Below are 50,452 nucleotides of genomic sequence, written 5' to 3' on the forward strand. Positions count from 1 at the left end.
AAAACAAAATTCTCAATCTGAAAAAGAACAAAAATAACTCTTTATAAGAATAACACATATACGATGAGATAGATAGCAAATCGATTATATAGTGACCTACGTAGATGAAAGTTCAACTCATTGAGATTATTTATAATTTCTGTACCTATTGAATAATAATTCTGTATACCTATTACAATTGTATTGAAGTTCCAATCAGGCCAATAAAGGTACTTTATCAATCAATGATATAAGGATAGCAATATCATTTGGTTTAGCATCCTTCTTCAACTTTTTATATATTTCCACGTTGATAGAATGTCAAAAGTCCACTTACAACCAAGCACTATTAATGCACTAACCTAAGAATGATAATTGTCTTCATCAAGTTGAATTTCATTAAGCAATTTAGACGGGTTACGTTTACTACTTCTGAATCGACGAGAGTGTCGAGATTTTTTTCATTCCATGTAGTAAGAACTCTTGTGAAATTGCTATCCAAACGAGGTTGTTACACTTCCCTTCCTACATTTGTATCTAGCAACCCTTCCGCTCCCTTAACTGTAGGCGATGAAAGTTCTCCGAGGTTCGTTTTACTTCTGCGTTATCTTTATTGACTAAGAGCCATGCTTTTATTTCTTCTGAGTTCTTTGTTATTCATCCTTGCGCCCTTATAGTTCACGCCTAAAAGGGCACAATAAATAAGCTTCTTTTAGGTCTGTGCTCAAAGACCGGTTGCATATCGGAGCAACGAACCGAGATAGCGGATCACTTCCTCCCTAAAATATAATTGCGTTTAACAATATATCCGTGAAGCAAAATGACCCACCTCCTTTACCGTAATTTCAACCACAGTACAATATCACTATACACGAGTCGAACAGGACTACTCTACAATAATCACTTTTATCATTCTACTTTCCTTAAGCCCATTCCTCATAACTCACATACGGAATCACACAATTAGTCGACGTAATCTCCTTCTGTGTCTTCTTCAATGCCTGTACATAAGTCATATCATCGTTACCCACATAATGATCAAGCTTATCCGCTAGTTTCTCGGAAAAATTTTATGCAATTTGGGAGGATGGAGCAAGTCTTTCCCCAATTGCTAGAATCCATGTGTTTGAAAGGTTAACACAACATATGGGTAACCTCCTTGTTTTCTTTTAGCTATTTATCTCCTATGTTAATTAGTCTTGTTAACCCATTCATTCAACCATTCAATTTCCTATTACTGTTAATTCTGTTCGTCCTTTTATCTCTTTCTGCTACATTGTGCCAATTTCCTTCTTCTGATTCATTGCAATCTCAAGCAATTCCTCTAATGCCATATAGAGACCCCGATTTCCCCTCTAAAGGCATCATAAGCACATTTGAGTACAAGGTAGTCTTGATAGTCATTTTCATCGCGGATGGCATGGATATCAACTTTTTCGGACAATGCATAATAACCACTTCGATGTACTTTTGCGACTTCGCATAGATGGGTCGTTAACCTCTTTAATTGAAACTTACGAATCACTTCGTTAATCACCTGATATTTTTCCGCTGATGTTAGAGTTATTTCTCGGTCTGACTCTCTAATTCCTCGAGCTTTTTTAACAATTCGACCTCAGCTTCAAGATATTTAATCCGTGCTTCAGCTTTTTCAAGTTTCTTCTTACGAGATAACTCTTTAGTGGATGGGCGACCAGTACTTCCTTTTCAGCGACGTTCCTCAAAGTACCCATCTTCTCCGTGAAGCTGATATGAATATCTCCAACGACGCAGTAAACTATTAGCTTTCTCGGTGCCAATCATTTCTAAGTAATATCCATGTTCAGCAAAAATTTGAGACGGGCCTTTACCGTTCTGACTCTCTACGACGGCTAATACTTTAAATTTAGGTTTATATTGGATAGAACGTTCTGGGGCTGAGTTCACATCAGGATTTGTTTCTAATAGTCTACGTTGAGGTTCATTGAAAAGTATTTTACTCATTTAAAACACTCCTGTCAGGCTAGTTATCTTCAGCATACATAGACTTTAAGACAGAAAAAACTCAAAATGGGGTCACTTTTTTAAAAGTGTCTACCATTTGGGGTTCAGTTCAGAACGGTAACAATGTGATTTGTTTCGTGATAAAAATGACTTTTGACAAGAGGGTGAAAATCATCCCACGTGACAACTCCTTAGAATCCTTCTGCTATCGCTCCAGTCAGACATGTACCCTTGACACTACCCATTTTTAATTCTTTCGATAATTCCATTAATGACTCAAGATGTTTATCCCTACCCTCTGTGTTTTACAAGAATATCTTAATAGAAAGATTGTCATCTTTGAGTAATGACTCTTTTAATAATTAAAATGGAGGTGATGATATTGTCAATAGTTTTTAATAAAACTTATATTTACACAGTGAGTCAGGGCGATACATTATATTCAATAGCTCGTAGATTTGGAAGTTCTGTTGAAGCAATAGGACGAGCGAATCATTTATTTCAGCCGGTAACTGATCCTGGTCTTATTTATCCTGGAGATGTACTTGTCGTCCCAGTTCTTTCAAAAACCGGAAAAGTAACTTATATTGTTAAATCCGGAGATACAGTTAATAAGATTGCTTCTAGGTTTGATGCATTTAGTGATTTAGTTTCTGGTATTAATGATTTAGTAAACCCCAACATTATTTTCCCTAATCAACCATTAACAGTACCTGTATTTATATACGAAATACAAACAGGTGATACTCTTTCATCGATATCGAATAGATTTGGAATTTCCCTTTCAAGCATAACAATAGCAAACCAAAACCGACCAGGTTACCAAGGAGATCTGATTTGGCCAGAATATGAGCTAATTCTGCCTTTATCAACCTCTCAAAACATTGTCGTTTGGACTCCACTTCCGGGAACAATAGTAGTTAATGGACAAAGAATAGAGGGTCAGGCAAGAGCGTTTGAAGCAAATGTTTTATATCAATTAAGAGACGCTAACGGAACTATTGTTTCTAACGAACGTTCTACAATGGCTAATAAAGGTGCTCCTGAGTACGGAAATTTCACAAGCACTTTACCATTCAACAGAACCCCTACATCAAATACTGGTGAACTTTGGGTTTACACAAGAAGCGCTAAAGATGGTAGTATCCAAGACTTAGTAAAGACAAAAGTCTATTTTTAAGAAAATTTACCGTGTATTAATGCATAAATCTGATGTGCAATAAGTTGGCTTATTGTTATGAGGGAGAAGGTTTCGCGTTAATTGTTGTATTGTTTATCCTTTTCATCATCATTTGTGTTGCATGTATAAACTAAAATAAAAGGCGAAGAAGCTGGATTATTACTCAGCTTCTTTCCTTTGTATATTTACTTCAATTTCGGATGAGTATTTCACCATGAATTTCTAACCCCATCACATATTCTTTTTATTATTTCCGACAATATTGTATAAAAAATAAAGAATTGTACATACCATTCCTGATTCATAAAATTTAGCTATTCTGTAAGAAAGAAAAGGGAATTAATCTTGCACAGGATCAATTCCCTCATGGACCTTTATCTCTATATCTTTTAATAACCATTTAGCAACGAAAAACACATTCTGGTAATATAATCGTTCCTCAAGAAGGCAGTATACTGCTTCTTTTTTTAATTTAACCATGCTATCGTTAAGGGTTGTTGCGAAAGGATGTTTTTTCTCCTTATCTGCATTCCTTTGGTATAGTGTAAAAAAAGTAGGAGTTGATTGGATGTTTTTCTTGGAACTGTTCCGGCAGTCGCCCGTAAAAATAGTAACGGTGGCACTGCTGATTCTACTCTCGGTTTATTTGCTCCGCAAATCCATCAAGCTTTTCTTTGACAAAACGAGCATCTTGGATGAAAAGCGGGAAGAGACATTAATTCATTTCGCCAACCAGGTGACAAAGGCATTGGGACTGGTCATCTTCTTTATTTATGTACTTAGCTATTTCTACGACCTAACAAAGCTTGTCACTGGTTCGGTCGTGGTCGTAGGTGCCTTGGCATTGATCCTTCAGCATATCATCCGCGATTACATTATGGGGCTGACCTACTTGTTTGAGCGCCAGATCCATCACGGGGATTATGTGATTATCAATGGAAACCGTCAGGGGAAAATCGAGGATATTAGCATGCGCCACCTGAAAATCCGCCAGCATGACGGGTACCTCTATACGGTCTCCTATAGCAGCATCATGGAACTTCAGAACGGGACCCGGGGAATGCGCCGGGTAACCGAAAGCCTTGTCCTCAACTATACGCAAAATCCTGACATTGTTTTCAAGGTGATGGAGGTAGTGGCACAAACATGCAACGAGAAATACGGTGAATACCTGTTGAAGGATGAGAACGGTGTTCCCGTGGAAAGTTTCAAATTCAACCAAATCACCGAACTGAACGTGGATTTTAGGGGTCATCGGTATTCATTATCAGGTCTTGTGAAGGAAGCGGATTTCGTGGATGCGGGCAAAAAAGTAAGGTATGAACTGGCGATGGCTGCTTACAAGAACGACTTGTTGATGGCAGATAGCCTCAACACAAGCCAATAAAACTCATAAAGAGCTAGAGTTCATATCTCTGCTTTTTTTGTTGTTTTCATGAGTACAACAAGTGAAGGCATCGAAGTCGAGTCCAACTGGTTCGTCACCCTCCCGTTATGCTCCACATATAAAACTTGTTGGTTAACTTCCAAATACGCACCTCCATCCATACATTGTTATGTCTAGCCAGAACTACAAAAAGGCTAATTAAAATTGCTGACACCATCCTGGAAACAGATGAGGAATTTGAACGGTAAACCATTAGTGGGCGAACAATTGTTGGATGACACAGCTAGAGCAAAATGTCGTAAAACTGGTAGACCTAAGGTTAATCAGATAAAATTAAATTAGGCTATCGCCATGTATTCTCGAAGAATGACAGTTAAAGAAGCTCCCCCAGATTTCGGCTGCTTCAATCCATTAAGCTTTTTAAAAAGTAACCTCTATATTAACGGCCGTACTCTTTTATACTTCATACTCAATTAATTTTTGCTGGACTTTGTGAGCTTAACGAGTACATAAAGTTTCTAAAAACAATCTAAGGTTCGATAACTATGGAATTTTTAAGTTTTGTGTAGGATCCTAAGGTAAAAGAAGGGGTGAGGGAAGTTTCAATTTTGCGTTCAATTAAAAAAATTTATCAATTTTTTGTTGATATACCTATAAAAGAAGGGACGGTTTTAAACGGACGCTACGAGGTTTTGAATGTTATAGGGACTGGAAGCTATGGCATTGTTTATCTTTGTAATGATTTGAAGTCACAAGAAAATAGAGTGGTTAAACAGCTTCGTCCAAGTAAAAGTCGTAACAAAAAAGAAGTTATGCTATTTAAAAGGGAAACCTCTGTGTTGCGTTCACTGAACCATAGAAATATGCCAATATTATATGAAGCTTTTTCATATAACGGATACTTTTTTTATGTGATGAGTCTTATTGAAGGAGAGAATTTGGAAGACCATATTTTTTATAATAAGAAAACTTTTAATGAGAAAGAGTCTTTACTAATTCTTGGTCAAATGCTCGAATTAGTTAATTATCTTCACACAGAAAATATTTACCATCAAGATTTACGTATTCCAAACATTTTATTGAAAAATAATGAGCCATTTTTGATTGATTTTGGTTTATCTAAACAAAGAGTCTCGGTTGACCCATTTCAATTGCCACTTGGTTCTTTACATAACAAACAGAAAGATATCCTAGAAATGAAACAACAGGACTACTATGATTTAGGTGAAATACTTTTATATTTACTTTATACGACGTACTCTTTCAAAAATAAAAAAGCTCTTCCTTGGACAGAAGAGCTATCTTTAGAAAAGGGAACCATATATTTGCTAAAAAGACTATTACAAATTAAAGAACCTTATCCAACTATTAGTGATATTTCAACCGACCTTCATGCTGCAATTAAAGCTGTACAAAAAGTACATTAGCCGTAGTTAGGAAAGTTAGCTGCTGCTCCGCCCCTTCCGTTTGTAGCGGTTACTTCCGCTCATGGGAGATCGATTATAGCTTCGATTGCTACTACTGCCTCGGCGATAATGATTTCCTCGTTCACTGCTACTCCCTCGACGATATTTACCACGTCTTCGTTCGCTGCTTCCTTGGGACAGTTGCTTGATTTGCTTCATTATTTTTTTAAACATTTTCTTCCTCTTTTCATCATTTTTTTGGAGCTTGTTGTTTGATGTTTTTATGTTTGTTTTTTAGTATAGCATTGAATAAGAACAAAACTAAAATAATTTGTACTCAGCCAAAACTAACGATTTTATGTCAATAGATTTTGGTTTTGAAAAACACTTTTCGGCACCCTTCTTTCGTAATAAGACAATAAAAATAACACGTTTCATTCAATCGCTGAATAGAACGTGTTTTGTGTAGTTTAATACAGCATTAATTGATTCACCATCAAATTCCTTACTAATTATTTTTTACTGGATGATAGTAGATATGCTCCGTATAGTCTGTAATGATTCCATCTACATTTAAATCGAATAGATGTAAAGCTTGTTCTTGTGATCTTGAAGTGTATGGATAAATTTCCATCCCAGCTTCATGAACATTACTAACTAGTTCATCCGTCACAATGTTCATATTTGGATTGAAATAATCAGCATAAGTAGCGAATTGATTTAATTGTTTTTTCGTTACATTTGCCCAACTCGCTCCAGCTAGAACGCCATGAGGGAGATTTGGTAATCGTTCTTTAGATTTTTTCATGGATTCATGGTTAAAGGACTGTATGATAATCTTATTATTATTCGGTATATTCATATTCCTTACAATCAGAGCATCAGCAATTTTTTCTTCCACTCCAGGATAAAGTTCTGGTGCCTTCAACTCTATTAAAATACCAACTTTTCCACGAAACGTAGCTAATACTTCCTCAAAAGTAGGTACATTCTTACCAGCATAGGCTTCACTTGATATGATGGTTGCGAAGCGTTTTTAACAGCCACACTTCATTAAACCCCGATTTCTCCAAACTTTCCCAATCAACTTTTCCGTCACTGATAAATATTAAAGAGAGATATACAGGTTTTTGTGGTATTTCCATATTTGAAATCGTCGGTCTCTCATATTCTGAATTTCTCAAGATACTCATCGTACCATCTGTTTCAAGGAGCGCATAGGCAACTTCTTTTATAGAAAATGCATCTTTTTCCCGCATTAAAATTTGTAGTTGGTTAATATCCATTCTGTTTTTTCATTTCCTGTCTATCTAGATGACCCTTACTGATAATATAGAAGGTTTTCCTTCTAGGTATTTTCTTGTACCTTGAATTTTTTGAGTACACCATTCAGTTATGAAAATCAACGCACCCCATACCACGATTGCAAAAAGTATAGAGCCAATTTTAACACCTTTATCATAAACAGCATTTCCAAACAGTTCTCCGAGAACAAGTGTGGCTATGAAATCAAAGGGAGTAATCTTAGAGAGTGTCATTTTACCCAATAGTTTTGTCACAATAAGTAATGCAGCAAAACCTATTCCAAATTCAATTGCAATTGAATATAAATCCTTATTCGGTTTCCCCTTTATCGTTTTTTCATATTTAGAATGGACAGGACCTCCACCCCCAGCATACTTCCAACTTCTTCACCTTATCGTCGTAATGTCTAGCATTGACCATTATTCTGTTAATTCTAATAAAGATTTTTTCATTTTAGGTGTATTGTTTTCACGCTCTATCATTCGACCTCCTAAGCACCGCTCCGTACATTGCACGAGTACTTCCTCCATCATATGAATGTTTGATTAGTTGACGGCCATTAATTAAACCAGTTCGATTGCTGGCACTTTCCACTATTTTTTCGAAAAGGCGTACAACTTCAAATTCTCTAATTTTTAATTCTGCAATTCGTCTGTCTCGTTCTTCAATTGATCCGCTAGTTATTGTTGTTTGGAAGTAAGGTTGTGTTTTCATTGGTTTCACCCTTTCAGACTGATTGTATTTCGATAAATGCATACTGTTTCTCTGCCCGATAAACCGTCACTCTCATTTCGATTGGTCGCGTAATTGGATTAACCGGCTTGAATGGTTGCACTACCTGTTGGGCATATTGCTTATAGTTCCGCGATTTTGTCGAATCATACATCCGAACTTCCGCCGATTGCTATGCGGATTACAGGTCACTTGTAAAGTGCTATAAATATGCTACTGACCGACTTGTAATACTTATTGAATTCATACGAGGTTAAATAAAACAGGTAGAGAATTCTCTCAAGAATTCTCTACCTAGCTTTCCTAATATTAAATTATTTATTTTTTACAGGATGATAGTAGATATGCTCCGTATAATCTGTAATGATTCCGTCTACATTTAAATCGAATAGATGTAAAGCTTGTTCTTGTGATCTTGAAGTGTATGGATAAATTTCCATCCCAGTTTCATGAACATCACTAACTAATTCATCCGTCACAATGTTCATATTTGGATTGAAATAATCAGCATAAGTAGCGAATTGAGATAATTGTTCTTTCGTTACATTTGCCCAACTCGCTCCAGCTAGAACGCCATGAGGGAGATTTGGTAAAAGTTCTTTAGATTTTTTCATAGATTCATGGTTAAAGGACTGCATGATAATTTTCTTGTTATTCGATAGATTCATATTTCTTTCAATCAGAGCATCAGCAATTTTCTCTTCCACTCCAGGATAAAGTTCTGGTGCCTTCAACTCTATTAAAATACCAACTTTTCCACGAAACGCATCTAATACTTCCTCAAAAGTAGGAACATTCTCACCAGCATAGGCTTCACTAAACCAGCTACCAGCATCCAACTGTCTAATTTCCTCTAACGTTAAATCGCCCACTTTGCCAGTTCCATTTGTTGTACGATCTACAGTGGTGTCATGAATAACGACAAGCTCCCCATCTTTTGTCATTTGAACATCAATTTCAATATAGTCCGCCTTCATTTCAAATCCTTTTTGAAAGGCTCCCATAGTATTTTCAGGTGCATGTCCAGAGGCTCCACGATGCGCCACGTTTACCATTTTTTGCTGTTCCTGTTTCGATATTACCTTTCCTATTTCTCCGTGTTCAGTAGCAAGTGCAGGTCCAGTAAAGGATGTCATCGCAATACTTACTGCTAAAATAGTAATCATTCGTTTCATTTAAGCACTCCTTATTTATTATTAACTCAATTATAAGCAGTGAATATATAGCAGGCATTAATATATCATTAAGAAGTGTAAAGGATATTTACGTACTTTTCCCTATAACTATAGTAGGAATGTTTAGAGATTAAAAAGAAAACCCTTTTTCTAGTTTAACTCTAGCACTAGTTAGCTCATCTTCATATTCGTCACACACCAGCAATCTTCACTTTTCAATCCCCAAACCGTCTTACTTTCTGACACTCTTCTTAGTAGAGTTTTCATATCGTCTTTTAAAATTTAGAGTCAAGTCAAACCCCATCACTGATCTCCTTTACACGTTAGATGCATCTAATAATTCAGCATTATAAACATTAATCCCTTCTTAAAAGGAGATTCAATTTCTCTAGTATTTCTTTTCGTAGGGTTTGTAAAAAACATCGTCATTGGTTAGCCACTTCATGAATGCTCATGCCTTTCTCAATCGGATTTGAACAGAAAAAATGTCGAAGGTCATGTGCAGTAATATCATTTCCAATCTTGGCCGAATAAGTATTAAACAACCTATTCGCAACATGTGCTTTTCTTGCCGAAAAGGTTAAATCTATCAAAAGGTGTTACATTCATAAAGTTGCACCGGGAAAATTTTGTGGCAGTAGCCACTTAGGCCATTAATATAAGAGCCTATTCCTACTATGAACTGTTCCCCGATTCGGAGTTTTTGTATGTATTTATCAAAATCCCCGTATATAATCATGACAAAGACGTAAGCGGAGCGGAAGATTTGATATGAAAAATAGATTCACTGAGGCACGGACACGCCTTTTAGAGGCGAATCCAAATGTAACCATGCAACTGATAGCTTTCAGCCTGAATTCAAATTAAGAGCTGTAATAGAGGACAAGCTTTGAAAAGGTCCCCAGCAAATCTATATACAAAGCGGCTTTAGCCTAAATGAATATGCGTACGAATTTTATGAGAGGAAACAATTGAAATAATAAACTAGGGTCCTGAAAAAGTACCACTAAGCAAAAAAAGGTATAATACCTCAATATGAGGGAATTATACCTTTTTGCTTTTTTGTATAATATCTAAGGACCGCATAGCCTTTCCAAACCTATTACTGAGAATTATTATTTTTTCTTTTTTATTTGATTTTTATTATTTTTATTTTCCTCATCGATTGAGGAATTTTCGTTGTTTTGGATTGCTTCTTCCTTTTTTAAAGTAGCTGGTGAAATTGATGCAGAACTTTTACTTTCCTTACTAACAGGAGAATCTGTTAATGTCCCGCTTACCTCGACCTTTTTACTGACAGCTGATTCTGATTTGTTTTTCTCTCCTTGTACAGAGAGGGAGCCTGTGCGTTTTTCGCGTGTTTCTTCCTTTTTGTCCTCCGCCGCCATTATGCTTTCAATATCGGGATTGCCTTCCACAATCAAAATATTTGGGCTTTCTGTAATATCTACTACGTGCCCTACTGTGTCTTGGTTAACTAGTTTCCCTGCTGCGATTGACGAAGGGACAGAACGCTCAATCCGAGCTTCTTCTTTTCTAATGGTATCCTGTACCTGTTTTGTTTCTTGAATTTTTCTCTTTCCTATAATTACCTCTTCAACAATTACAGCTCTTTTCGTTACCTCTATTCTTTCTTCCATAATTGGGATGCGAATAATTTCATCCTCTCCAAACGGGCTGCCATCAAACTTTCCATCTATGACAGGACGTCGCTCTACATATATTTCTTCTCGAAATAGTGGAACATGAACGGTTCTCTGTTCTTCCACAACTTCTTTACGGAGCTGTAATTCTCCAACTTGGACATTCTCTTTTGTAATTTCAAGCTGTTCTTCATGGAGTCGGACTGCTCTTGAGTTTTCAGTTTCATATTGTGTATTATAGACAGGACTGTCGTAAGTTGTATTCGTATCAACCAGCAACATTATTTTCCCCTTATTTATTTCCTCTTCACACTGTTTTGCTGTATATTTTGGCAGGCCCCTTTCAATTAGCCTGCTGGACAGGGTATTAGCCTGTGTGCGGCCCATTCCTGCTGACAACATGGAAAAATAGCTGTTCATCATAACACCTGCTATAGTACTCACTTGTTGATCAGCCTCTACCATGACTCCGGTGCGGGAAGTGACTAATGGAATGGCACTTTTATTTTCTGCTACTACCATGATATCTGTATCGCGATGCCCCTGACGTTTCAATCCTTCAATTGCATACAAGACTTCTTCATCTGAATTAAAGCTGCCAACAATTCGTTTTTCCACATTTATCATCCTTCCAAAATATACTACATATGAGAATTAATAACATTCACATGTATTTAATGTCTACCCGAGAGATCTCCACTTGAAACAACTAAAAATTGAGTAATTTAATATTTTATAATGTTCAGTCGAAAATATACCCATTTCTAAAGCTAAACTTGAAATGAAAAAATACACAGCATTAGATCGTTCACAAATATATTAAAACACTTTCCGATCTTTCACCCGTTTATTTGCGGCTTCGCGAACAGAATTATAGACTCCCAGATTTGACTACAGTATAAAGGATTTCATATCGACTCAGTGGGAGTTCTATATTATTAATATAAATGAAAACACGCAAAGCATCCGGATTTCCGCTTGCTTTGCGTGTTTTCTAATCCAATTAACCAATTCTAAATGTAACTATAAGTTTGGTAGTATTACGCCGACTCATTTGTCTAACCAAAGTACTTTTGCTTCTAATATTACTCTATTAAGTGAAGAAATTCTTGTTAGTAGTAGCTAAATACTTAGCATATTGAATCGTGTTTATCGCTAAATCTAATTCACAATTAAATATTATTGGGGCCCCGGGCCGCCAATTCACTTCAAACAACCATAACCTCTGATTTTCATCTATTCCAACGTCGATTCCTAGTTCATCGAATGCGACACCATCGTATAAAGTATCAAAATGGTTAGAAAAGCTTAATGAGAAGTGCTCAAGCGTTTTTTTAACATTGAACCAGTCATCATTAAATTCTTTTTGTAAAAAATGATCAAGATAAGCAGTATAACCGCCACTGCCTAAATTTGACGTAATGCTTCCCATAGGACCTACTCGAGGATAAATGGATGTTATAACCCATCTGCCTTCTCCATTTTTTTGGACATGCAAACGAAAATCATAAACTTGGCCAGATTTTATCTGGCTTGAAATAAACTTTTGAACTAAATATTTTTGTTCCTGAATTTTTAATAATGCCAAGTCCAGCATTTCTTGTTTCTTATAAATGGAGATTTTTCCTGCTTCATTAATTTTGTATTTTTCATCATCTTCTTTTTCAATGAAAAGGATGCCTTCGCCTTGGTGTCCCGACAGAGGTTTCATGACGATTTTGGGATGTAGATCAAATATCTTCACTAACATTTCGACATCAGTCAATTCGAATGTTGGAATCAGATATTGTTTGAAATCCTTGCCTCTCCCAACCCTTTTATAGACACTCATTTTATCGCCGACAGAATGACTAGTAAATGGAATCCTCTTAGACAAATAATCTACGGTTCGCTCCCCTTTCTCTGTCAAGGGATAGCTTGCATTATAAATGACGTCTGGAAATGGATATTCCTTGTCAATCCATTCGCCATTTTCATAACATTTTCCGATGATTGTTTGGTTTTTAATATCAACTTTAGCTGGAGTAAAGTAAAAAAACTCCACGCCTTCAGCCTTGGCCACAACTGAGTAAGCATATGCCCTTTTTACTTTACGCGGATCTTTCCTATGATGCAGCATGCCAATTAAAGTCATATTTTTTCAACTCCCCTTATAAAAGATGTCCCTTTAAGAAATATAGTAGAAAGGACTATCAGTACTTCTCATTCCATTAACAAGTAAAATCCTTTGTAAACCCTATATTATAATTTTCATTCTTTTTATATTGACATACTGATATGACTTTCGTTTCTACCACTTACCTCCAATAGTGATACTTTGACGATTTACTAATTTAGGGCTTATACACTGAATACTACAAAAACAATGTAATAATGCAATCACTTTACTATTTGTTCTTTCTAATCGATATAGAGTGTCTATTGTGTCGTTACAATTTCCTTCTATATCAAATGGACGTAATAGCGATAGTTGGGCAGAAGAGTTTGTCAAATCTTCAATTCGGAAAAAGCAAGTTCTAAAAGGGATTTGTAAAGTTGAGGTAGTGCCAAAGGAAGAGTATGGATCAAAAGTTATGGAGGAATATAAAATAATTGGGATAGTTTCCGGTAGAATATCTTGAAAGATTGCTAAATCAGCCTTGTTTTGAGTTTCAATAATCGTCTTCAAAGTGGATTTTACACAACAAACCAATTCACCTTCATTCTTCTTTCCATATTCATTATTAATCATAATTTATTCACTCCAAAAGTTAAATTGGCTCTAAATAAAAACGGATTTCCTTTGCAGCTTCCTTAGCGATTCTCATTGCTTCTTCTTTATATTCTGAAGAAGCCAACACATATCCATAGCGATCGCCCATGGATAAAGGCGGGTGTAAAACCTTCCCTTTTTTAGGTTTAATAAAAACTTCTTCTATTCCCGGCAGCCTGGAACAGCGCATTTTTCCTGTCACCTTTATTAATGTACCTGTAGAGTCACTCGTTAAATAATGCGCATAAACAAACCGAGCAAATTTCTTTTCAAGATTGGGCTCTTGTCCTAAAAATATCTTTATTGTTTCTTCAACAAAATTAATTCCAAATGCAGTTTCAATTATTCGATTCATTGCCCCCCCTGATATCCGAGGGTTTATTTCAATTAGTTTCCATTCATGATTCATCAAACGCATTTCTATATGGCAGGATCCATTTTTAAAATCAAACTGTTCCAAAACCAAACAAACCGTTTCATAAATTTTATTGTAAAAGACTATATCCATATCTCCCAACAAACAATAACCGGTAACAATAAAATGATTGAAAAACGTTATTTCCTGTTCAATCACCGCCACGATATGTACTTTTCCATTGTACACACAGGCTTCAATTAAATATTGAGGACCTTCTAAGTATTCCTCTATCAACACCTCGCTACTACCTTTTTTTAATAACGTATCTATGGCCCCTGCTAATTCACTATCATCTTCGACAAATAGCACATCCTTAGAGCCAGTTGAAACGGGTGTTTTGACAATCAAAGGATATAGCCCTTTTTGTTTATCGATAAAGTCTTCCAAGGAATCATTTTTTCCATACCTTGTAAAATAGGGGGATACCGGAAGGTTTTTTAAAAGTTCACGTGTTAAAATCTTATCTTCCATCTTTACTAAAGGGTCAGGAGACACTGAGGTCAATCCAAATTCTTTTGATAACTTCGCAGCTACATGGACAAAAGGGTCTATAAAACTTAATATAGCCTCTACTATTTTTCCTTGTTTTTGTATTTCTCTTATTTTCTCCGTTACTAAATCGTAGTCTGATAACTCCATCAAAATCATTTGATGAACATCGGGAAAATCAAGTCTGTTTTCAAGAAAAACCTCTCTGTCGGTTAATAACACAGTAAAAAAACCAAGCCTATCAGCAGCTTTTATCGCTTCCCTGCTTGACCCAGATTTATTACCACCAATAAAAATAATCGTTTTCATAAATTGACCTCATCCTTCCAAGTGACTTTGGCGCCATCCTTAGTCTCTGTAAATATATACTATTCAACAGAGAACTGATTTGTTTGGTCTACCTTCGACAACTTAGAAATTCATTAATGATATTGATTTACGTTCTTTAATTAAAACATAACTATCGCAGAGCAAATCGGTTAGTCACCTGAATTTGCTTGAAAGTATTCCTGGAAATCAACGAATACAGCTACTGGTCTAAAGCGTTTATGGTGCATGACCGCGTAAGCACCAAGGATTTGACCACGCTTCTGACCGAACTCATGCCGTACACTTCCCTCTGAAGGAAATGAATTCGAATGTATTTCCTTCTCTCACCACATTCGGGTTAGGAGGTCCTACATATCCCTCTTGCGTAGTAGCTACACGAAGCAATCCATCGCGAGTAGTAATGAAAGATGTATTCGGTCCATTCATCGTTTCATAACGTTGAAAAACGATATCACCTAGCAAAGGATTCAAGCCGAATGTCTCACAGACTTCTATGAAATGATTCGCCTCTTCTTGAGTCCCATTTGCTGGCTGAACAAACCGATTCCAAATCAACGACTTCTGTTCGTTTGTAAACGTAAGTACTTTTTCCATTTATACCATCTCCTTTTGTATTTTTAATAAATAAAAAAGCTGACTTCACCCATAGTTGGATTAATCGGCTTTTAGGTAACCCACTGCAACCGAAAACGAAAGTTGTTTTGTTTTCATTTCATTGCAGCACTCCTTTCAGTTTTATTAAAACAAAAAAAGCCAATGTCACCCATAGTGGGATCAATCGGCTTTTAAAATATATATCACGCAAATAATGCGTAAGTATCTAGTGTGCATACAGCAATTTTGTGACGTAAAACGTCTGCCTAACTCTCCACAAAAAGAAGGGAAATACTAAGGCTAAACATTTGTGTCGAATCTCCTTTTGAAATGAATAAAAGGTTTAACGACTTTCACCAGGGTAAAATGGCGACGAAAAAACTAATGAAATATGTATATATTTTACCTAAATCAAGAAGACTTCGCAAATCGAATGAAAATCAGTATCTACATTATTGCGTGGAGCTACTGGTCCAGCTATTCCCCTTCCTTACGGCGGTCATTATCATGAGTTTAGTGGTTTTACTACTGTAAATGGTGCTAATCCCCATAGACACGGTTATAGTGGAGGAACAAGTTTATAATGGCGTTTTCTGACTAGCAATTTATAAAAAAAATTAATTATAAAACAACCCCTTTGGACCTCCAAGGGGTTTTTACTCTTCAATCGGGTGCGCTTACTTTTTCATTTGTATAGCAACTTTATCCATTTAAATGTCATGGATAGACAACAATGCTCTCCATGCAGCCCATCCCCTATTCCAAATCAACGAATTTTGTTCATTTGTAAGCGCTGAGTGAAAGGAAATAATTTCTTTCTCACTCACCTTGTTTTATTAGCTCGAGTATCCAGTTTTTATAATCCACTAAACGATTGTTCTCTGGTTTGCTTTCAGTTCCAACTATTATGAGCGGTGTTAATGAATCATCTTTATGTAAGGATCCATGTCCACCTCCGCCCGCATGGATAGGACTATGTTTTCCGATGAATTCATAACCTGGCTTTGCATCGACGACAACGAAACGACCTTCATGGGAGTTAAGAGCACCGTATAGTCTCGCAAGTGCATCTGGATAATCACCATATTGGATTTCACTTTGCTCATTTATCGTCAAATCTAATATTGAACCAGCTCCATTCAATGCCCAAGATTGATTGTATGAATCAGTATATTTACCGTGGGATGAGAATGTAAGTTTCTCATCTCCCCCAGCAGCAACCACATGATTCACATCATCCTCTTTCCACGCAATAAAACTAATTCTTTCATCTTTTTTTAACTCTGAAACTATTTCAGAAAAGCCAATACTTTCGTTAACTAAATAAATATAAGCCATGCGCTCATTTACAGCTAACTTCAGTTCGTCTTGTTCATCGATTGGGTCCTTTACATTCCAAATGCGGTACTTATCTAATAAAGAATTTAAATCAATCAGGGATTCATTGTGGTCATTCAAAATGGAAGACTGCCCACTATCACCACTCACAATCCAAATGACTTTCTGAATCGCTTCATCCCATGTATTGTATGAATTTAAAACAGCTTGGAGTTGTTTGTCCATTTCCGCAATCCCATCGGTTTCCGTTGGACCATTGTCATGAACTTTCTTATCTAAATCCGGAAAGTAGGCTAGTGTAAAAGAAGGTAATTTGTCTTTTTGAATGAAGAAACTCAGTTCATTTGCAGTAAATCGATCATTGAGCCCCATCCTTCTCCAAATTTGATTGTTTTCAGGATTGTATTGAGATAGACTACCCAATGACAGAAGGGGTGGTCCTTTGATTACTATATTATGCGGGATGAAGTTTACCAAGGATGCGAGTTTTGGGATAGTTAATCGATGAGGAGAGTCCGCGCGATAAACAAGCCCATTAATCGAAGCGGATTGGAGCCCTGCGTTTGTCAACTTTTCATAAATGGTGAAGACATCCTCGCTTAAATGCTCTTGATTCAAATCGATTAGTCCATCCGATAATACTTGTTTCATCCCATGCTTCCATACTTCTTTGCTTCCAGTACCATAATTTACTAATCGGTTTTCATCTTCTTTGAACCAAATTAGGCCAGGTACTTTATGCTTGTCTGCGTATCCTCCGGTTAATAATGTGCTGTCAATCGTAACCGACATTGTCGGATAAGAGCTAACGGTTTCAGGATTGTAATGACCGTGTTTCATAAAGAATTCCAATGCAGGAGCTTTTCCTTCCTTAATCGCTTGTTGTAACGGTTCATCCATCAGAGAGTCAATTAGTAAAAAAACAACAGGTTTGGAAGTTGGCAGAATTGAAACTTCGTTTATGTCTTTTATTGGTGTTTTCAAACCCCACCAATACAGAACAACTAGAGAAAGAAAAATTAATCCCATGGATATAAAAATTCTAATAACCATAACTTCACCCTTTAATCTATAATTACCGTTAGTATGGTTAGATTTATGTTAGACAATACAAATTTCTTCATTTCTATCTATTTCTCTCTTACTTACGATAACAGAGCTCTCTTCCCCCTAATTCATGTGAATATTTTAAGTTACTTAACACCCTGGACCATGCCATTTCATGCTTGATCCAACTCTTGTCCATTTTCCCAACCAGTGTGCCTTACCTGTCAGTAGTGTTTTCATTAATTTCCTTGAAACTTTCCCCTATTTTCCACTCTAGTCCTAACTTTGTGCTTTTCCCTCTACCTTTTACTCTCTAAATCACTTATTTTCTGTTAAAATAGTAAAACAAGTAATAATATTGCGACAACTTTTGGAGTAAGATAGGTAAATAGAGTATAAAAACGGAGGTCAAGAGATTTGGGAGAATTTCTCAATTTTATTTATTACGATTTTAAATACAAGCTATATGTTCCTAGTGAATATAATTCAGATAAAGAGTCTCCGTTGTTGGTGATGCTTCATGGATGTGAACAAGATCCGGATGATTTTGCTGCAGGCACAAACATGAACACACTTGCTGAAAAGGAAAAATTCCTTGTCCTCTATCCTGATATGAACCATCTGTTAAATCCTACAGATCTGGCCGGGTATAACCCCTTTGGCTGCTGGAACTGGTTTTTAGATGAAAATCAACACCGCGGTAAGGGACATCCAAAGCTAATTTATGAGATTTTTAATGAGGTCAAAAGTAAATACAAAATTGACTCAAATAAAGTATACGCTGTGGGCTTCTCAGCAGGCGGGGCACTAGCCTGTATTCTTGGTGTTACGTATCCAGATGTCTTTAACGGTATCGGAATTTGTTCGGGACTAGCCTATGATGCTGCCAATGTATATTTTCTAACCGACCCGATGGCTAAGGAAGCTAAGAATAGTATGGAGAAAGGCGTGTTTGACCCATATGCATGCGGAAACAGTGCATTTCAAGAGATGGGAAAGTATAAGAAAAAAATAGGGGTGATTGTTTTCCATGGAATCTGTGATACCACGGTCCACCCCATTAACGGCCAGCAGGTTATCACCCAATGGGCTCAAACCAATTTTCTCGTTGAAGAAGGTATAGGCCTTGCTGATGTTACCCCTGCCCTGGTCAAATCAGATATTATAAATGGAAATAGCTATACCAAGCATGTATATATAGATGGGGACGGCGAACCATTATCGGAACTTTGGATGATCGATAAAATGGGGCATGCCTGGTCTGGTGGAAGCCCGAATGGTTCTTACACCGATCCCTCGGGTCCAAATGCAACAGAAATTATCTGGAGTTTTTTCAGTAAACATCAACAACAGCCGGAAGAAAAACTGATTGAGACTTCGGCCAAAAATTCAATCTCGGCACCAGTTGTGATACCAGTCAATCCACAGGACGAATCACCAAAGAAGAACTTTTTTAGCATCCTACTTTCAAAACTTATAAAAAGAAAAAATAAAACAAAAAATTAAAGAACCTTCCCTATGAATCAAGTTTGACGAGTTTTTTTATTTGAGCCACATGGGAGTTCATTCGGATCAAACTTTTTCATTCTCTCTTTTTTATTCAATGTCATATTCTATTCCCCGGCACGAGGCACAAAGAGAAGGAGTTGTGGCATACTGGTGATATCCTTCCTTCGTGGTTGTTTGACACATTAGGTCCTGTCCTTCAAGACAGAGATAGCAGTCGAAATGCGCGTCATAAACATACTCATATTTTCTGAAGAATCCCTCCTTTGTATTGGTCGTTTGTATGGAAGTGCAGGAAGGACTTGATTCTCTAAAAGGTAGTTCGCAATGGTTGATGTCTTGTAGGCTGCATCAGCGGCAACTTCTATAGGACGTCCCACCCTAGTCGATGATCTTCTAGACTAGCGGCTCAAACATCTGTCTGTCGTGAACATTTCCTCTTCATTCGCTATCGCAATCCAGAGTAAAGGGTGTTCCCTAAATGACTAATCTTTGGATAGATTAAATAATTCTGATTTAACTCGGCATCCTTCTTACCACCAGTATTCAGAGTATTGAATCACAAGCTAATTCTATATTCCTCCTATACTTTTACTTCGCTAACAAATTCAGCGGATTCTTCCAATAAATAAAACAGCTTTTTACGGTCTTCATTATCATCCCGTAAATCCACATCTACAGCCACCCTAACTTTGAGAGTTTTGGCAGTTACCTTTAGTGGTTGTAAATGTCTAATTGATTCCGTAATCTTGAACATCATATCTGACACGATTCGTTTTCCAATCGACTATTTTACTTCCGTCTGGTGAAACCAAATCTATATAGCCTTGTAACATCGGGGCTGAATCTTCATTAGAAAGAGGTAGTTGAAAATGAATCTCCGTTTCACCCATATTCTCTATAATCCGTGCATTGCTCACCAACTCTGACATTTCATCCATGGTCTCTTCTGAATGAGACACCCCATTGATTTTATCCTCGACCGCTTTATGAACTCCTTTACCCAAAGCTAGAGGGTATGTTGCTGAAGTAACAGCGTATTTCTTATCATTCATCGAATTCATACTAAACAATACCTTTCCGGTTATAAAAACCCTTTTTTATTTCAATGTGCGTATGGAATGGTCAACTGATTGTCTGAATACGTCAATATGGAAGCCCGTCTGGTGATTATAGGTGAAGGCATGAAATCGTTAAATTAGGAGGTCGTCAACCCCTATTAAGATGAAAAATAAAGATAGTTGACCAGACTTATCCATTTCCATAGAATATGAGACCTTTGCAAGAGTATTCATTTTAGAATTGGATAGACTGGGAAAAAAACCCGATATTCTAACTCTCCCACGCGTTATGATAGATTGCGAAGGGAGGAGTAATGAGATGAAAAAATCGATTGCAGTACTCATGCTCGGTTCGGCGCTCTTACTGCCGAACAACAATAGTGTAGAAGCTTCAAATTTGGATAATAATGTACAGGTGCAAAAAGCACAACAGTACATTCAAAGCTACATAGGAGGGGACAAACAACCCTATATGTACAACACTTCACTCAAAAAAACGATAAATTTTGATCGACTTTATAGTTTAGCGAAATCTTATGCAAATAATACAGAGGTTGCTGTACCAACCCAGAACCAACAGGAAACTAAACCAGTTACGGTTAAGCCAGAAGCGAAACCAGTGAAGGAGCCTGTTACAGCTAAGCCGGTAGAAAAACCAGCTCCGACTAAGCAGCCGGCAGCGACACCAACACCGGAAGCAACTCCACCAGCTAAGACAGCACCGCAAAAACCGGCAGAAGTAGCGCCAGTAAAACCTGCAGAAACAACATCTGATGCATCTGTTTCTGAAATTGAAAAAGCTGTACTTGACCTAACAAATGTTGAAAGACAAAAAGCAGGTCTTAAACCATTACAAACGGATGCTAAATTGATGAACTCTGCAAGACAAAAATCAACAGATATGGCTTCAAAAGGATACTTTTCACATACAAGCCCGACTTACGGATCACCGTTCGATCAAATGAAAGCAAATGGTGTAACATATAAATCGGCTGCTGAAAATATTGCGATGGGCCAACTTACAGCCGAAGAAGTCGTAAAAGGATGGATGGAATCACCAGGGCATAGACAAAATATCTTAACGGCTGATTTCACTCACATCGGTATCGGTTATGACAAAAACGGAAACTACTGGACGCAGCAATTTATCCAGAAATAATATGATTGAAGAGTCGTCCTTTGCACTGGAATCGTTCCGGTACAGAGGATGACTTCTTTTGATATATTTTCAGTTTTTGCTAACCATTGTTAAGTGAATCAATTTCATAGCATTTAAACTGCATAAAGAAGTCCTCCTTGTTTGATGATGGGTCAATGGTCGTTGACACCCACATCATACTAGAGGGCTTTTTTTCTTGCAAGACCCGGAACATCCTTCAAACAGGAATGCTGCCCCGTTATTTTAGGTATAATCCTTCACAATCTCAATTGTATTATATAAATATTTGTTTATTATCCTCAATAATATGGCCCGATTGCGGAACAAAAATTAAAAAGCACTCTTTATCAAAAAAATAACCTGTCAAAAATTTTAAAACCCAATATATGTTCCAAAACTAGTCCTTCTCTGAACACACACAAATCCCCGTTGAAATGAATGCTTATTATCTATAGATGTTACGAAATCCTCTTCATTATTCTACGTTCAATAACCTAATAAAATCTATCTTATATTGCAATGAAGAAACCCAGCTAATCTTCTAATGTGAAGTTAGTCAGTTTTTTAAATTTATATGTGCAAAATAGCGCTTGAAATACGCGCAAATTATCGGTCATAGTGACACCCACTACCAGAGGTACAGATCCCTTGGATATATAATCTACACAAAAAAGAAGATCAGATTTCGCCGACCTTCACAATTTCCTTGTAATACTTAACTTGCGATACATTGCTATTACCTTTATATTTTCTCGTTCCCATACTTCATTCCTAAACACCGGGATTTTGAATTGTTTCTCCATTTCAGTCATTAAACCAGCCAGTAGAATATCTTTTCTTGGTTGATCTGCATGGATGATCCTTTCATATTCCCTTTGATATTCTAAAAGTGATTTCTTGGCCATCACTATCTGTCCCCTCTAGCTACTTCTCTTTTGGCACGAATTAGTGTGCGTATAGGAATTCACTTCCAATAGCTGTAAAGCGTGTGCTTCTTACTTTTTAGTGAATTTCTTCGGTCTACCTTCACGGAAATCAGGATTCTGTTTCGCAATGGCTGAGATCAAAGTAATAGCATTCATCGGTTTATGGACAATAAACGCAGTACACATCAATTTCATTTTTTTCGACAACTGATGTAACTATTCCTCTTGTGTTGCAATTAGATGAACGAAATCTGACTTCTAGAATCCCTCTAGAAGTTAACTCCCTATACTTGACTTGAACTCTTTTGAAATAACCATCTTTATAAATGACAAGATCAAATGGGGAATGTTCGGTATGGGGTATCAATATCATATAGCCCTTTTGGTGTAAATCGACCTGGGCTTTTAAAACTCCTAAATCTCCCTTATTCTAAGTGTGATGATACAAGGTTGTTCACCTTTTTCCTGTAATGTTCCGGTGCTCAATAGAAACATCACTGATTTCCTTTAAAAATAAAACAAGAATCTTACCGTTTTCATGACTATCAGTCCCAATTTTGAATTATATCCATTATGATTGATTGGGAAAATTATTTCCAATTTTATAAATGACATATCAGTAGAACATTCGATATTTCTTTCAAAAGCATAGTGCTGGAACAAGCTAATCACTTGTCCTGTTTGAAATTTGTGTAGTTATTTTTCATAAAAAATCAATTCCAACCGGATTCGGAATTTGATCATTGGGGACGGAAGAGTATACGCGGATCTATTTTTATTAGTAAATAATGAAGATTGGGCTTCACTAAAAGGAACAGAAAAAACATTGGCTATATTAAAGTATGACAAAGATCCAAGTGCCAACGGATTAAGTTATGACGTGGAAAAAGCACAGCTAGTTCGAATACAAGACTGAAAAACGAAGGACTCTCCAGTAATAAAAAGCCCCCTATAGAATAGACACTTAAAAAAGTCTATTCTATAGGGGGCTTTTTAATGAAAACAGCTCTTTTTAAAAAAGGGAACGTACCAATGTAAGACCCATGAGATACTGAAAATCGTCTTTGTTCAATAAGAAAAAGGCTTTATTCCTTCTTGAAGTAAAGCTAACTTTTAGTTCGTATCCTCCGTTAAGAAAGTAATTACTACAATTAATGCAAATGCCAATAGTAATAAAGTCCATCCTACAATGAAGAAAATCATCACTAATGTTTCACTTAAGTTAAATGGGTTTAAATTATACATCCACATACCAAACCTTAGACCAAATGCACCAAGCATTACTGTAATAGCTTGTATAGACACAAGTTTTTTATGATTAAGCCAAGAACACCCGTGACTTCAGTCGTGGGAGGTTCATATTTCACAGTATAGACTTTATAACATGTTCCCCATGCAAATACGGATAACCATCCAACTAATAATATATGTACATGTGTATTTGCCGCAGTTGTGCTTGTCATCGCATTTGTTATTTCAAGTACAAAATTATAGAAGCCTCACCTCAATTAAACCTACTTAAAACTTCGCTATCTCATTAGATAGCGAAGTTTTATTTTATATTCAAATCACTGATCGTAACCACTTTATCATGTAGCAGTCAAAGGATTTTGTTGTTTAATCTCTTGTATCGATAAATGTATACTATAATTCCCATGCTCAAGAATTTTATCTAGAAAGAGATTCAATTGTTCTTGAGAGTTCAATTTGGCTTTTATATGGTAACAGCCTTCTCCTGATACGCGGTGAACTTCCACTACCTCTTTGCAATCATTCATTAATCGTATAAACGCATCATGTTTTGCTGTTTTCATATATATAATGATAAACGCTGTATAAGTGAGTCCCACTTTCATTTCATCGACTTGTAGAGAGAAGGCTTTAATTACGCCACTATCTTCAAGTTTTTTTATACGATTCCCTACTGCTTGTCCCGTCATATGAATTTGTTCGCCTAAGTCTTTCCATTGGATACGTGAATTATCGGATAATAACCGTAGGATTTGAAAATCAATGTTATCAAGTTCCATAATACATTCCTTTCACCGTGAAATTTTTTGAGCTGAAAGTGTTTCGCCAACCTAACGATAAAAAACAATATACGAGATATGATTATAGTGGACCAAAATACTTTAAATGAGGTGGAGAAATAATGAGCACAGCGCTAATTATTGTAGATATTCAAAATGACTATTTCTCAAATGGAAAGATGGAATTAGTTAATCCAGATAAAGCCGCGGCTAATGCTGCTAAAGTTCTTGAATGGTTTAGGCAGAACAATAAAGAAAATATTTTTCATGTTCAGCATATCGCAGCTGATCCAGCTTTAGGATTCTTCCTTCCGGATACAGACGGTGCTGTAATACATGAAACTGTTCAACCTTTGGAAAACGAAAGCATTATCATCAAACATTTCCCTAACAGCTTTTTACAGACTGATTTGGAAAACAAATTAAGAGAAAATGGTGTAACCAAGGTAGTCGTGGTAGGAATGATGACGCATATGTGTATTGATGCGACAGTCAGAGCGGCAGTGGATCTAGGCTTTGAGACGACACTTATTGAAGATGCATGTGCGACAACAGACTTATCTTATGAAGGTAAAGACGTTCCAGCTGAACAGGTTCATTACGCGTTTGTCGGTGCACTTAACGGTATGTATTGTGCTGTAACTTCGACTGAGGACTTCTTGCAATAAGAAACACAATCTTAATGTAAAAGGCATTTGGGAATGCGCTTATTCCCAAATGCCTTTTACTTTTTCCGGAAATAATCTACGCGAAAAATCTCCTCATTTAGCGTGATTTATGCAGTAATAGTAACCTTTACTACCACATCTAATTTACCTGTTTCCGAGGTTGTTTCGGATCTTGGGACCTTTCCTGTTGAAGGCAAAAACTTTTCAAAGTGTAGATTTACAAATCTGAAGGACCCCACACTTTTCTAAAGAATATAATGTACTGCTAGCTTATAAGTTAATTGTTAATATATTTCTCAAACACATCACCAAAGTCTTTAATTCGGTATTGGTCACGGGCAGCCGTTAACCAGGAGAAACCAAACTCGGTCAATTGTTTATACTGGTCGGCTAGCTGAATGTCAGACAGACGTGCGTTATGCAACACTGTTACAGCTTTATCAAGACTTCCATTCGCTAACTCTAAAAGTATATTGTTGTCGTGGACTTTTTCCGAAATATAAGATAATGCTTTGTACAGATCAATCAATTGGGCAAGTTGCTTTTTATCAACGTCAATGCTGAACGATTGATTGCCTAAGGAGAACTTGATTTCAACATCCAAATCCACTTTTCCCGCCGTTTCCAAAAACACATCGGTAATTTGATATTGCGAATACGAATAGCGTTTTAGCAAGCGCTTCGAAGATATAGCTTTCTCTCCATCGACGTGAATAAATGCAATGTTCGTAAAGCAATATTCATCCATTTTTGTCTTGATTAAAAAATAAATCTTTTCATTCTCTTCATTTCGAATATAATCATCCGCATCCGTTTTATCATAATCTTCTGGACCTATGATTTTACCGATATCCGACAAGCCTAACGCATCTGAAGCAAATTTTTTCAACATATGCCCCGCCCCTTCTCCCTACTTATATTCTTTCACCTGTATTATATAACTTTTCATGAGATAAATGTAGAACCTCTATTCAAACTGATAAGTAATTACCACAATTCTTCCCCTGTGAACTTCTCTCACCTTGTCTGGTAACAATGAAGATTGATTACTTGCGAATCTAACTTAGTGTAGCCTGTCCATTACTCTCGATTTTGGTAACAGTCAAACGGTAACAACACTAACATGCTATCCCCCTTGCTATCATTACATTTGGGAGACTATTACATACGTTACCGTTTAAGTACACTCTATCGGATACAACAATTACTCTATAATTTAAGAGACCCACCTAATACTCCCTAATTTGAAGACGTTAGGCAACAATGTGTTAGTCCAGATGTCACCTTTATTTCTGAAGATACTCCAAGAAATCGGAAAGGCTGTTTGAATGGATGATGAATAATGGAGAGTAGCTATTTTCCTTTACATCCACATGTATCCATTCGACGATAAATGTTGTACCATGGAACTATTACATCATTAGGAGGTATGAAATTGAAGAAATTTATCACATTACTAATGTTATCAACGGTACTCTTACTAGCAGCGTGTGGAAATGATTCAGCCGAAGGAGTAAAGGAAGAGCCAAAAGAAGTAGTTAAAGCAGAAGCTGCTGACAAAGCTGTTGCCGACAAAGCTGCTGCTGACAAAGCTGCTGCTGACAAAGTCGCTGCTGACAAAGCTGCTGCTGACAAAGCCGCTGCTGACAAAGCCGCTGCTGACAAAGCTGTTGCTGACAAAGCTGCTGCCGACAAAGCCGCTGCTGACAAAGCTGTTGCTGACAAAGCTGTTGCTGACAAAGCTGTTGCTGACAAAGCTGCTGCCGACAAAGCTACTGCCGCTCAGAGTGAATCGTTTCAAAATTGTACAGATTTAAGAACAAAATATCCTAGCGGTGTAGCAAAAGACCATCCTGCTTATGAATCGAAAATGGACAGAGATAAGGACGATTGGGCATGTGAGCAATGAAGATAAATAATGGCTTGTAAATAAAAAATCCAACATCCTCATATGATGTTGGAGTTTTTTATATCAACTTTTTTTGAGTTTCATTTATCGAATAATTTCCATTTTTAGCCTTATACCCCAAACCATTATTCCATTCTTCAAGTTTTACTATTCATATTATAATTTTATCTAGACCAATGTATGCCTTCTTCATATTTCACCTCAAATATCTTTAAAAATATTCCGCTTTCAACCCACTCAACTCCTGCACCAAACGTCAATTCAATTCCGATTATACCAGACTCATAAATTTCATTGACCTCTGTAATCCTTGCATTCAGTGTCACGCCCCACTCCCGGTTTTGCAACGCAACAATATCGCCCAGGTCATAACGTGACTTAGTAAGCGCCTGTCCCTCCAAGTTTACTTCCTGTATTCAGCCAACTTTTGATTCCCACGATTGATTAAATCAGCTTCTACTTCTGAATCAGTCGAGGAATAGGATCCGCACATTTTCACAACCAGTTTCCTGTGTATTCTAACCTGGTCATCATCTGCATGGATAACAACTTCTTCCACTATTTGTTAATAGCCCCCCCACTAACTTATGCCAACTTTCATTAATACCCTGTACATAGGATTTTAGAGGGTATAGTTATCAGGATAAAATCATTGTTTTAATGGTTATTTGGTCGAAACATGACGGAATAGAAAAAAGAGTAGCTAGAAAGGCCACTCTTCTTAGAATAATCGAAAATCTCTTAATGAATCTGCGACTTCTTCCTCTGTAATTCCAATATATCTTTTTGTAATTGATTGATCCGAATGGTTGAAGATGTTCATTAAAGTTACTACATCATGAGTCCGCTTATAGTAGTGATAGCCGAATGTCTTTCTCATTGAATGGGATCCAATGTCCGTACGTCCTATAAGTACGGCTGCTTGAACAAGTATTCTGTATGCCTGTGTAGTTGATATATGGCTATCGCCTTTTCTTGACGGGAAAATGTTAAATTACAACAACGGAATCCCCCCTACTTCCTTCGCGCCGAAAAACCGGAAATTGCTACATCCTATTTTTCCCCTTAAACACTTCAACCCGCGTCCTTGTTACATTTACCTAAAAAAATAGATTTAGGCATACAAAAAAGGCGCACTCGTTAAAGTACGCCCCCGCTTTCGATAATTAAAGACTTAATTTAGCTTTCTCGTAAAATTCTTCGAAGCTTGGCAGACCATGAAACCACTCTTTCAAACTATAGTTATAAGCACTTCCGTCGTAGCCAATTTTAAACTCATCCGCTTCATGCGGTTCATATAAGCCCGAATTTATAATTAGTATCTTCATATCCGTCACATAATGGATTTGGCAAAGACGTAAAAAACCATCCTTGATATCGCCAGAAACTAAATTAAGATATCTATTTTCAAATTCATTCATCGTACAATCCACCCTCGTATGTAATATCGTAAGTAGCGACCATCGCGAAATAATCGCCCTTCTACGGAATCTGCACCAACAGACCCCGTTATATATATGTAAAACCATTCGCCCTACTGCCCACCGTTACCGTTCCATTCTGCCACGATTTCCTTTAAACGGATCGCAGTTATCGAGTCCCCCAAACCTTCCGCCTGCATCCGCTCAAAGTATTCTCGACCGCCCACCAAATATCCGTAGCATTTTTTCGTGTGCATACGATCGTTACCTCATTATCGCCGGTAAATAATTGCTTCATATAATCGCCCCATCCCGATTAATAAACTGATAGTACCGTAAATAGCGTAATTATGATAGGGACGCCGTAGCCTACCGTCATCCATACATAATCCGACGGGCATACTGCTTCGTCATCATCGGCCATGAAGTAGCGACGCAAGGCCATCATACGCGAACCCTCCCGAGTTCGTCGAAATTGTGAATTACGCTAGTGCCTGCTGCTAGTCGTTCAATTGCGCTTATTTCTACTGCGATTGTCATAATATACCCGCTCCATTCCATATAATTTATTACGTTATAAGCCTTACTCTTAACGTTATACATAATATGTAGAACGGAGTGAAACGATGCAAGCAAACGTAAAAATAACACTCGGCCAAACGCTCGAAGATGCAGGCATAACACGCAACGCCGTAGCTGTCGAGGGCAAGATTCGCCCGGCAACGATAAGCGAAATCTGCAACGGTAGTAGTAAGTCGATTAGCTTCGACACACTAGAACGGATTGTAAACGCCTTGAATACGCTCGACAAGAACGGTAAACAGTACGATTTAGCTGATATATTAACGATTGAATACGGGGAATAACCGGAAGGACCGGTGCTGATTATCGGCTCTTTTTGCATTCGGAAATTCTAAAACTGACAACGAAAAAAAGACCTCACAGGATTGTGCCGCGGGGTCATTTTGTTTCTATAAAAAGAAGATTAACTGCCAATAAAGGGGACTTTTTGTTTTATTTCATATGAAAATCAAAGTTTTCATTATTAGCGCTCTTGAATTAAACGAGGTGACCTTTTATGGTTTTTAACTCACCAAATAACTTTGGAAACAGGTTTTCCATTAAATTTACTACATCTTCATGAGCCTCGTCCCAAAGTTCAGTTTCTTTATCATGGGCATTACTTGCCGCGTCGTTTTGATATTCTGCAAGTTTCTCCTCATATGCGTCGATTTTTTCGTTTACTAAATCTGTTTGAAATGATTCAGAATCAAAATTTATATATCGAGCTATAGATGAGTCTTCTTCTAAATGCTCTAATATTATAGAAATCAAATTTGATTCTAGGTCATCATTAATCAGAATTAAAGTCTCTACTAACTTGTCAATTAAGGCGCTTGATATATATGGCTGATTTCCTAAAAATGGTTCACTATCCGCTGGAAAAGGATAATCAGCTACTTGGTATAGAGTTTCTTTTAATTCCAAGTACTGAGCCTTTAAACTAGATAATTCATCGTATATAGACAAATAATTCCCTCCTTTTCTATTAATAGATAATTATAAAAACTATTTATGGAAAAGTCAACTATTTCCAGATAATTGCAGGGATATTAAAAGCACTGGTTTTCTTAAACGGAGGCTAGTTTCTTTTGTAATCGGGCAATCCTACCGTCATAGCCACCTTTTGTACCGTCTGATTGTTTTAATTTCAGCGCCTTTTTGCTAATATCGATAGCCTCCGTGTAACGCCCTTGCTTTTCATACATAATCGCAAGACGTTTAAACACAGGTATATTAGCACCACTCGACCGCTTGTCATGACGTAAGAAACTGGTCGCTTCCGATATCACATCAAGGCAATAGCGTTCGCAATCATCGAATCTATCTTGTTTATAATATAATTCCGCCAACGTTTGCCGTGAGAAATGACGGTCACTTACGTTCTTCGCATACTTTAACGATTCTAATAGTAGGCGTTCTGATAGGCTGTCATTAGTTCCCGACGCCATCGAATACAAGAAGTCACAACGGTCGCCTACGAACGTAATTGAACCACTGTCGAGATCCTTCGCTACATATTTCCGTGTACCTAACTGATACGGATGAGATAAAGACTCACGGATTTCTTGTTTGTCCGAATCCGACAAGGTTGCGTAAAAACCCTCTAGCTGTAGGTAAGCAATAACTCCGCCGACTTTGCGTTTAAACAAATTAAATATACTCATTCAACACCCCCTGTAATCCCATTCGACACACTACGGTCCCCTACCTTCTTCTTGCCGTTGTTCCCCTTCAAACCCTCCGTAAACGCCTACAATTCTTCTAATCTTTATGTACTTATCATTTGACTTTGACGCTCTTAAATCAGCAGAATAGCTGCTCACTATAGGAAATGGGCGCAAGAATGTTACCTACATCCGCACTAAAGATATAATAACGTCGATAGTTTGAATATAAGCAACGGACCACGAATCAGCGTCATAGTGAAGTATGAGGTTTCTGTTCGCCCTTGTTCGAACCGCGATCTTTCGACCGTCATTCACTCGTCACATTACTGTCCATTCCGTGCGGTGGTGTGTAGCTTGTCCGCGTGTGAACGATTACCGACTCCATAAAGTCCCAGTAATCCTTCCGTGCCGTTAATGGGCGCACTCCCCTATTCGTCGCAACCCGAAACAAGGAACGGGCGTTACCTGCGATATAGGGGAATTCTCTACGTTGGCTCCCCGTGACCTGACGTGTCTTTTTAACGACGCTTAACGGCTACTCGTCGTGAGTACCCACCGAAAAAAGACATTAGTTAAGAAGCCTTGCCATATCGAATTTTTTTCGATAGAATAAGGATAGGTTGAATACGGCGAGTATTCGATATTTAGTTATGGAGGTTAGGCGTTCGAGCGCTTGGCCTCTTTTTTATGTTCAATTTCTTAAATCCCGCAGCCTGTCCGCGACTTCCTCAACGCCCAAATGCAAATACCGCGCAGTCACCGCGAAGTCTGAATGACCTAATGCCTTGCTAACCAGTGCTAAGTCGCCCTTGCTACGCTTATATATGTCCTTTGCAAAGCCCCGACGTAGTCCGTGAGGATTTATGTTTCGATTTCCATACGTCCGCTTATAATAATTCAGATGCTTCGCTATTGCGTTGGACTTCGGCGCATTAGGATTAATAATGCCCTCGCCCTGCTGCGTGATAAATACGTAATCATTAACTACGCCCTTCTCTTCTCGGATGATCCGATTCTGCTTGAATAGTACCTCGAGTATTTTCTGTAACCGTCCGTCAAAAGGAAGTAAAATGACTTTGCGATTCTTTAATAACGCACCTTCAATCCGCAGCAAACGATTGTCTAAGTCTATATGGCGTTCTTCAAGCGCAGACAACGTGGCAAGCCTTATTCCAGTCTGATAGATCAACAGAATAGCCGAAGCGTCCCTCAAATCGATAAAACGTGATAAGTCGAGCAACCGTAAAATATTAAAAACGTCTTCTTCCGTAGCACCTTCTTTTACTTCTTCGTCCACGCGTATTTGTATATTCTTCCAAAACATATCCGCCAACCATCCGTTATTAAAGCACTTGCCTAAGAACGCACAAAAACATTTTAATCGGATACGCTTCGTGGCCGGCTTAACGTTCATGGACGCAAGCCATTGGTAGATAGAATCTGCATCAATAGCGAGCAGATACTCAACATCTGTCTTAACGATATAGTCCATTACATACGTTTCATAATTGTGGATAGTACGTTCGCGCAACCCACTGGCGCGCATTTGGCGTATAACGATTTCTAGCGCCTTTTCAATTGTTAGCGCGGATTTACGATTTATCGTTGATGCGGTCTCGATACCCTCCACGTCAAACATTTCGGATAAATCCACGTCGACCGTCAACCCTTTCCGCTTTTTAGACAACAAAAAAACCTCCTAACGTAGAGTTAGAAGGCAGGCGTCCATAATTCGCAGTGTGACCGCTCATAGACCGCTTCTTTAACTTCGCTAGAAGGCTTATACGACGCGCTTTACAGGCGCTTTTAATTATGTCCCAGGAGGACGTTTTTAAGAGCCTTTAAACCCTTATACACCAGCGTTTCGTCTATTCAATGTGTATAATATGTGTAAAGGCTTTTCAGAAAGAGCATTGCTGTAACCACCTACTTTTACGAATTACGGTGAGCCATTCTTTTCTTAACTATATAAACAAACAATTCAATAAGTATTAGAATTATGGCTCCTACGAAGGGAAGGAGATAATAATGATTTATGAGAAATTGTTAACCAGTATTAGTAGCTGCATCTTTTATCATACCGGAGAGTATAGGGATAATAATGATTGAACCACAGTTACTTCGAATATATAATAGACATTCTACTATATAATGGACTGATATGTAATATCTTTCCTCCATAAAAAAATTATCACCTCATCTAACTTATATCGAAGTGATTCAAAATGTAAATCATAAAATAAATAATTTATTCTAGTTCACTTTCATATTCGAAAGAATACTATTTTAAGGTTGAACCCACTTTACTCTTGAGTTTCAGGAACTGCTTCAACTGGAACCTTTGATAACGGAACCACATATGGCCAGTTGAGCTGTCTAAAGTATTGTCTGACCAAGCCGCTTTCTAATAATGATATCAATTAGATTGTTTTAGAACAAAATACGTTCTAATATTCTCACCCGGACTATTTTGATCGTTGAAAACCCACAGATATTGCCTGTTCCTCTCCCGTGGATTTTCTCTTTTGTGCCCAATAATAAACAGCAAGACCAGCTAATATGTAAATGGAAAAGAAAATATATAAAGTACTGAAGCTAATAATACCAACTACAGCACCGACCAAAAGGGAACCACCCCCAACACCTAAATCAAAGATTGAAAGGAAAGTTGCCATAGCAACGGGACGACGCTGTGGCTCAGCATTTTGCATTGCGATGGTTTGGAAACTTGGAAATAATGTACCCCAACCGCCTCCAATAAAGGCTGCCGCGATAAAAAACATAATCGCATTAGTCGTTAATCCAAGAACAAGCATCCCGATTGCGAATAGAACAATCGCCGGAAAAACAATTACGTTTGCACCGTATTGATCAAACCATCGACCAGTAAATGGTCGTGTTAATAGAAGAATAAGAACATACACCGCAAAAAAGTAACTGGCTTGTGCTCCTAATCCTTGTTCTACAGCGAAAACCGCCATAAAAGATAGGACAGAAGCATAAGCAGTTGCAAAAAATGCCCCGGTGATAGAAATTGGGATTGCCGACTTTTCAAATAAATCCGGCCTTTTCTCACCCTGTAAACGTATCACCCTTCTTTCTTTCGGCAGACGTGTAAATAAACAAAACAAAAGGGATATTAGAGAACAAAAAGCGGCTACCCAAAATAAACAATAAAGATTATACATATTAAAAATCGTCAGTCCAATAAATGGACCAAAGACCATTCCTAAATTAGTAGACAAAATAAAGAAGCCCATACCTTCGCCTTTCCGAGTCTCTGGTACAATATCTGCGATAATTGCTGCTGTAATTGTCGTGGCCATTCCAAACCCTAGACCGTGAATAAAGCGTAAGATAAGTAGTGGATAAATGGCGTCAAAAAAACTGTAAAGAAATGAAGCCACTGTAAAAAGAAACAACGACAAAATTAATATTAATTGTTTGCCATATTTCTCAATCCATGGCCCCATAAAAGGTCTAATAATAATCGCAGCCCCAATATAAACGGTTGTAAATAGACCGGCTATGGAACTCGTCGAACCATAAAAAGTTATCGCAGCAGTCGGTAATGTAACAAGTAACGCAAAATACGTTAAAATGAAGAAAAAGTTTGCTGCTGATACAAAGAGAAAACTTTTCGTCCACAAGACCTCTTGATTCATTGAAAAAACCACCGCCTACTGCAGTCTCTATTTTAACCACCCTAAAAAATAGGTATAAAAATTGTATAGCATTGTTACATTAACGATCTTGGTAGATAATTGGGTTTTAACCGTCTTTTAACTCGTTGCATTTTGATTATTCATTACAACTTCTCACTGCATAATCCGGAATTTACTGTAAATTCATACCTTTTCCTAGGATACTTATTCACTATTCTTCTATGTAGGTCTTTACTTTATTAGGTTATACAAATAGTTGGATCTCTAAGTTACATAAAATCCTCTATTCATATTTAAGTGGATCTCCATCAAATGGTACATCTTCGATTTTTATGGACTCCGTTGGGCACCCTTCATACGCGTCTTCCATGTCTTCAAGCAAATCATCCGGAACTTCAGTGATACCTTTATTATCATCGAGTATCACATATGAAATTCCATCATCAGTATAAGCATAAACACCTGGCGCTGTTTCTCCACAAGCTCCACAAGCAATACATGTTTCTTGATCAACAATTGTATACTTTGTCATTTTTTTCGCCTCTTTCTAAGTTTAGTAGTTGTTTAATACTGAGACATGTAGCATAATCATTCTTTTCTTTTTATACTTACAATCTCATTACTTTTCAGTTTAGTTATATGCCCAATCAATATATAATTAGATTGATTGGGCATTGGGATTAATTATTCTTGAACCGCTACTTATTATCTTAAAATAATTCGGTGCCTTAATCAGGCTTGGTAGTTAATGACCTTAGTTCGTCTACCAATTCCGGCACTTCTTTCTCTAAAAATTCCCATTCAGTATCATATGCCATATCTAAGAACTTTTTCTCTTCATCTTTAGGCAATTTAAAAAGTTCGACTCCGACATTTTCCAACTCGACTAATTCTTTTTTATCAAGCTCTTCGTAGTATTCAACCATGTCTTTCTCATAGTCAGCAGTTGCGGAAATAATTGCTTCACGGTCTTTTTCCGAGATTTCATTCCATTTTTCATTGTTCATCAGTATCGTACAATTTTGCGTCCAAAACGGGTGATCTAAAATATACTTAGATGAATCAGTCCAACCATCTTTCCTAGGCCCGTTGAATCCTCCATATACAAACCCCTCAACAACGCCTGTTTGTAACGATGTATATACTTCGGAAGGATCAATCATTGCAGAAGCTATTCCAAGTTTCTCAAAAAAACGAGTATAATTTGGAGCGGATCTAATTGGCATGCTTTTTAGATCATCAATACTATCTATCGGATTGTTTAACCATAACCTTGGCGAACCTGTTAACCAGCGTCCCAAGTACATTACGTTCATTTCTTCATGTCGTTTCACCATTAAATCGTAAAACCCATTTTCTCTTTCTTCCCATGGCTTCAGTTGTGATAAGGCTATACTGAGTGTTTCAGGTGCAAGTGACTGGTATTGTCCAATATAAGTAAAGTTTATATCCATAACACCAGAATTCATTGCTTCAAACTGCTCGCCAATAGGGATAACATCAGCTCCGCCTCGCCAATTCACCTTCACTCTGCCCTCGGTTGCTTTCTCTACCGTCTCAATCCAATCATGAAGGGTTGCTGTTAACGGGTGATCTTTTGGTAAAAAGCTAACAGCATTCAGTGTCATTTCATTTGACTCACTGCCTTTTTCCCCAGTATTTTCACCATTAGAGCAAGCTACTAAAAGGATAGCCATTAGCATTAATGTTATTACTTTGTACATTTTTGAATTCTTCTTCATTTCCTTATTCCTCCTGCTAATTTAATTTTTTTCACAAATAAACTAACTATTTAACGAAACTCGGTAACCATAAAGTTAAAGTTGGAAATATAATCATTAGTGCCATCACTACTAAATTCAATAAGATAAACGGAATTACCGCCACATAGATTTCTTTCATGGATATCGAATCTTTCGGAATCACTGCCTTCATTGCAAAAAGATCCATGCCAAATGGCGGTGTAATTGTTGCAATTTGCATATTAAGAAGCATAATCGCCCCAAACCATAAAGGATCGAATCCCATAGTGTTTGCTATAGGCATTAGTACTGGAAGCGTCATCATCATTATCGATAAAGGCTCCATAAAGCAGCCAAGTATAAGTAGAACAATTTGAATCATTATTAATATCATTATTGGATGAAATTCTAGGTTTCCTACAAGTTGTACAAGACCTTGGGTAACACCCGTATAGCTTAAAATTTGACCAAACGTAGTTGATCCAATAATAATCATAAATATCATTACACTGGATCTTAGTGTCCCATTAAGAGATTCCCAGAACTTCCCCCAAGTTAATCCTCCATAAAAGTAGGAAAGTACAATAGTTCCCAACGCTCCCAGAACTGCACTTTGGGTCGGTGTTGCAATTCCAAGTATAATTACTCCTAATAGAAGGAAGACGACAAATCCAAGTGGTAAAATATATTTAACAGTATCTATTAACTTCTCAGATAAGGGAACTTTCTCAACATCATAAGCAGGAGCTAATTCTGGCTGCAAATAACATCTGATAATAATATATAAAACAAATATTATAGCTAATAGAATTCCTGGTAAGACAATTGAAAATAAAAAATGTCCTACAGGGATTGACGCAAGTGAAGCAAGCAATATACCTAATGCTGTTGGGGGAATCATAGTAGCAAGACCTGCACTACCAAGAATAGGGCCAACAGTCATTGCAGGGCTATAGCCCTTTTTCTGCATATCCGGGACTAGTAACGATCCTAACAAAGCTGTACTTGCTACACTAGAACCACTTAAAACTGAAAATAATGTTCCACTTCCTACGGCGACAATACTGAGCCTTCCTGGTAAATTCCCAAACCATTTTCCGACTGCTTCAAAAACTTTAAAACCTAAACCGGTTCGAAACATAATCTCGCCCATTAAAATAAACATTGGGATAGGTAATAAAGAAAACTTTGAGACCGAAGAAAATATATTTAATATTAATTGATTGAGTCCTGCTTCTCCATTCCATAATATAATTACACCAACAATATTAATTGTCAGAAATGAGAATGCTATCGGTAATCCAATCATAAATAGAATAAACATACTTCCAAAGACAAGTGCTAGAACACCCCACCACTCCATTTCATTTCCTCCTATTTTTTTGGTTTTTTGATTTAAGTTCGTTTATAGCAGATAAATGGTTTCTAATGAATTGTATGAAGACGAATGTAAAACCAATTGGGATGATGACGATGAGTAAAGAACGAGGAATTTCCAAAATTGTTTCTGTCTTTATACCTCTCACATATAAGTTCCAAGTTGCCATAAATCCATACACCGTAATTACCAAGGATATTACAGCTCCAATGAACGAATTCAATATTTCCATACGTATTCTATTTCTATCACTTAATCTATTTAATAATAAGTCTAGTTTAATATGTCCATCTTCTTTTAATAGCCAAGCCACGCCTAGAAAAGTTAAAAGTACTAAAAGATACTCTGAAACCTCCATAATCCAAGAAAATGAGTGACTAAAAAATTTTAATGAAACGATGTCAATCATAATTAACAAACTAATAATTATGATTACTATCCTGCCTATGACAGCCATAATATTTAAAATAGAATCAAAAAACTTATTCATTCTTGCTAGCACATTCATCTTCCCCCCCTCTTCAAGTGAATTCATTCAACTCTATATTTAATAACCAAATAGATTTTAAATCGCATCTATAATGACCCAGATTGTTTTTCACCTAACATGTGCTTAATTGGAAACGTGTAGTTTATCTACCCCCTTCCCACCTTTGAGTAGAATGGATTTCTAATAAATAACAGGTTTCCTGGGAAATTTTGTTCATTTTACTTCTGTAATCATTTGGACCGGTTCCAGATATTCTTCTTCAGCTTTTTCCACCTTAATCGGGTCCAGACTTTCTTCCTCAACTTCTTCCGACTTGTTATAGGATGCATGTTTCTCCTGAACAAATATTAGCGCAGTACCACCAATTAAAGATGCGATTCCAATCATCCCAAAGTTAAATTGCGGTTGTAAATTCATTGTCAGTAAAATACCAATTAGCACTGGGGCTAAGATACCGCCTATCCGACCTATAGCCATTGTGCTACCAAGTGCGGACGCGCGTATATGGGTCGGGTAATATTGAGATACAAATGTACTTGACAGGTTCTGAACGCCAATAGTCGCGGCACCTATTATTGCAATCAATCCAAACACGAGAGCCGTACTTTTTGAATAACCAATTAGCCCAAGTGCAAGAGCTCCAGAGAAAAAGAGTGGTACAAGTACTTTTTTAGATCCAATTTTATCCATAACAGGTCCAAGTACTATCGTTCCAACAATTGCCCCAACTTGCATGACCGCCGTGAAGATTAAACTAGATCTTAAGTCATAGCCCGCCTGCATTAGGAGGCGTGGCAGCCATGTAGATAAAGAGAATACAAGTAGCAATGAACAGAAGCTAGCAATCCAAAACATAAGCGTACTGATGGCTCTCTTATCCTCAAACATTTTAACAACCGGCATCCCTGCAGTACTTCTATTTGACTGCGGCATTTCCAGCTCAGTCGACAATGTAATGGTCGGATCGATTTTCATCAATATCTTCTTTGCTTTTTCTACTTCCCCTTTTCCAAGTAGAAATACGACCGACTCGGGTACTTTCCATATAATTAAAGGGAGCATGAATAGCGGAATAGCAGCAATCCAAAATGCCGGTTCCCATCCTAGAGTTGGAAGTAACGCACGTGTTGTTAACGCTGCAATAATCCCCCCTACAGAATAGCCTGCAAACACGTATGCTACGAGCGCAGTCCTCTTATATTTCGGTGCAAATTCAGTCATTAACGCCATGACATTAGGCATAACACCACCAAGTCCAAGACCAGCTATGATTCGAAGGACTGTAAACATTACCGGTCCTGTCGCAAAACCAGAAAGGAAGGTGAAAAAGCTGAATAAAACTACACATATAATAATTACTTTCTTTCTACCAATTTTATCCGATAGCAAACCAAAGGTGACTGCACCAATCACCGTTCCTGCAATTGTGTAACTACCAATTGCTCCGGCCATCACATCCGACATCCCCCATTCCACCATTAGGGATGAAACAACCGCTCCATAAATTACAACATCGTAGCCATCAAACATAATAATGAAAAAAAGCCAAGCTGCTAGTACTATATGAAATGAGTGAATGCGGCTTCTATCAATAACTTTCATTGGATTGATTGATTTCATTTATATTTACCCCTTTCAAAACTTGTGGAGCCCGTATTGTTACTTGTCCTGTAATTACAATTCTAAGCTAAAAAAACAATCCTAATGTACACGCCAGTAAATCCTTATAGGTATTTTCAGCTTAACTAGAAAGGATAGCTTTCGCAGAAAGTTAGTTCTATTCATTAATACCTACACGCATAACGGGATGCCCTTTTATCTATTTTTTTACAGATGAACTATAAACCGGCCAGAATTAATTCACAAGCAATGTCCAATTTAGGTAGAATTCAATCAGACTCCACATATCACCTTTTATGTAATCAGTAATATTTCACCAATTTATTCCACAGTCATAATAAGACCAGAAAGCATTGGTTCTTATTCAAGAATTCTTTCAAGCATTAATTTCATCAGAAAGGTAACCAAACAATCGAACTCACATTAGACTGATCAGTCACCGTATTGGATTGGAAAAGCTACTAGTGAAATCATATACACGGAATTTTAAAAAAATAAATGAATGTCAACAATTCAATCGAAGGTTCTTCGATTGAACCTGTCCAGCCCATGCAATTTCCATGAGCCAAACAGTAGTTTTGTCAGTAGAATGGATTACCTCTCTATTAAGTTTTTTTTAGATTCAGCTCCTTGAAGAACTTTCTCTGTTTCCGGAACAGTCATGAATCCCAAATGTTGCAGTAAATCGATAAACTTCGTTAGGGTCTCCAACTGATAATCAGTAATTTTTTCTTCATCAAAATCATAAAATCCTTTTTTTGATTTCATACCAACTTCGCCGCTTTTCATTTTTTCTTCAATTATCTTTGGTGGTGCAAATCGCTCATCCTGAAGCGATTCTTTCAAGTAATTACTTGCATGGAAAAGCGTATCCACGCCTCCCCAATCAGTAAATTCCAAAAGGCCCATAACAGCAAACCTAATCCCGAATCCAGTTCGTATCGCTTTATCAATATCTTCAGCTGAGGCCACCTTATCCTCAATTAAGCGGGCTGCTTCATTCATTGCAAGCGCCTGAATTCTTGGAACAATAAATCCAGGAGAAGGCGCGCACTTAATAGGTGCTTTCCCAATACACTCAAGCAATTCAAACATTTCCTTTAATGAGTGTTCACCCGTTTCATTTCCTGGACTTACCTCCACAAGTGGAATTAAGTATGCGGGATTCAGCCAATGAGTGTTCATAAATCTTTCTTTATGTGTCACATAAGCTGCTAAATCATTTGCTGAAAAAGAGGATGTTGTTGAAGCTATAAGTGTTTTCACGGGTAGTTCCAAACAAATCCGTTCGAAAACATCTTGTTTTATTTCTATAATCTCTGGCACTGCTTCAAATAGTACATCTGCCCTTTTCCATTCACTTGCCTCATCATCAATACGACAAATCGTAACTCGATTTAAGATCAGGTCTACCGATTCTCTTGGAACGATATTCGACAATACCAAAACTTCCAACTGGCTTTTGATTTCCTCTATTGCTTGTAAGGACAGTTGTTCGAACTCCTTTTCTTCTCTTTTTTTAATATCAATTAAACAAACTTGATATCCCTGATAGGCAAAAGTTAATGCAATCCCCCGCCCCATCCTACCGGCACCCGCAATCGCGACAAACTCTTTAGTTAACTTCATATTGAACTAATCCCTTTTGTAGAATATCTTTAAGCTCATCTTGCGTTTTAGAGGCCAGTTGAAGATTTTCAAGTGTTCTTCCTGTTTTCCTTAAATCTTCTCCAACTACACTGGACGCAATTGCAAGCAGTCCCGTTGCTACCGGCACCGGAACACCAAGCCAGTCACCCACTGAGACAAGGAAAGCTAGTCCGCATTCAATATCTTCTCGCATATAACGATGCGATTTTAATTCCAATGGTTCAAACCAATCTTCACCGTCAACAAGCTTTTCATGAGCTCCATTTCCATACATCCATTCATCACCATCAAGGTTGTAATGATCGTCTAATGGGAAATGTGGCGCTTTATAGCCCAATGCTTCACGGATTTTGATTCTTTCCGCATCCAAAGACTTATGGACATTTCTAGTCGATACCTGCGTTCCTTCATCATGAATATCCCATTTATCGAAATGTTCGATTGGTCCAGCGTTCATTAAAATAAGCGGCGGGTGAATAATTGGTCCCGCATTCATCAATGCACCATCGAGTGCATCTTCTATTAGCTCAACCGCCGGGTAGGCCTCTTTCAGTATGCCGAAGCCATATTCGGATTGTTCACTTGGAAAAAAACCAGTTGGAAGTCGTGTTGCCCTGCCGGAAATAGATACTGTTTGTTGATCATACTTCCTCGCCAGGTAAGGAAGCGTGCCTGTTTCCGCAAATACTACATTTGCTTTACATCCTTTTTCTGCAAGTATTCCCGACATTATATAACTACCAAATGTTCCTGGTGGCAGGAAGATTACTTGTCCATCTTCAAGAACTGGCGCAAGTTGTTCCGCTATTGACTCCTGTGTAAAAGCTGGTAATGGAATGACTATCAGCTTTACCCCCTGAACGGCTGCTTTTAAATCATCAGTAGCTAGTTGAAGTGGAATTGATCGTGTACCCTTAGCATCTCTTACATCAATCGATTGTTTATCTAAAACTTCTTTAAATGCTTCTTTATCTCTTCTCCAGAATCTTACTTGATGCCCTTTTTCGGTTAAATCTACTGCCGCTGCATAACATCCATTTCCCCCACCTATTACTGCAATCTCCATTTTGTCACTCCCCTTAGCTTTTATTTGGAATACTTTTCAATAAGTTCATACAACTTTTTTTGATATTCAGAGCCAGATAATCCTTTATCATCTGCACTTTGAACTGCTTGTATCTGGAGTTCCTTTAACAAATCATCCCATTTCGCACTTTCTTCTTCAGTCAAAGAAACAACTTCTAGCCCTTCCTCCTCTTTACTCCATTTCATCGATTCTTCTACATGCTTATCCAAGTATTGCCCAGCAAATAAACTCATTTCACTACTAAGTTCGTCAATGATTTCCTGTACATCTTTCGGAAGCGATTCCCACGTATCTTTGTTCATCACAGCTACAAACGATGTAATAGCAAATGGATAGTCCGTCACATACTTTACTGCTTCGGCGAGTTTAAAATCTTTTAACACCTCTCGCGAAGAAACATTCCCTTCGATTACACTTGTCTGTAGCGCTTCGGGGACTTCAGCCTGAGACATGCCTACGGGAGCTGCACCGAGCATCTTCATGACAGGCGTCAATCCGCCAGAAATTCGTAATTGCTTGCCGGACATTTCCTCGAGATTCGAAATTGGTTCTCTACTCTGAATAAATGAAGGCTCTGTTGCAAAGGCAGTAATCACCTTAAAGTCTTTTAGTGCTTCCGGTGGATACTGTTCAATTAAGCTATGGACAACTTGGCTTGCCACCTCAGAGTTGGGATAGCCTGAAGGAAGGTCTGATATTTCTAGCAATGGAAATCGACCCGGTTCATATGTTGTTGCAGTGAGTCCGATATCCGCGGTTCCATTTGCTACGCCATCAAACATATTATTCGCTTCAAGTAGCGTAGCGCCATAAAACATTTCAATTTGAACTTTTCCATTCGTTCTTGATTCTAGTTCTTCCGCCCACTTCTTCATTTGAATAGCTGGAAAAGTACTGTCAGGAGCAAAAAACGCATATGACAACTTTATCGGTTTGCCATCCCCCTTTTCTTTTTTAGATTCCTCCACTTCTGCACTGCAGGCAGCTAACACAAAGACCAAAGACATACAGAAAAAAAGGATTAACAACGATTTCAACTTCTCACTTTTCATAACTACTCCCCTTTTCACCTAACGTTGATAAGCCTTATAGTAGTTCGTATTCATTTTCAACGCTTGCACCCATTGCTCGGACCGTTCATAACAATCTCCAATCTCCAGAACCCTTTTATCCGAAAATGGCTTACCGATTAGTTGAAGTCCCACCGGAAGCTTAGCTTCTGTAAATCCGCACGCCACAGAAAGTGCTGGAAAACCTAATATATTAGCAAGAGGTGTTTTACCAAGTGTAAACATATTGCTTATTGCCTGTTCAGGAATCATCGTACCTATATCAAATGGTGGTTGGACGTTCGTCGGGCCAACAAGAGCATCAATTCCATTCATCTGTCTAATAGTGTTTTCCATGAATTGCTTTCGAGTACGCTGGGCGTTTATATAAGCTGTCGCTGAAATATCACGGCCAAATTTGAAACGGAATTTCAGATCTTCTCCATATAAATCACCATGTTTTTTTAATAAAGAATCATGGAAAGAGACAACCTCAGATTGAGCAATTGTTTTTAATCCATCAAGTGCTTCATTGATTCCAGGTAGGTCAATAGGAATAATTTCCGCTCCAAGAGATTCTAACTGGTTAAATGCCTGTTTAATTACATGCTTAACACCTAAATCAATCCCCGAAAACATATAAGGTTCATAGAAACCTAATTTGACACCTTTCAAATCCTGTAATGATTCCTTGAAAAAAATTGGATGGTTTTTCTTTACAGAAGAATGATCTTTCGAATCATATCCCTTCATCACCTCCAGCATAATTGCCGCATCTTTGACCGTTCTTGCCATCGGTCCAACATGGTCAAGTGACCAACTAAATGGGAAACTACCGTGCCGACTTACGAGTCCATAAGTTGGTTTAAATCCTACCGTTCCACACATGGCTGCTGGCAGACGAACTGAACCTGCAGTATCTGTTCCAATAGAGCCAAAAGCCATTCCTGTCGCTGTGGCTATTGCTGATCCCCCGCTTGAACCGCCAGGTATTTTTTTTATATCCCAAGGATTCTTTGCATTTCCGTAATGGGGATTTTCTGTTGTCGCTCCCATTGCAAATTCATGGAGATTTGCTTTTCCTATAATAATTGCTCCGGCATCCTTCATCCTTTGAACGGAAGTAGCATCTTGATCCGGTATCCAACTTTCAAAAATCTTTGATCCACCCGTCGTACGAACACCTTCTGTCTGTAGTAAATCTTTCACCGCAATAGGGATGCCATGCATTGGTCCACGTACTTTACCATTTTGCAACTCATCCTCTAATACTTTTGCTTGAACGATTGCTTCTTTTTCCATCACCGTTATAAAAGCTGTCAGTGTAGAATCGTGCTCATAGATGCGCGCGAGCGATAATTTAGTTAATTCTACAGGTGACACTTTTTTCTTTTGAATTAATGAACCTACTGTCTCAATGGTTTCAAATAAGAGTTCACTCATCGTTATCCTCCTCATCGCTATCTTCCTCATCGTTTTCAAGCGAAAATGTAAATGCTGGCTCGCCAAGTAAAAGCTCTGTTTTTTTTATTTCACGAGTATTAATTAAGTATTCCGTCAAATTCATCAATAAAATCCCCTTTTCAAAACCAAGAGGTAGCCAATAACAGCCAACTACCTTTGGACTATTTCACTAAAATGTAAGCTAACTATAGGGCAAACAATATGATTTGTGGAAACATTATTAGTAGTGCAATAAATGCTACATACGCAACGAGGAAGTAAGATGCTCCCTTAAACACTGTAGTAATCGGGGTCTCTGGGGTCAATCCCTGCACAACAAAAACATTGACACCTACTGGTGGAGTAATAGCTCCCATACTTGTCACGACACAGAGAATAACTGCGAACCAGACTGGATCATAACCAAGCGCCAAAATAGTTGGATAAAAAATAGGAATTGAAATTATTAAGAAACCAAGTGCATCCATAATTGATCCGCCAATTACATATATCAGCAAAATTGAGATTAATACAACAACCGGGGGTACAGGAAGGTTAGTAACCCACTCTGCAACAGCATACGGTAGCCTCGTAATAGTTAAGAATCGACCGAATAGCATTGCGCCAACTACAAGCATCAATACCATCGCAGATGAACGAAGCGTTCCGGCTATAGCAACTTGGAAGTTTTTCCTTGTCATTTTCCCCATTACTAATGAAATAATAATTGCGCCGAATGCGCCAAATGCACCTGACTCAGTGGGTGTGAAAAAACCAACATACAAGCCACCGATAACAAAAACAAACAGTACCGCAACAGGAATGACGCCCCTTAATGATAAGATTCTTTCTTTCATAGTTGACCTCTCACCAGCAGGCCCTAATTCCGGATTTTTTCTGCATAGGTAGACAACCGTAAGAATTAATAACCCGGTTAAGAAAATTCCTGGTATAACACTTGCTACAAATAGCTCTTTAACTGATTGCTCCATCTGTAAAGCAAGAACGATTAATACTGTACTTGGAGGGATGATAATACCGAGAGTCCCGCCTGTTGCGATACTCCCAGTACTAAGGGCCTTATCGTATTTATATTTATCAAGTTCTGGAAGAGCCATCGTTCCCATAGTTGCAGCTGTTGCTGAATTGGATCCACAGATAGATGCAAATCCCGCACTTGCCAAAATGGTTGTACTTGCCATTCCCCCACGGAAATGTCCAACCCATTTATAAGCCGCTTCAAACATCTTTTCTGTAATTCCCGTTCGAAAAACAATTTCTCCCATTAAGATATAAAGCGGAATCACACTTAATGAATAGCTAGAAAATTGATTCCATAAATCTGCACTCAAGACGTTATACGCAGCTTTGGGCGAGGCAGCCACCATTAGACCAACAAAGCCGACAATAAACATCGAAAAACTAATCGGCATCCGTAAAAACATGAATACGAATAATGCTAGAATTCCTAAGACTGCTAATAGATTCGGATCCATTTTAAGACGCCTCCTTCCAAATCAAAATCGTTTCTTTCACAATAGCTAAAACTAAGCCGATGAATCCAATCGAACATAAAATAACAAGAGGATAGAATGAAAATTGGATTGTTTGAGATACCACCCCGTCATTTCGTAAGTTAAGACCATATATCGTAATTTGCCAAGCAGCTATTATGAAAAAGAAAATACTCAAAACATTCATGAAGGTGTGAATCACTTTGTGTATTAAAGTAGGAAATTTATCTAACACCATATCAATATATACATGTCCTTTATTCAATTGAGTATAACCGAGGGCAAAAACACCCGTAATTGCACCCAGCCAACTGACAATCTCCACCGTTCCCGAAATCGGGTCAGAGTATAGCCGTTTAAAAGAATTAAAAACAACCAACAACATCATTGATATGAGGGCAAGTCCTGCTAAAACAGCTAGCGCTTGATTAAAGTAGTCAGTAACTTTAAAAAATAAATTTGATGAAGCTGCTTTTTCTTTTCCCTCTCCATCCGCAGAGAGTTTCGGATTTTCAGTATCAAATTGTATGACTTGCTCATTTTCCATCCCCAGCACCTCCATTTATAAAGATATTATTCGCTTTCTTCATTATACTTCTTGATCAATTCTTCCATCTTCTTCAGGTATTCTTCGGCAGGTAAGCCATCTTTTTCAACATTCTGTACAAACTCAGTTTGCATGTCTCCTAGCTTTTTATCCCACTTTTCTTTCTCAACATCAGATAATTCAACAACTTCAAGTCCGTGATTTTCTATGCTCCATTCCATAGATTCCTTCACGTGATTATCTAAATAGTTCCCAGTAAATTCAGTCATTTCCGAATTTAATTCATCGATAACTTTTTGTACATCTTCAGGGAGTGAATCCCACTTCTCTTGATTCATCACGGCAATAAATGTATTTAAAGCTAGCGGATAATCCGTTACATAACCGACCATTTCTGCTAATTTCGAGTCCTTTAGTATTTCCCTCGACGAAACATATCCTTCAACAATTCCAGTCTGCAACGCTTCTGGTACTTCGGCTTGTGACATACCAACGGGTGCAGCCCCTAGCCCTGTCATAATCGGTGCTAATGCTCCGGCAATACGCAATTGTTGACCTTTTAGATCCTTCATTGAAGATATGGATTTCACACTTTGAATGTAGGCAGGTTCTGTTGCAAAAGTTGTAATAATTTTAAAATCTTTTAATGCATCCTGAGGATATTCTTTTACTAGATCTGCCAACACGTTACTCGCTACTACCGCATTTTTATAACCAGATGGCATATCCGATATTGACAATAGTGGGAATCTACCTGGTTCATAGGATGTAGATGTTAACCCAATATCTGCCGTTCCGTTGGCTACGCCATCATACATATTATTGGCTTCTAGTAAAGTTCCACCAAGAAAAAGATCTACTTTGACTTTTCCATTAGTTCTTTCCTCAAGTCGTTTTTTCCATTCTTCCATTTGAACAGCTGGAAATGTATTTGGCGGTGCGAAAAACGCATATGTCAGTTTAATTACATCGTCTTTAGCTTTACTTCCTTCTTCATTAGTTCCACCACAAGCGCCAAGTATTATAACTACTAACACTGTGGACATTAAAATAAGAAACTTTTTCATTCTCCCACTCCTTTTATAGACACTAATAGGGAAGTAAAATTTCCCTATTAGTATTGCTATTTAATATTTTATCCTTAATTATTAATTTTCCACTAGGAAAAATGGTCGACCAATAGATGCTTCTAGACGGAAATACCGGTCTATACCCGCTTCGCGAAATGAATGCGTCATATTTGTAACTGTTTGCAAGTCAGGAATATTATAAAGAAAACAAGCATGCCAATTATTCGGACCCGCATGTCCCGCTGTTAAGATATCCCGATCGAATGTCCCAAGCAATTCTGACCCATTACTTTCCCATTCTTCTATAATAGATTTGAGCTTGGGTAACAGTTCTTTTTCCTTTTGTTCCTGTGTAGTATCAAACCACCCTGTTGATTCAAAAGTAATAAAGACCCTTAGTGGATTTGGTATTTGTGGTGCACCATGTTTAATTTCTCCCAATTCTTCCATCTCCTCTTAGTATATATTTATCGCATTAATAAGCCGCCGTTAATATCAAAGGTAGAACCTGTAATGTAACCTGCGGCGTCTGATGCTAGGTATAAAACCATACTAGCAACTTCTTCTGCCTTACCAAATCTTTGTACAGGGATACTTTCTTTCATTTTCTCTAATTTGACGGAATCAATATTTTCCATTTCCGGTGTCTCAATTGCCGCCGGGGCAACTGCATTTACAGTGATGCCCTGACTAGCCAATGACCGTGCAAATACTTTAGTTAGTACAAGTTGACCTGCTTTTGAGGCACAATAATGCGCACCAGAGGAAAGCGGTCCTGCTTGTCCACCGTATGAGGATATGTTAATAATACGTCCCTTTTTTTGTTCTTTCATGATGTTTAATACGGCCTGGGAGTAGAAGAATGTTCCACCAAGATTAACAGATAAAATTAGATTCCATTCATCCTCTGTCATGTCTTCGATAGATGTCTCTTTACGAACACCGGCGTTATTCACTAAAATATCAATACGAGACCAGTTTTCTAGAATCGCCTGTACGCTATCTTTAATAGCAGATACATCCGACACATCTACAGTTAAAAACATTGATTTTGAAGAATCGTATTGGTTTAAAAGGTCAGAAGCTTTAACTTGCCTTAACAATTGTTCATTTACATCAACAAAGACAACCTTCATTCCCTCAGATAGAAACTTTTCAGCAATCGCAAGACCCAGCCCCTGGCCTGCCCCTGTAACAATTGCCACTTGATCTACTGCATTCTTATTCACCATGATGTCATTCGTCTCCTAGTCTATTAAAATTTCTTCAATAACCCTCATGGCATTTCGTCCGGAGGCTTTGGCAATGTCTTTAGTCGTGTACTTCTTCTTCACCATCCAGCCAATCATGTTTTTCATTGCTTCCGAAGGATTTTCAAGCCCCTCTACATATGGCGACTCATTAAAAACTTCACCACTATGCGAGGCTGAAATACCTAACATATCATCAAACGCATTCTGCAATGCTACATGATCCCCAAAAAATGTGTCAGGGCCAAAGCCAACATGATCAATGCCAACTAAATCTTTTATATACTCGAAATGCTCCATTACTGATTGAATCGAATGGGTTGGTGATGTTTTTGTCAAAGTTGTATTTGGTGCAGCACATATACCAACAATTCCACCTTTTTCGGCGCAGGCTTTTAAAACATTGTCCGGTTTCATTCTTGGGGTATTCCATAATGCACGTGCGCCCGCATGTGTCATCAAAACGGGATTTCGACTAGCTTCAATGACGTCTAAACTTGTTTGATCGCCGCAATGAGAAATATCAATAATCATCCCCAACGTATTCATTCGTTCAATAACCCGCCGACCAAAGTTCGTTAAACCACCGTCGCGCTGTTCTACGAGTCCCGAACCTAGCGTGTTTGATTCGTTATAGGTAATCCCCATACACCGAATGCCGAATCCATATAATATATCTACTCGATCAATCTCGTTTTCCAAAATACTGGCCGCCTCTAAGGAAGGTATAAGCGCAGTTTGTTTCTGACGTTTTGCTTTTTTTAAATCATTGTAGGATTTCGCTAGATAAACAGTATTTTGACGTTGAATATCCGCATATCTCATACCTAGCAAATAAATAACATCATCCCATTTCAATCCGTTTTTCGATGTAATTGTAGAAATACCGTCCATAAAGTTTTCAAATATTACATCAATCCCGGATTTCGCGATACCCTCATAATGAAAGGATGTATGTAACTCACTGCAATACGGAAGTATATCTTCACGTTTTTTCGGGACAATAAAACCATGATCCCTTAAAGATATGATTAAGTTTTCAGTCAACATTTCACTCAATCTCTTTTCTTCACTCTCTGACAGGTTCAAAGAATAAACCGGAACACGATCAAGTTCTGTAGATAGGCCATACTGTTTGTAATCCTGGTTGGCCTTTAAATAACTAAAGGATGTATATCCGTCGTATTGTTTCTCATTCATCACTATTTAACTGCCACAGGATTTTTTTCAAATGCTTCATTCAAAGGAAACGCTTCTTGCCATTTTTTCTCTTTATCG

At 37.8% G+C, this 50,452-nt stretch carries 54 protein-coding genes and 5 pseudogenes; 11 read left to right on the top strand and 48 right to left on the bottom strand.

What is annotated here, in order from left to right:
• Nucleotides 1–1,303: 1,303 nt before the first annotated feature.
• Nucleotides 1,304–1,504 carry a hypothetical protein gene (locus tag AC25Y5_RS17295; RefSeq protein ID WP_488141382.1) on the bottom strand — a complete coding sequence of 67 codons (201 nt, stop codon included), beginning with the start codon at nucleotides 1,502–1,504 and terminating at the stop codon, nucleotides 1,304–1,306.
• Nucleotides 1,505–1,686: 182 nt separating this feature from the next.
• Entirely contained in the window at nucleotides 1,687–1,962 is a 276-nt protein-coding gene (locus AC25Y5_RS17300; protein WP_488141383.1) for a hypothetical protein, read from the bottom strand.
• Between the two features lie 376 nt (nucleotides 1,963–2,338).
• Between AC25Y5_RS17300 and AC25Y5_RS17305 the strand changes: the two genes are divergently transcribed.
• The 3 genes from AC25Y5_RS17305 (at nucleotide 2,339) to AC25Y5_RS17315 (ending at nucleotide 4,529) form a co-directional block, all read left to right on the top strand.
• Nucleotides 2,339–3,142, top strand: coding sequence for a LysM peptidoglycan-binding domain-containing protein (locus tag AC25Y5_RS17305; RefSeq protein ID WP_488141384.1), 804 nt, complete (start codon nucleotides 2,339–2,341; stop codon nucleotides 3,140–3,142).
• A 32-nt stretch (nucleotides 3,143–3,174) separates the two neighbouring features.
• Nucleotides 3,175–3,276, top strand: a complete 102-nt coding sequence (locus tag AC25Y5_RS17310; RefSeq protein ID WP_488141385.1) for a YjcZ family sporulation protein — start codon at nucleotides 3,175–3,177, stop codon at nucleotides 3,274–3,276.
• Between the two features lie 434 nt (nucleotides 3,277–3,710).
• Entirely contained in the window at nucleotides 3,711–4,529 is an 819-nt protein-coding gene (locus AC25Y5_RS17315) for a mechanosensitive ion channel family protein (protein WP_488141386.1), read from the top strand.
• 20 nt (nucleotides 4,530–4,549) lie between these two features.
• On the opposite strand, the gene AC25Y5_RS17320 is transcribed toward AC25Y5_RS17315, so the two are convergent.
• Nucleotides 4,550–4,672, bottom strand: coding sequence for a hypothetical protein (locus AC25Y5_RS17320; protein WP_488141387.1), 123 nt, complete (start codon nucleotides 4,670–4,672; stop codon nucleotides 4,550–4,552).
• A 465-nt stretch (nucleotides 4,673–5,137) separates the two neighbouring features.
• Between AC25Y5_RS17320 and AC25Y5_RS17325 the strand changes: the two genes are divergently transcribed.
• Entirely contained in the window at nucleotides 5,138–5,956 is an 819-nt protein-coding gene (locus AC25Y5_RS17325) for a serine/threonine protein kinase (RefSeq protein WP_488141388.1), read from the top strand.
• Nucleotides 5,957–6,443: 487 nt separating this feature from the next.
• Here the strand turns inward: AC25Y5_RS17325 and AC25Y5_RS17330 are convergent, their stop codons facing one another.
• The 12 genes and pseudogenes from AC25Y5_RS17330 to AC25Y5_RS17385 all read right to left on the bottom strand — a co-directional run bounded on the left by AC25Y5_RS17330 (nucleotide 6,444) and on the right by AC25Y5_RS17385 (nucleotide 15,373).
• Nucleotides 6,444–6,956 (bottom strand): glycerophosphodiester phosphodiesterase, encoded by a 513-nt coding sequence (locus tag AC25Y5_RS17330; protein ID WP_488141430.1) that lies wholly within the window; start codon nucleotides 6,954–6,956, stop codon nucleotides 6,444–6,446.
• Nucleotides 6,943–7,221 carry a DUF421 domain-containing protein gene (locus tag AC25Y5_RS17335; protein ID WP_488141389.1) on the bottom strand — a complete coding sequence of 93 codons (279 nt, stop codon included), beginning with the start codon at nucleotides 7,219–7,221 and terminating at the stop codon, nucleotides 6,943–6,945. Before AC25Y5_RS17335 ends, AC25Y5_RS17330 begins: the two co-directional genes overlap by 14 nt.
• 24 nt (nucleotides 7,222–7,245) lie before the next feature.
• A complete protein-coding gene (locus tag AC25Y5_RS17340) occupies nucleotides 7,246–7,569 on the bottom strand; it encodes a DUF421 domain-containing protein (RefSeq protein ID WP_488141431.1) in 324 nt (107 codons plus the stop codon).
• A gap of 139 nt (nucleotides 7,570–7,708) precedes the next feature.
• A complete protein-coding gene (locus tag AC25Y5_RS17345; protein WP_488141390.1) occupies nucleotides 7,709–7,954 on the bottom strand; it encodes a hypothetical protein in 246 nt (81 codons plus the stop codon).
• A 13-nt stretch (nucleotides 7,955–7,967) separates the two neighbouring features.
• On the bottom strand, nucleotides 7,968–8,126 hold the full coding sequence (locus AC25Y5_RS17350) for a hypothetical protein (protein WP_488141391.1): 159 nt from the start codon (nucleotides 8,124–8,126) through the stop codon (nucleotides 7,968–7,970).
• Between the two features lie 160 nt (nucleotides 8,127–8,286).
• Entirely contained in the window at nucleotides 8,287–9,147 is an 861-nt protein-coding gene (locus AC25Y5_RS17355; RefSeq protein WP_488141392.1) for a glycerophosphodiester phosphodiesterase, read from the bottom strand.
• 356 nt (nucleotides 9,148–9,503) lie between these two features.
• Nucleotides 9,504–9,704, bottom strand: a pseudogene (locus tag AC25Y5_RS17360) (transposase); the annotation flags it as partial.
• A 558-nt stretch (nucleotides 9,705–10,262) separates the two neighbouring features.
• Nucleotides 10,263–11,417, bottom strand: a complete 1,155-nt coding sequence (locus AC25Y5_RS17365) for a YsnF/AvaK domain-containing protein (protein ID WP_488141393.1) — start codon at nucleotides 11,415–11,417, stop codon at nucleotides 10,263–10,265.
• A gap of 466 nt (nucleotides 11,418–11,883) precedes the next feature.
• Nucleotides 11,884–12,924: a YheC/YheD family endospore coat-associated protein gene (locus AC25Y5_RS17370; RefSeq protein WP_488141394.1), complete on the bottom strand. Its 1,041-nt coding sequence runs from the start codon at nucleotides 12,922–12,924 to the stop codon at nucleotides 11,884–11,886.
• 156 nt (nucleotides 12,925–13,080) lie between these two features.
• Nucleotides 13,081–13,521 carry a CotY/CotZ family spore coat protein gene (locus tag AC25Y5_RS17375; RefSeq protein WP_488141395.1) on the bottom strand — a complete coding sequence of 147 codons (441 nt, stop codon included), beginning with the start codon at nucleotides 13,519–13,521 and terminating at the stop codon, nucleotides 13,081–13,083.
• Nucleotides 13,522–13,540: 19 nt separating this feature from the next.
• Complete coding sequence (locus AC25Y5_RS17380; RefSeq protein WP_488141396.1) at nucleotides 13,541–14,758, bottom strand: ATP-grasp domain-containing protein; 1,218 nt, start codon at nucleotides 14,756–14,758, stop codon at nucleotides 13,541–13,543.
• 291 nt (nucleotides 14,759–15,049) lie between these two features.
• On the bottom strand, nucleotides 15,050–15,373 hold the full coding sequence (locus AC25Y5_RS17385) for a recombinase RecT (protein WP_488141397.1): 324 nt from the start codon (nucleotides 15,371–15,373) through the stop codon (nucleotides 15,050–15,052).
• Between the two features lie 452 nt (nucleotides 15,374–15,825).
• Between AC25Y5_RS17385 and AC25Y5_RS17390 the strand changes: the two are divergent.
• Nucleotides 15,826–15,957 (top strand): annotated as a pseudogene (locus AC25Y5_RS17390) (YmaF family protein); the annotation flags it as partial.
• 235 nt (nucleotides 15,958–16,192) lie between these two features.
• Here the strand turns inward: AC25Y5_RS17390 and AC25Y5_RS17395 are convergent.
• Nucleotides 16,193–17,695 (bottom strand): alkaline phosphatase family protein, encoded by a 1,503-nt coding sequence (locus tag AC25Y5_RS17395; protein WP_488141398.1) that lies wholly within the window; start codon nucleotides 17,693–17,695, stop codon nucleotides 16,193–16,195.
• Nucleotides 17,696–18,175: 480 nt separating this feature from the next.
• Here AC25Y5_RS17395 and AC25Y5_RS17400 point away from each other — a divergent pair, with 480 nt between their 5' ends.
• Nucleotides 18,176–19,264: an extracellular catalytic domain type 1 short-chain-length polyhydroxyalkanoate depolymerase gene (locus tag AC25Y5_RS17400; protein ID WP_488141399.1), complete on the top strand. Its 1,089-nt coding sequence runs from the start codon at nucleotides 18,176–18,178 to the stop codon at nucleotides 19,262–19,264.
• A gap of 117 nt (nucleotides 19,265–19,381) precedes the next feature.
• Here the strand turns inward: AC25Y5_RS17400 and AC25Y5_RS17405 are convergent.
• Nucleotides 19,382–19,702, bottom strand: a pseudogene (locus tag AC25Y5_RS17405) (IS5/IS1182 family transposase); the annotation flags it as partial.
• 293 nt (nucleotides 19,703–19,995) lie between these two features.
• Nucleotides 19,996–20,328: a hypothetical protein gene (locus AC25Y5_RS17410; protein WP_488141400.1), complete on the bottom strand. Its 333-nt coding sequence runs from the start codon at nucleotides 20,326–20,328 to the stop codon at nucleotides 19,996–19,998.
• Between the two features lie 316 nt (nucleotides 20,329–20,644).
• Here AC25Y5_RS17410 and AC25Y5_RS17415 point away from each other — a divergent pair, with 316 nt between their 5' ends.
• Complete coding sequence (locus tag AC25Y5_RS17415; RefSeq protein WP_488141401.1) at nucleotides 20,645–21,484, top strand: CAP domain-containing protein; 840 nt, start codon at nucleotides 20,645–20,647, stop codon at nucleotides 21,482–21,484.
• Between the two features lie 695 nt (nucleotides 21,485–22,179).
• Here AC25Y5_RS17415 and AC25Y5_RS17420 read toward each other — a convergent pair.
• Nucleotides 22,180–22,389 (bottom strand): hypothetical protein, encoded by a 210-nt coding sequence (locus AC25Y5_RS17420; RefSeq protein ID WP_482100984.1) that lies wholly within the window; start codon nucleotides 22,387–22,389, stop codon nucleotides 22,180–22,182.
• A gap of 184 nt (nucleotides 22,390–22,573) precedes the next feature.
• Nucleotides 22,574–22,858, bottom strand: a pseudogene (locus tag AC25Y5_RS17425) (group I intron-associated PD-(D/E)XK endonuclease); the annotation flags it as partial.
• Between the two features lie 288 nt (nucleotides 22,859–23,146).
• Between AC25Y5_RS17425 and AC25Y5_RS17430 the strand changes: the two are divergent.
• Nucleotides 23,147–23,326, top strand: a complete 180-nt coding sequence (locus AC25Y5_RS17430) for a lipoprotein BA_5634 family protein (protein WP_488141402.1) — start codon at nucleotides 23,147–23,149, stop codon at nucleotides 23,324–23,326.
• A 197-nt stretch (nucleotides 23,327–23,523) separates the two neighbouring features.
• Here the strand turns inward: AC25Y5_RS17430 and AC25Y5_RS17435 are convergent.
• Nucleotides 23,524–23,873: pseudogene (locus AC25Y5_RS17435) on the bottom strand (hypothetical protein).
• Between the two features lie 126 nt (nucleotides 23,874–23,999).
• Nucleotides 24,000–24,440, bottom strand: coding sequence for an Lrp/AsnC family transcriptional regulator (locus tag AC25Y5_RS17440; RefSeq protein ID WP_488141403.1), 441 nt, complete (start codon nucleotides 24,438–24,440; stop codon nucleotides 24,000–24,002).
• Between the two features lie 122 nt (nucleotides 24,441–24,562).
• On the opposite strand from AC25Y5_RS17440, the gene AC25Y5_RS17445 reads away from it, so the two are divergent.
• The gene (locus AC25Y5_RS17445) at nucleotides 24,563–25,108 is read left to right on the top strand and encodes a cysteine hydrolase family protein (RefSeq protein ID WP_488141404.1); all 546 of its coding nucleotides are present in this window, start codon (nucleotides 24,563–24,565) and stop codon (nucleotides 25,106–25,108) included.
• 277 nt (nucleotides 25,109–25,385) lie between these two features.
• Here the strand turns inward: AC25Y5_RS17445 and AC25Y5_RS17450 are convergent, their stop codons facing one another.
• Nucleotides 25,386–26,000 (bottom strand): PH domain-containing protein, encoded by a 615-nt coding sequence (locus AC25Y5_RS17450; RefSeq protein ID WP_482106119.1) that lies wholly within the window; start codon nucleotides 25,998–26,000, stop codon nucleotides 25,386–25,388.
• Nucleotides 26,001–26,543: 543 nt separating this feature from the next.
• Here AC25Y5_RS17450 and AC25Y5_RS17455 point away from each other — a divergent pair.
• A complete protein-coding gene (locus AC25Y5_RS17455) occupies nucleotides 26,544–27,017 on the top strand; it encodes an excalibur calcium-binding domain-containing protein (RefSeq protein WP_488141405.1) in 474 nt (157 codons plus the stop codon).
• 164 nt (nucleotides 27,018–27,181) lie between these two features.
• Here AC25Y5_RS17455 and AC25Y5_RS17460 read toward each other — a convergent pair whose 3' ends face one another.
• The 5 genes from AC25Y5_RS17460 to AC25Y5_RS17480 form a co-directional block, all read right to left on the bottom strand.
• Entirely contained in the window at nucleotides 27,182–27,418 is a 237-nt protein-coding gene (locus AC25Y5_RS17460; RefSeq protein WP_488141406.1) for a Gp37-like protein, read from the bottom strand.
• Nucleotides 27,419–27,420: 2 nt separating this feature from the next.
• The gene (locus AC25Y5_RS17465) at nucleotides 27,421–27,576 is read right to left on the bottom strand and encodes a hypothetical protein (RefSeq protein WP_488141407.1); all 156 of its coding nucleotides are present in this window, start codon (nucleotides 27,574–27,576) and stop codon (nucleotides 27,421–27,423) included.
• Nucleotides 27,577–27,738: 162 nt separating this feature from the next.
• Nucleotides 27,739–28,005 carry a tyrosine-type recombinase/integrase gene (locus tag AC25Y5_RS17470; protein WP_488141432.1) on the bottom strand — a complete coding sequence of 89 codons (267 nt, stop codon included), beginning with the start codon at nucleotides 28,003–28,005 and terminating at the stop codon, nucleotides 27,739–27,741.
• A gap of 178 nt (nucleotides 28,006–28,183) precedes the next feature.
• Nucleotides 28,184–28,438: a hypothetical protein gene (locus AC25Y5_RS17475; RefSeq protein WP_488141408.1), complete on the bottom strand. Its 255-nt coding sequence runs from the start codon at nucleotides 28,436–28,438 to the stop codon at nucleotides 28,184–28,186.
• Between the two features lie 316 nt (nucleotides 28,439–28,754).
• Nucleotides 28,755–28,886 (bottom strand): hypothetical protein, encoded by a 132-nt coding sequence (locus AC25Y5_RS17480; protein ID WP_482103364.1) that lies wholly within the window; start codon nucleotides 28,884–28,886, stop codon nucleotides 28,755–28,757.
• Nucleotides 28,887–29,064: 178 nt separating this feature from the next.
• Here AC25Y5_RS17480 and AC25Y5_RS17485 point away from each other — a divergent pair, with 178 nt between their 5' ends.
• Nucleotides 29,065–29,304: a helix-turn-helix domain-containing protein gene (locus AC25Y5_RS17485; protein WP_488141409.1), complete on the top strand. Its 240-nt coding sequence runs from the start codon at nucleotides 29,065–29,067 to the stop codon at nucleotides 29,302–29,304.
• 193 nt (nucleotides 29,305–29,497) lie between these two features.
• On the opposite strand, the gene AC25Y5_RS17490 is transcribed toward AC25Y5_RS17485, so the two are convergent.
• The 20 genes from AC25Y5_RS17490 to AC25Y5_RS17585 form a co-directional block, all read right to left on the bottom strand.
• Nucleotides 29,498–29,968 (bottom strand): hypothetical protein, encoded by a 471-nt coding sequence (locus AC25Y5_RS17490; RefSeq protein WP_488141410.1) that lies wholly within the window; start codon nucleotides 29,966–29,968, stop codon nucleotides 29,498–29,500.
• Nucleotides 29,969–30,069: 101 nt separating this feature from the next.
• Nucleotides 30,070–30,666, bottom strand: coding sequence for a tetratricopeptide repeat protein (locus AC25Y5_RS17495; protein ID WP_488141411.1), 597 nt, complete (start codon nucleotides 30,664–30,666; stop codon nucleotides 30,070–30,072).
• 694 nt (nucleotides 30,667–31,360) lie between these two features.
• Nucleotides 31,361–32,356 (bottom strand): tyrosine-type recombinase/integrase, encoded by a 996-nt coding sequence (locus AC25Y5_RS17500; RefSeq protein ID WP_488141412.1) that lies wholly within the window; start codon nucleotides 32,354–32,356, stop codon nucleotides 31,361–31,363.
• Between the two features lie 778 nt (nucleotides 32,357–33,134).
• The gene (locus tag AC25Y5_RS17505) at nucleotides 33,135–34,334 is read right to left on the bottom strand and encodes an MFS transporter (RefSeq protein WP_488141413.1); all 1,200 of its coding nucleotides are present in this window, start codon (nucleotides 34,332–34,334) and stop codon (nucleotides 33,135–33,137) included.
• 283 nt (nucleotides 34,335–34,617) lie between these two features.
• On the bottom strand, nucleotides 34,618–34,866 hold the full coding sequence (locus AC25Y5_RS17510) for a ferredoxin (RefSeq protein ID WP_488141414.1): 249 nt from the start codon (nucleotides 34,864–34,866) through the stop codon (nucleotides 34,618–34,620).
• Between the two features lie 196 nt (nucleotides 34,867–35,062).
• Nucleotides 35,063–36,076 (bottom strand): TRAP transporter substrate-binding protein DctP, encoded by a 1,014-nt coding sequence (gene dctP / locus AC25Y5_RS17515; protein ID WP_488141415.1) that lies wholly within the window; start codon nucleotides 36,074–36,076, stop codon nucleotides 35,063–35,065.
• Nucleotides 36,077–36,122: 46 nt separating this feature from the next.
• A complete protein-coding gene (locus AC25Y5_RS17520; RefSeq protein WP_488141416.1) occupies nucleotides 36,123–37,439 on the bottom strand; it encodes a TRAP transporter large permease in 1,317 nt (438 codons plus the stop codon).
• A gap of 1 nt (nucleotide 37,440) precedes the next feature.
• A complete protein-coding gene (locus AC25Y5_RS17525) occupies nucleotides 37,441–37,962 on the bottom strand; it encodes a TRAP transporter small permease (RefSeq protein ID WP_488141417.1) in 522 nt (173 codons plus the stop codon).
• 195 nt (nucleotides 37,963–38,157) lie between these two features.
• Nucleotides 38,158–39,564: an MFS transporter gene (locus tag AC25Y5_RS17530; RefSeq protein WP_488141418.1), complete on the bottom strand. Its 1,407-nt coding sequence runs from the start codon at nucleotides 39,562–39,564 to the stop codon at nucleotides 38,158–38,160.
• A 594-nt stretch (nucleotides 39,565–40,158) separates the two neighbouring features.
• On the bottom strand, nucleotides 40,159–41,193 hold the full coding sequence (locus AC25Y5_RS17535; protein WP_488141419.1) for a 3-hydroxybutyryl-CoA dehydrogenase: 1,035 nt from the start codon (nucleotides 41,191–41,193) through the stop codon (nucleotides 40,159–40,161).
• Nucleotides 41,180–42,280: an NAD/NADP octopine/nopaline dehydrogenase family protein gene (locus AC25Y5_RS17540; protein ID WP_488141420.1), complete on the bottom strand. Its 1,101-nt coding sequence runs from the start codon at nucleotides 42,278–42,280 to the stop codon at nucleotides 41,180–41,182. The genes AC25Y5_RS17535 and AC25Y5_RS17540 overlap by 14 nt, the downstream gene beginning before the upstream one ends.
• A gap of 20 nt (nucleotides 42,281–42,300) precedes the next feature.
• Nucleotides 42,301–43,353 (bottom strand): TRAP transporter substrate-binding protein, encoded by a 1,053-nt coding sequence (locus AC25Y5_RS17545; protein ID WP_488141421.1) that lies wholly within the window; start codon nucleotides 43,351–43,353, stop codon nucleotides 42,301–42,303.
• Nucleotides 43,354–43,371: 18 nt separating this feature from the next.
• Nucleotides 43,372–44,793 carry an amidase gene (locus AC25Y5_RS17550; RefSeq protein ID WP_488141422.1) on the bottom strand — a complete coding sequence of 474 codons (1,422 nt, stop codon included), beginning with the start codon at nucleotides 44,791–44,793 and terminating at the stop codon, nucleotides 43,372–43,374.
• Nucleotides 44,786–44,917 carry a hypothetical protein gene (locus AC25Y5_RS17555; RefSeq protein WP_488141423.1) on the bottom strand — a complete coding sequence of 44 codons (132 nt, stop codon included), beginning with the start codon at nucleotides 44,915–44,917 and terminating at the stop codon, nucleotides 44,786–44,788. The genes AC25Y5_RS17550 and AC25Y5_RS17555 overlap by 8 nt, the downstream gene beginning before the upstream one ends.
• Before the next feature lie 82 nt (nucleotides 44,918–44,999).
• Entirely contained in the window at nucleotides 45,000–46,289 is a 1,290-nt protein-coding gene (locus tag AC25Y5_RS17560) for a TRAP transporter large permease (RefSeq protein WP_488141424.1), read from the bottom strand.
• Nucleotide 46,290: 1 nt separating this feature from the next.
• Nucleotides 46,291–46,854, bottom strand: a complete 564-nt coding sequence (locus AC25Y5_RS17565; protein WP_488141425.1) for a TRAP transporter small permease — start codon at nucleotides 46,852–46,854, stop codon at nucleotides 46,291–46,293.
• 26 nt (nucleotides 46,855–46,880) lie between these two features.
• The gene (locus AC25Y5_RS17570) at nucleotides 46,881–47,921 is read right to left on the bottom strand and encodes a TRAP transporter substrate-binding protein (protein WP_488141426.1); all 1,041 of its coding nucleotides are present in this window, start codon (nucleotides 47,919–47,921) and stop codon (nucleotides 46,881–46,883) included.
• An 81-nt stretch (nucleotides 47,922–48,002) separates the two neighbouring features.
• The gene (locus AC25Y5_RS17575) at nucleotides 48,003–48,365 is read right to left on the bottom strand and encodes a hypothetical protein (RefSeq protein WP_488141427.1); all 363 of its coding nucleotides are present in this window, start codon (nucleotides 48,363–48,365) and stop codon (nucleotides 48,003–48,005) included.
• A gap of 26 nt (nucleotides 48,366–48,391) precedes the next feature.
• Complete coding sequence (locus AC25Y5_RS17580; RefSeq protein ID WP_488141428.1) at nucleotides 48,392–49,156, bottom strand: SDR family NAD(P)-dependent oxidoreductase; 765 nt, start codon at nucleotides 49,154–49,156, stop codon at nucleotides 48,392–48,394.
• Nucleotides 49,157–49,171: 15 nt separating this feature from the next.
• Nucleotides 49,172–50,374: a dipeptidase gene (locus AC25Y5_RS17585; protein ID WP_488141429.1), complete on the bottom strand. Its 1,203-nt coding sequence runs from the start codon at nucleotides 50,372–50,374 to the stop codon at nucleotides 49,172–49,174.
• Nucleotides 50,375–50,452 lie beyond the last annotated feature (78 nt).

This window comes from Sporosarcina sp. Y1011 (assembly GCF_057669885.1).

What these genes read in the sequence shown, in the direction of transcription:
- AC25Y5_RS17560 (WP_488141424.1), bottom strand. Translation starts at nt 46,289, where the DNA reads ATGGATCCGAATCTATTAGCAGTCTTAGGAATTCTAGCATTATTCGTA.
- AC25Y5_RS17335 (WP_488141389.1), bottom strand. Translation starts at nt 7,221, where the DNA reads ATGGATATTAACCAACTACAAATTTTAATGCGGGAAAAAGATGCATTT.
- AC25Y5_RS17555 (WP_488141423.1), bottom strand. Translation starts at nt 44,917, where the DNA reads ATGAATTTGACGGAATACTTAATTAATACTCGTGAAATAAAAAAAACA.
- AC25Y5_RS17570 (WP_488141426.1), bottom strand. Translation starts at nt 47,921, where the DNA reads ATGAAAAAGTTTCTTATTTTAATGTCCACAGTGTTAGTAGTTATAATA.
- AC25Y5_RS17310 (WP_488141385.1), top strand. Translation starts at nt 3,175, where the DNA reads ATGTGCAATAAGTTGGCTTATTGTTATGAGGGAGAAGGTTTCGCGTTA.
- AC25Y5_RS17315 (WP_488141386.1), top strand. Translation starts at nt 3,711, where the DNA reads ATGTTTTTCTTGGAACTGTTCCGGCAGTCGCCCGTAAAAATAGTAACG.
- AC25Y5_RS17505 (WP_488141413.1), bottom strand. Translation starts at nt 34,334, where the DNA reads ATGAATCAAGAGGTCTTGTGGACGAAAAGTTTTCTCTTTGTATCAGCA.
- AC25Y5_RS17375 (WP_488141395.1), bottom strand. Translation starts at nt 13,521, where the DNA reads ATGATTAATAATGAATATGGAAAGAAGAATGAAGGTGAATTGGTTTGT.
- AC25Y5_RS17525 (WP_488141417.1), bottom strand. Translation starts at nt 37,962, where the DNA reads ATGAATGTGCTAGCAAGAATGAATAAGTTTTTTGATTCTATTTTAAAT.
- AC25Y5_RS17440 (WP_488141403.1), bottom strand. Translation starts at nt 24,440, where the DNA reads ATGGAACTTGATAACATTGATTTTCAAATCCTACGGTTATTATCCGAT.
- AC25Y5_RS17410 (WP_488141400.1), bottom strand. Translation starts at nt 20,328, where the DNA reads ATGAATTCGATGAATGATAAGAAATACGCTGTTACTTCAGCAACATAC.
- AC25Y5_RS17305 (WP_488141384.1), top strand. Translation starts at nt 2,339, where the DNA reads ATGATATTGTCAATAGTTTTTAATAAAACTTATATTTACACAGTGAGT.
- AC25Y5_RS17415 (WP_488141401.1), top strand. Translation starts at nt 20,645, where the DNA reads ATGAAAAAATCGATTGCAGTACTCATGCTCGGTTCGGCGCTCTTACTG.
- AC25Y5_RS17420 (WP_482100984.1), bottom strand. Translation starts at nt 22,389, where the DNA reads ATGGCCAAGAAATCACTTTTAGAATATCAAAGGGAATATGAAAGGATC.
- AC25Y5_RS17535 (WP_488141419.1), bottom strand. Translation starts at nt 41,193, where the DNA reads ATGAAGTTAACTAAAGAGTTTGTCGCGATTGCGGGTGCCGGTAGGATG.
- AC25Y5_RS17300 (WP_488141383.1), bottom strand. Translation starts at nt 1,962, where the DNA reads ATGAGTAAAATACTTTTCAATGAACCTCAACGTAGACTATTAGAAACA.
- AC25Y5_RS17495 (WP_488141411.1), bottom strand. Translation starts at nt 30,666, where the DNA reads ATGAGTATATTTAATTTGTTTAAACGCAAAGTCGGCGGAGTTATTGCT.
- AC25Y5_RS17540 (WP_488141420.1), bottom strand. Translation starts at nt 42,280, where the DNA reads ATGGAGATTGCAGTAATAGGTGGGGGAAATGGATGTTATGCAGCGGCA.
- AC25Y5_RS17520 (WP_488141416.1), bottom strand. Translation starts at nt 37,439, where the DNA reads ATGGAGTGGTGGGGTGTTCTAGCACTTGTCTTTGGAAGTATGTTTATT.
- AC25Y5_RS17550 (WP_488141422.1), bottom strand. Translation starts at nt 44,793, where the DNA reads ATGAGTGAACTCTTATTTGAAACCATTGAGACAGTAGGTTCATTAATT.
- AC25Y5_RS17365 (WP_488141393.1), bottom strand. Translation starts at nt 11,417, where the DNA reads ATGATAAATGTGGAAAAACGAATTGTTGGCAGCTTTAATTCAGATGAA.
- AC25Y5_RS17485 (WP_488141409.1), top strand. Translation starts at nt 29,065, where the DNA reads ATGCAAGCAAACGTAAAAATAACACTCGGCCAAACGCTCGAAGATGCA.
- AC25Y5_RS17580 (WP_488141428.1), bottom strand. Translation starts at nt 49,156, where the DNA reads ATGGTGAATAAGAATGCAGTAGATCAAGTGGCAATTGTTACAGGGGCA.
- AC25Y5_RS17545 (WP_488141421.1), bottom strand. Translation starts at nt 43,353, where the DNA reads ATGAAAAGTGAGAAGTTGAAATCGTTGTTAATCCTTTTTTTCTGTATG.
- AC25Y5_RS17450 (WP_482106119.1), bottom strand. Translation starts at nt 26,000, where the DNA reads ATGTTGAAAAAATTTGCTTCAGATGCGTTAGGCTTGTCGGATATCGGT.
- AC25Y5_RS17355 (WP_488141392.1), bottom strand. Translation starts at nt 9,147, where the DNA reads ATGAAACGAATGATTACTATTTTAGCAGTAAGTATTGCGATGACATCC.
- AC25Y5_RS17530 (WP_488141418.1), bottom strand. Translation starts at nt 39,564, where the DNA reads ATGAAATCAATCAATCCAATGAAAGTTATTGATAGAAGCCGCATTCAC.
- AC25Y5_RS17345 (WP_488141390.1), bottom strand. Translation starts at nt 7,954, where the DNA reads ATGAAAACACAACCTTACTTCCAAACAACAATAACTAGCGGATCAATT.
- AC25Y5_RS17565 (WP_488141425.1), bottom strand. Translation starts at nt 46,854, where the DNA reads ATGGAAAATGAGCAAGTCATACAATTTGATACTGAAAATCCGAAACTC.
- AC25Y5_RS17475 (WP_488141408.1), bottom strand. Translation starts at nt 28,438, where the DNA reads ATGAATGAATTTGAAAATAGATATCTTAATTTAGTTTCTGGCGATATC.
- AC25Y5_RS17380 (WP_488141396.1), bottom strand. Translation starts at nt 14,758, where the DNA reads ATGAAAACGATTATTTTTATTGGTGGTAATAAATCTGGGTCAAGCAGG.
- AC25Y5_RS17585 (WP_488141429.1), bottom strand. Translation starts at nt 50,374, where the DNA reads ATGAATGAGAAACAATACGACGGATATACATCCTTTAGTTATTTAAAG.
- AC25Y5_RS17510 (WP_488141414.1), bottom strand. Translation starts at nt 34,866, where the DNA reads ATGACAAAGTATACAATTGTTGATCAAGAAACATGTATTGCTTGTGGA.
- AC25Y5_RS17480 (WP_482103364.1), bottom strand. Translation starts at nt 28,886, where the DNA reads ATGATGGCCTTGCGTCGCTACTTCATGGCCGATGATGACGAAGCAGTA.
- AC25Y5_RS17370 (WP_488141394.1), bottom strand. Translation starts at nt 12,924, where the DNA reads ATGACTTTAATTGGCATGCTGCATCATAGGAAAGATCCGCGTAAAGTA.
- AC25Y5_RS17445 (WP_488141404.1), top strand. Translation starts at nt 24,563, where the DNA reads ATGAGCACAGCGCTAATTATTGTAGATATTCAAAATGACTATTTCTCA.
- AC25Y5_RS17385 (WP_488141397.1), bottom strand. Translation starts at nt 15,373, where the DNA reads ATGGAAAAAGTACTTACGTTTACAAACGAACAGAAGTCGTTGATTTGG.
- dctP (WP_488141415.1), bottom strand. Translation starts at nt 36,076, where the DNA reads ATGAAGAAGAATTCAAAAATGTACAAAGTAATAACATTAATGCTAATG.
- AC25Y5_RS17350 (WP_488141391.1), bottom strand. Translation starts at nt 8,126, where the DNA reads ATGTATGATTCGACAAAATCGCGGAACTATAAGCAATATGCCCAACAG.